53 protein-coding genes and 1 tRNA gene (1 of these 54 running past the window's edge) are annotated in these 57,671 nt (G+C 41.5%); 25 read left to right on the plus strand and 29 right to left on the minus strand.

What is annotated here, in order from left to right:
- Positions 1-236 precede the first annotated feature (236 nt).
- Complete coding sequence (locus V7L20_RS28685; protein WP_334747336.1) at positions 237-1,040, minus strand: Npun_F0296 family exosortase-dependent surface protein; 804 nt, start codon at positions 1,038-1,040, stop codon at positions 237-239.
- Between the two features lie 392 nt (positions 1,041-1,432).
- Between V7L20_RS28685 and V7L20_RS28690 the strand changes: the two genes are divergently transcribed.
- The 4 genes from V7L20_RS28690 (at position 1,433) to V7L20_RS28705 (ending at position 7,578) form a co-directional block, all read left to right on the plus strand.
- A complete protein-coding gene (locus V7L20_RS28690; RefSeq protein ID WP_334747337.1) occupies positions 1,433-2,617 on the plus strand; it encodes an anhydro-N-acetylmuramic acid kinase in 1,185 nt (394 codons plus the stop codon).
- Between the two features lie 460 nt (positions 2,618-3,077).
- On the plus strand, positions 3,078-3,524 hold the full coding sequence (locus V7L20_RS28695; protein WP_334747338.1) for a hypothetical protein: 447 nt from the start codon (positions 3,078-3,080) through the stop codon (positions 3,522-3,524).
- A gap of 221 nt (positions 3,525-3,745) precedes the next feature.
- On the plus strand, positions 3,746-4,759 hold the full coding sequence (locus V7L20_RS28700; RefSeq protein WP_334747339.1) for a glycosyltransferase family 2 protein: 1,014 nt from the start codon (positions 3,746-3,748) through the stop codon (positions 4,757-4,759).
- Between the two features lie 1,265 nt (positions 4,760-6,024).
- On the plus strand, positions 6,025-7,578 hold the full coding sequence (locus tag V7L20_RS28705; protein WP_334747340.1) for a serine/threonine-protein kinase: 1,554 nt from the start codon (positions 6,025-6,027) through the stop codon (positions 7,576-7,578).
- Between the two features lie 468 nt (positions 7,579-8,046).
- Here V7L20_RS28705 and V7L20_RS28710 read toward each other — a convergent pair whose 3' ends face one another.
- The 4 genes from V7L20_RS28710 to V7L20_RS28725 all read right to left on the minus strand — a co-directional run bounded on the left by V7L20_RS28710 (position 8,047) and on the right by V7L20_RS28725 (position 11,882).
- Positions 8,047-8,244 (minus strand): NblA/ycf18 family protein, encoded by a 198-nt coding sequence (locus V7L20_RS28710; protein ID WP_041565841.1) that lies wholly within the window; start codon positions 8,242-8,244, stop codon positions 8,047-8,049.
- Between the two features lie 649 nt (positions 8,245-8,893).
- Positions 8,894-9,631 (minus strand): Stp1/IreP family PP2C-type Ser/Thr phosphatase, encoded by a 738-nt coding sequence (locus V7L20_RS28715; RefSeq protein WP_334747341.1) that lies wholly within the window; start codon positions 9,629-9,631, stop codon positions 8,894-8,896.
- An 18-nt stretch (positions 9,632-9,649) separates the two neighbouring features.
- Positions 9,650-11,335, minus strand: a complete 1,686-nt coding sequence (locus tag V7L20_RS28720) for an ABC1 kinase family protein (protein WP_334747342.1) — start codon at positions 11,333-11,335, stop codon at positions 9,650-9,652.
- Positions 11,336-11,555: 220 nt separating this feature from the next.
- Positions 11,556-11,882 (minus strand): DUF6825 family protein, encoded by a 327-nt coding sequence (locus V7L20_RS28725; RefSeq protein WP_334747343.1) that lies wholly within the window; start codon positions 11,880-11,882, stop codon positions 11,556-11,558.
- A 401-nt stretch (positions 11,883-12,283) separates the two neighbouring features.
- Between V7L20_RS28725 and V7L20_RS28730 the strand changes: the two genes are divergently transcribed.
- Together V7L20_RS28730 and V7L20_RS28735 are read left to right on the plus strand one after the other, a co-directional pair.
- A complete protein-coding gene (locus V7L20_RS28730) occupies positions 12,284-12,574 on the plus strand; it encodes a hypothetical protein (RefSeq protein ID WP_334747344.1) in 291 nt (96 codons plus the stop codon).
- Between the two features lie 278 nt (positions 12,575-12,852).
- Complete coding sequence (locus tag V7L20_RS28735) at positions 12,853-13,533, plus strand: Uma2 family endonuclease (protein ID WP_334747345.1); 681 nt, start codon at positions 12,853-12,855, stop codon at positions 13,531-13,533.
- Between the two features lie 45 nt (positions 13,534-13,578).
- On the opposite strand, the gene V7L20_RS28740 is transcribed toward V7L20_RS28735, so the two are convergent.
- Positions 13,579-16,317 carry a CBS domain-containing protein gene (locus tag V7L20_RS28740; protein WP_334747346.1) on the minus strand — a complete coding sequence of 913 codons (2,739 nt, stop codon included), beginning with the start codon at positions 16,315-16,317 and terminating at the stop codon, positions 13,579-13,581.
- A gap of 150 nt (positions 16,318-16,467) precedes the next feature.
- Here V7L20_RS28740 and psbZ point away from each other — a divergent pair, with 150 nt between their 5' ends.
- The 7 genes from psbZ (at position 16,468) to V7L20_RS28775 (ending at position 23,971) form a co-directional block, all read left to right on the plus strand.
- Positions 16,468-16,656, plus strand: coding sequence for a photosystem II reaction center protein PsbZ (psbZ, locus tag V7L20_RS28745; protein ID WP_323198552.1), 189 nt, complete (start codon positions 16,468-16,470; stop codon positions 16,654-16,656).
- 189 nt (positions 16,657-16,845) lie between these two features.
- Positions 16,846-17,424 (plus strand): 6,7-dimethyl-8-ribityllumazine synthase, encoded by a 579-nt coding sequence (gene ribH, locus V7L20_RS28750; protein WP_334747347.1) that lies wholly within the window; start codon positions 16,846-16,848, stop codon positions 17,422-17,424.
- A gap of 150 nt (positions 17,425-17,574) precedes the next feature.
- Positions 17,575-17,646: transfer RNA gene (locus V7L20_RS28755), tRNA-Gly, on the plus strand.
- A gap of 775 nt (positions 17,647-18,421) precedes the next feature.
- Positions 18,422-18,829 carry a hypothetical protein gene (locus V7L20_RS28760; protein WP_334747348.1) on the plus strand — a complete coding sequence of 136 codons (408 nt, stop codon included), beginning with the start codon at positions 18,422-18,424 and terminating at the stop codon, positions 18,827-18,829.
- 4 nt (positions 18,830-18,833) lie between these two features.
- On the plus strand, positions 18,834-20,099 hold the full coding sequence (locus tag V7L20_RS28765; protein WP_334747349.1) for a glutamate-5-semialdehyde dehydrogenase: 1,266 nt from the start codon (positions 18,834-18,836) through the stop codon (positions 20,097-20,099).
- Positions 20,100-20,726: 627 nt separating this feature from the next.
- Positions 20,727-22,298, plus strand: coding sequence for an alkaline phosphatase D family protein (locus V7L20_RS28770; protein ID WP_334747350.1), 1,572 nt, complete (start codon positions 20,727-20,729; stop codon positions 22,296-22,298).
- 821 nt (positions 22,299-23,119) lie between these two features.
- Positions 23,120-23,971: a universal stress protein gene (locus V7L20_RS28775; RefSeq protein WP_334747351.1), complete on the plus strand. Its 852-nt coding sequence runs from the start codon at positions 23,120-23,122 to the stop codon at positions 23,969-23,971.
- 79 nt (positions 23,972-24,050) lie between these two features.
- Here the strand turns inward: V7L20_RS28775 and psbM are convergent, their stop codons facing one another.
- From psbM to V7L20_RS28800, 5 genes are all read right to left on the minus strand, one after another.
- Positions 24,051-24,167, minus strand: a complete 117-nt coding sequence (psbM, locus tag V7L20_RS28780; RefSeq protein ID WP_012407089.1) for a photosystem II reaction center protein PsbM — start codon at positions 24,165-24,167, stop codon at positions 24,051-24,053.
- Positions 24,168-24,327: 160 nt separating this feature from the next.
- Positions 24,328-24,624: a 2Fe-2S iron-sulfur cluster-binding protein gene (locus V7L20_RS28785; RefSeq protein ID WP_190939272.1), complete on the minus strand. Its 297-nt coding sequence runs from the start codon at positions 24,622-24,624 to the stop codon at positions 24,328-24,330.
- Between the two features lie 186 nt (positions 24,625-24,810).
- Complete coding sequence (locus tag V7L20_RS28790) at positions 24,811-24,948, minus strand: photosystem II reaction center protein K (RefSeq protein ID WP_006195022.1); 138 nt, start codon at positions 24,946-24,948, stop codon at positions 24,811-24,813.
- A gap of 78 nt (positions 24,949-25,026) precedes the next feature.
- A complete protein-coding gene (gene tgt / locus V7L20_RS28795; protein ID WP_334747352.1) occupies positions 25,027-26,175 on the minus strand; it encodes a tRNA guanosine(34) transglycosylase Tgt in 1,149 nt (382 codons plus the stop codon).
- 274 nt (positions 26,176-26,449) lie between these two features.
- Positions 26,450-26,902: a hypothetical protein gene (locus V7L20_RS28800; protein ID WP_334747353.1), complete on the minus strand. Its 453-nt coding sequence runs from the start codon at positions 26,900-26,902 to the stop codon at positions 26,450-26,452.
- A 376-nt stretch (positions 26,903-27,278) separates the two neighbouring features.
- On the opposite strand from V7L20_RS28800, the gene cobS reads away from it, so the two are divergent.
- On the plus strand, positions 27,279-28,058 hold the full coding sequence (gene cobS / locus V7L20_RS28805) for an adenosylcobinamide-GDP ribazoletransferase (RefSeq protein WP_334747354.1): 780 nt from the start codon (positions 27,279-27,281) through the stop codon (positions 28,056-28,058).
- 159 nt (positions 28,059-28,217) lie between these two features.
- Here the strand turns inward: cobS and V7L20_RS28810 are convergent, their stop codons facing one another.
- The 8 genes from V7L20_RS28810 to V7L20_RS28845 form a co-directional block, all read right to left on the minus strand.
- Positions 28,218-28,673, minus strand: coding sequence for a PPC domain-containing protein (locus V7L20_RS28810; protein ID WP_334747355.1), 456 nt, complete (start codon positions 28,671-28,673; stop codon positions 28,218-28,220).
- Between the two features lie 87 nt (positions 28,674-28,760).
- A complete protein-coding gene (locus V7L20_RS28815; protein ID WP_334747356.1) occupies positions 28,761-29,438 on the minus strand; it encodes a ComF family protein in 678 nt (225 codons plus the stop codon).
- Between the two features lie 44 nt (positions 29,439-29,482).
- Positions 29,483-29,980, minus strand: a complete 498-nt coding sequence (locus V7L20_RS28820) for a GNAT family N-acetyltransferase (RefSeq protein ID WP_334747390.1) — start codon at positions 29,978-29,980, stop codon at positions 29,483-29,485.
- Between the two features lie 571 nt (positions 29,981-30,551).
- A complete protein-coding gene (locus tag V7L20_RS28825) occupies positions 30,552-30,956 on the minus strand; it encodes a VOC family protein (protein ID WP_334747357.1) in 405 nt (134 codons plus the stop codon).
- Positions 30,957-30,974: 18 nt separating this feature from the next.
- Positions 30,975-31,604 carry a tRNA-(ms[2]io[6]A)-hydroxylase gene (locus tag V7L20_RS28830; protein ID WP_334747358.1) on the minus strand — a complete coding sequence of 210 codons (630 nt, stop codon included), beginning with the start codon at positions 31,602-31,604 and terminating at the stop codon, positions 30,975-30,977.
- A 34-nt stretch (positions 31,605-31,638) separates the two neighbouring features.
- Positions 31,639-33,180, minus strand: coding sequence for an anthranilate synthase component I (gene trpE / locus V7L20_RS28835; protein WP_334747359.1), 1,542 nt, complete (start codon positions 33,178-33,180; stop codon positions 31,639-31,641).
- A 94-nt stretch (positions 33,181-33,274) separates the two neighbouring features.
- Entirely contained in the window at positions 33,275-33,700 is a 426-nt protein-coding gene (locus V7L20_RS28840) for a photosystem I reaction center subunit II PsaD (RefSeq protein ID WP_334747360.1), read from the minus strand.
- 258 nt (positions 33,701-33,958) lie between these two features.
- The gene (locus tag V7L20_RS28845) at positions 33,959-35,968 is read right to left on the minus strand and encodes a DICT sensory domain-containing protein (protein ID WP_334747361.1); all 2,010 of its coding nucleotides are present in this window, start codon (positions 35,966-35,968) and stop codon (positions 33,959-33,961) included.
- Between the two features lie 1,045 nt (positions 35,969-37,013).
- Here V7L20_RS28845 and V7L20_RS28850 point away from each other — a divergent pair.
- Positions 37,014-39,305, plus strand: a complete 2,292-nt coding sequence (locus V7L20_RS28850) for an amylo-alpha-1,6-glucosidase (RefSeq protein ID WP_334747362.1) — start codon at positions 37,014-37,016, stop codon at positions 39,303-39,305.
- A gap of 142 nt (positions 39,306-39,447) precedes the next feature.
- Here the strand turns inward: V7L20_RS28850 and V7L20_RS28855 are convergent, their stop codons facing one another.
- The 4 genes from V7L20_RS28855 to V7L20_RS28870 all read right to left on the minus strand — a co-directional run bounded on the left by V7L20_RS28855 (position 39,448) and on the right by V7L20_RS28870 (position 42,004).
- Positions 39,448-40,128, minus strand: coding sequence for a hypothetical protein (locus V7L20_RS28855; RefSeq protein ID WP_334747363.1), 681 nt, complete (start codon positions 40,126-40,128; stop codon positions 39,448-39,450).
- Positions 40,128-40,541: a RusA family crossover junction endodeoxyribonuclease gene (locus tag V7L20_RS28860; RefSeq protein ID WP_334747364.1), complete on the minus strand. Its 414-nt coding sequence runs from the start codon at positions 40,539-40,541 to the stop codon at positions 40,128-40,130. Before V7L20_RS28860 ends, V7L20_RS28855 begins: the two co-directional genes overlap by 1 nt.
- 372 nt (positions 40,542-40,913) lie before the next feature.
- Positions 40,914-41,243 (minus strand): DUF2973 domain-containing protein, encoded by a 330-nt coding sequence (locus V7L20_RS28865; protein ID WP_334747365.1) that lies wholly within the window; start codon positions 41,241-41,243, stop codon positions 40,914-40,916.
- Between the two features lie 443 nt (positions 41,244-41,686).
- The gene (locus tag V7L20_RS28870) at positions 41,687-42,004 is read right to left on the minus strand and encodes a DUF2605 domain-containing protein (RefSeq protein WP_334747366.1); all 318 of its coding nucleotides are present in this window, start codon (positions 42,002-42,004) and stop codon (positions 41,687-41,689) included.
- 392 nt (positions 42,005-42,396) lie between these two features.
- On the opposite strand from V7L20_RS28870, the gene thrS reads away from it, so the two are divergent.
- The 5 genes from thrS (at position 42,397) to V7L20_RS28895 (ending at position 49,459) form a co-directional block, all read left to right on the plus strand.
- Positions 42,397-44,238: a threonine--tRNA ligase gene (thrS, locus tag V7L20_RS28875; RefSeq protein WP_334747391.1), complete on the plus strand. Its 1,842-nt coding sequence runs from the start codon at positions 42,397-42,399 to the stop codon at positions 44,236-44,238.
- 454 nt (positions 44,239-44,692) lie between these two features.
- Positions 44,693-45,124, plus strand: coding sequence for a hypothetical protein (locus V7L20_RS28880; RefSeq protein WP_334747367.1), 432 nt, complete (start codon positions 44,693-44,695; stop codon positions 45,122-45,124).
- A 707-nt stretch (positions 45,125-45,831) separates the two neighbouring features.
- Positions 45,832-47,436 (plus strand): serine/threonine-protein kinase, encoded by a 1,605-nt coding sequence (locus tag V7L20_RS28885; RefSeq protein ID WP_334747368.1) that lies wholly within the window; start codon positions 45,832-45,834, stop codon positions 47,434-47,436.
- Positions 47,437-47,947: 511 nt separating this feature from the next.
- Positions 47,948-48,505, plus strand: a complete 558-nt coding sequence (locus V7L20_RS28890) for a hypothetical protein (RefSeq protein WP_334747392.1) — start codon at positions 47,948-47,950, stop codon at positions 48,503-48,505.
- A 177-nt stretch (positions 48,506-48,682) separates the two neighbouring features.
- Positions 48,683-49,459, plus strand: a complete 777-nt coding sequence (locus V7L20_RS28895) for an SDR family NAD(P)-dependent oxidoreductase (RefSeq protein WP_334747369.1) — start codon at positions 48,683-48,685, stop codon at positions 49,457-49,459.
- Positions 49,460-49,556: 97 nt separating this feature from the next.
- On the opposite strand, the gene V7L20_RS28900 is transcribed toward V7L20_RS28895, so the two are convergent.
- A complete protein-coding gene (locus V7L20_RS28900; RefSeq protein ID WP_334747370.1) occupies positions 49,557-50,336 on the minus strand; it encodes a photosystem II S4 domain protein in 780 nt (259 codons plus the stop codon).
- A gap of 128 nt (positions 50,337-50,464) precedes the next feature.
- Between V7L20_RS28900 and V7L20_RS28905 the strand changes: the two genes are divergently transcribed.
- From V7L20_RS28905 to V7L20_RS28925, 5 genes are all read left to right on the plus strand, one after another.
- Entirely contained in the window at positions 50,465-50,740 is a 276-nt protein-coding gene (locus tag V7L20_RS28905) for a hypothetical protein (RefSeq protein WP_334747371.1), read from the plus strand.
- Between the two features lie 86 nt (positions 50,741-50,826).
- A complete protein-coding gene (locus V7L20_RS28910) occupies positions 50,827-51,438 on the plus strand; it encodes a hypothetical protein (RefSeq protein ID WP_334747372.1) in 612 nt (203 codons plus the stop codon).
- 213 nt (positions 51,439-51,651) lie between these two features.
- Positions 51,652-52,029, plus strand: a complete 378-nt coding sequence (locus V7L20_RS28915) for a hypothetical protein (protein WP_334747373.1) — start codon at positions 51,652-51,654, stop codon at positions 52,027-52,029.
- Between the two features lie 332 nt (positions 52,030-52,361).
- Positions 52,362-52,856 (plus strand): hypothetical protein, encoded by a 495-nt coding sequence (locus V7L20_RS28920; protein WP_334747374.1) that lies wholly within the window; start codon positions 52,362-52,364, stop codon positions 52,854-52,856.
- A 47-nt stretch (positions 52,857-52,903) separates the two neighbouring features.
- Positions 52,904-53,101, plus strand: coding sequence for a hypothetical protein (locus V7L20_RS28925; protein WP_334747375.1), 198 nt, complete (start codon positions 52,904-52,906; stop codon positions 53,099-53,101).
- Positions 53,102-53,310: 209 nt separating this feature from the next.
- On the opposite strand, the gene V7L20_RS28930 is transcribed toward V7L20_RS28925, so the two are convergent.
- From V7L20_RS28930 to kaiC, 5 genes are all read right to left on the minus strand, one after another.
- Positions 53,311-53,511, minus strand: coding sequence for a hypothetical protein (locus V7L20_RS28930; RefSeq protein ID WP_334747376.1), 201 nt, complete (start codon positions 53,509-53,511; stop codon positions 53,311-53,313).
- Between the two features lie 3 nt (positions 53,512-53,514).
- Entirely contained in the window at positions 53,515-54,021 is a 507-nt protein-coding gene (locus tag V7L20_RS28935) for a hypothetical protein (protein ID WP_334747377.1), read from the minus strand.
- A 284-nt stretch (positions 54,022-54,305) separates the two neighbouring features.
- Positions 54,306-54,683: a hypothetical protein gene (locus V7L20_RS28940; protein WP_334747378.1), complete on the minus strand. Its 378-nt coding sequence runs from the start codon at positions 54,681-54,683 to the stop codon at positions 54,306-54,308.
- A gap of 398 nt (positions 54,684-55,081) precedes the next feature.
- Entirely contained in the window at positions 55,082-57,373 is a 2,292-nt protein-coding gene (locus V7L20_RS28945) for a TolC family protein (RefSeq protein ID WP_334747379.1), read from the minus strand.
- Positions 57,374-57,476: 103 nt separating this feature from the next.
- Positions 57,477-57,671, minus strand: partial view of a circadian clock protein KaiC gene (kaiC, locus tag V7L20_RS28950; protein ID WP_334747380.1) — the 3' portion only. Its footprint extends 1,368 nt past the window's final position; only the last 195 of its 1,563 coding nucleotides appear in the window; its start codon lies off the right edge, out of view; the stop codon is at positions 57,477-57,479.

The following is a 57,671-nucleotide window of genomic DNA, read 5'->3' on the forward strand; positions in this document are numbered from 1 at the left end:
CCCTAAGCGTAGCTATGCCGCAGGCTTTACGACTACGCCCAACTCTTGAAGAGGCTGCGCCCTAAGCGTAGCTATGCCGCAGGCTTTACGACTACGCCCAACTCTTGAAGAGGCTGCGCCCTAAGCGTAGCTATGCCGCAGGCTTTACGACTACCAAGAGGACAAGCTCAGTACAAGTGCCCGATGACCAATGCCCAGCCCAAACCCTTGATTTTTTCTTACTGATGTAGTATTTGCTATGAGAATTGTAAAGCTGACTTTTTCTTGACTTGACGAGTCAGAACTGAAGTAGCACCCACAAAACCAATTACAAAAACTCCTAATACAGAAGAAGACTCAGGAACTGCTTTAATAACTACATTACCGGTGATACTCTTATAGCCAGTGGCGACTGTGTGGTTATCTGATTCAAAACCACTTGCGCCAATATTGGTGAATTGAATCTGATCAAAAGTTCCGCCAACATCGTAGAAGTTGATGAAAGCATAGGGTTCTCCAGTATTTTGATTTGGCGAATTAGGATTACCGTAATAGCTGGCTTTATTTGGTAGCTTTGCGATATAATTAACCACATCAGCAGTGGTCACACTTTGTACAACCTGACCTTGTGAAAGAAATGTAAGTTTGTTATTAGCATCTCCCGCAGACCACCAAAGTCCAAAGTAACTTTGTGCGGTTGTTAAATTTAAGGTAGAAACCGTTTGCTTACCACCCGATCTGCTCGTATCTACATCAAAATATTTACCTGTTCCACCAGCACCACCATATTGGTCCTTATCCACAATCAGAGTATTCGTATAACTACCAACATTTGTTGTTCCATCAGCCCATGTAAAGCCTGTTGCACTGTAACCTGTTGTTAGTGTTGAAGCATCAAAATTTTGTACACGAGCATTAACAAGATTTGAGTAATTTGCAGTTTGTAAGGTTGGGTCTTCTATTGATACTGCAAAAGACGCAGCCATTACAGGGCGGGTAAAAGTAGCTAAAGACAAAACAACACCAGAAGCGATCGCAGACTTAATTAAAAGACTTTTCATTTGACAAATCCTTCTCGTTTTTAAAATTTTTCATGTTCATGCCTTATTGTGCGATGTGCTTATAAATTCCAACATCAGAGAGATTACTACTTTTTTTTATTTGATTTTACTTAGATCACAATGTAAGTTATTGGACTATATTTAGAGATAATCACTGATATTATGTTCTGTGATGTTTATTGTTTTATATAGAAAGCGCGAAGTTATCAGTAGTGAATTGTAAACAAGCTTTATTTATAAAAATTGCCACCTTGTGATTTGCAGGCAGTTCATATTGTTAGGGTTCTAGGTTAAGAAAGCATGAGGCATTGTGCTATGCCAATTTCTTGAATTTTTTGACATGGGTAGTAATATGAATTAAACTACCTCTTGCAACAAAAGAGTCTTGATCAATGCATCCAACTAAAGAAGCTGTCCCTACTCGTGTTATCGGTTTAATTAGTGGCACATCTGTAGATGGCATAGATGCTGCATTGGTAGAGATTTCTGGTACAGAATTGGATCTCAAAATTGAGTTGCTAGCTGGGGCAACATATCCCTATCCAGCCGAACTCAAAGAAAGAATATTGGCAGTTGGTGCAGGTGTTGCCATCTCAATGGCAGAATTGGCAGAAATAGATGATGCGATCGCTCAAGTCTTTGCCCAAGCCGCCCAAAATATTCAAATTGGTCATCAGCCAGCCACTCTCATTGGCTCCCACGGTCAAACAGTTTATCATCGACCACCTGCGGATCGGGAAATGGGAAACAAAACCACTCCCTACTCCCTACTAGGTTACAGTCTCCAACTAGGGCGCGGTGCATTAATTGCCTATCTTACAAGCATTACAACTGTAAGCAACTTCCGCGTTGCTGATATTGCTATTGGTGGTCATGGTGCGCCTCTCGTGCCTAGAGTAGATGCCTATTTACTCAGTCATGCTGAAGAAGGGCGTTGTATTCAAAACATTGGTGGTATTGGTAATGTTGCCTATATTCCGCTTCGGCATGGCGACTGGCTCTCAAAGATTCGTGCTTGGGATACTGGCCCAGGAAATAGTCTGTTGGATCTAGCGGTCGAGCATTTAAGCGCTGGTGCTAAAAGTTACGATGAAGATGGAAATTGGGCAGCGAGTGGTACTCCTTGTCATCCATTGGTAGAACAATGGCTCAACCAAGACTATTTTCATCTGCCGCCGCCTAAATCCACTGGTCGAGAGTTATTTGGTGTGGATTACCTGCATCAGTGTTTAGAAGATGCCCAAGCATACCAACTCAACGCCGCCGACTTACTGGCAACTCTCACGGAACTTACAGCTGCTTCAATTGTTCATAGTTACCGCACTTTTTTGCCGGAAATGCCACAAAGAGTACTATTATGTGGTGGTGGTAGTCGCAATCTCTATTTGAAACGTCGATTAGAGTTGTTGTTGCCATCAATACCAGTCTTGACTACAGATGAAGTTGGTTTGAGTGCAGATTTTAAAGAAGCGATCGCCTTTGCAGTTTTAGCCTACTGGCGACTTTTGGGTATTCCTGGCAACCTACCTACTGCGACTGGGGCACCTCAAGAAGTGCTTTTGGGAGAAATTTACTAAAATCAGTACTCAGTGCTAAGACAGGAACAATGAATCAATTCAAAATTCAAAATTCAAAATTCAAAATTAAATACAGCCACGCCACTTGCGGGTGGGGTATCTAAGAGCCTTGTGAGACAAGAATTCTTCCGCGCCACTTGCGGGCGTTAGCGTAGCGCGACGAAGTCCGGTTTTAAACCTATCTTTTTTAATAAACAAGTTGAAGAAGAATTCAGGAGCAAAGCCGGAGATGTTTCCGTTGCTTTGGTCAGAATCAAGATGCTCGTTCATCCCTAACGCTGTGCTATCCGCTTTTTTGGACAGAATACCAACTGAATTCTGAAGACTGACTCCTGAATTCTGCTTGATAAAAAATTTCCTCATTCAGCATGGGCTAAACGCCCCGCTATCGCTAACGTAACTTAGCACTGCTATAACTGTAATTTAAACTCCAGTCGATCAAGACAGGGAATTATAGAAGGTGGCTCATACTTTTTTATTGGAACCAGGACGCTGGACAATGCAAGGAAATTGGCTAGAACGTAATGGTATGCTAATCAGTGTCAAGGGTATGACCTTGGTAGCTTGGAATCGAGATAACTGGTTCACTATGGCTACAAAACTGATCTTTCCTGGTAGCGATCGCTCAGAAATCTCTCTGCAATACAAGGGGCGGCTGCATGAGGGAGAGCGTCAGTATACTTTTTTACTCCAGCATAATATTTTGGGACAGGTTGAAGGTGAAGGTTGGATTGGTTTAGATACTATTGTGCAGCATTATTGGGTAATAGGCGATCGGCAGCGTCGTAGTGGCTTTGAAACCCTGCACCGAATTTCGGAAGATAGATATTACCTCAGTAGTGGCATCTTGGCTGGTCATTTTTTAACTAACACAATGGAAGCTAGCCTAGAGCGTCAGTCAACCTAAAGGTAGTGCTGCTTGCTGTCCGTCTAGGCTAGAAGCTTGCCGCTCAAACAATGCCGATGCACTGCTTCTGCTTCTTCAATGCCCAATGTCTTATGCCTGATCTTAAGGAGTCATCGTTTATTCTCACTGACCTACTGAGTTGTATACTAAATAAGAAATTATCAAATTATCGTTAGACTTTTAGTGTTTTTACCGAACCGTGTAGTCTGGAGTCCAGTTTCATGAATCCGAAAGTCTCTGTAATTATCCCTGCTTACAATACTGAAGCTTATCTTGCGAAGGCAATAGAGTCAGTCTTAGAGCAAACGCTCACAGATATTGAAGTTATCATAGTCGATGATGCTTCAAGTGATAAAACTGTAGAAGTCGCTAAAAGTTTTACTGACCCACGTCTCAAAGTAATAGTTAATCAACAAAATCTTGGGGCTGCTGCTGCGCGTAATCGTGCCCTTAGAGCGGCCCAAGGAGAATGGATTGCTGTGCTTGATTCAGATGATTGGTATGCTCCTGAAAGATTGTCCAAGCTTGTGTCACTGGCAAACGAAAAAAATGCAGACATGATTGCTGACGATCTTTATTTAATCAATGATGGCGAAACATCTCCTTGGAGCACATTAATTCAAGAAAGTGAAGAACGTATAGATAAAATTTTACAAATTGATATCGTTTATTTTGTAGAAACTGATGTCTATGGACAACCAGGGTTGCATCTTGGTATAAGCAAGCCTTTATTCAAACGAGAATTTATGGTTAAGCATGGCATCGAGTACGATGATGCCATCAGGATGGGTCAAGATTTTTGGATTGATATGAAATGCTTAATCAAAGGAGCTCGCTTTTTCCTTGAGCCAAAACCTTATTATTTCTACCGCTCACGCCCCGGGTCTCTTGTACATAAAAGCCAATTGTCACGTCTAAATCAATATTTGAATGCTAGTAATTCTTTCATGCAACAAGAAGTTGTGAAAAAAAATCCAGCTTTAATGCGCGCTATGTCTCATAATAATTCAATCTATAAAAAAAATCTAGCTTACCTTCAAGTTGTAGAGCCTCTTAAGGAAGGTAAATGGTTAAAAGCATTGACAGAAATGGGTAAAAATCCGTACTTTTTTTATAATTTTATTTTACGATTGAACAATATTATCGAACGCCGAATTCAATACTATGTAATGGGTAATAAATCAGTTTTTGGCATTTCTTATAACATACAGAGAGAACGAAAAACTATCAATTAGTATAATCATATTTTTCTGAATAAATTATCCATCCTTATGTAGTCAGAATTAGCCTTAAGGTCAAAATTATGGTAAGACAATAAGTATCTTTAATTATCTCTACTTACAAAACAAACGCAGAGGACAGCCTTAGTGGAGGTAGGAGGAAAGTACTAAATTAAGCAAAACTAAACTTTAGTTGTAGACCATTGCTCAGTACAAAAAGGGACTTCCAACAAATAAATTGTCCAATATTGTGGGTTAGGCAGCTTACCTGCCTTAGACTATTGGCGGCCGAGACGCCCACCCCACAATAAATTGTTGAGTATTTTTTATTTAGAAGTCCCTAACGCTCTCCTAAGAAACAAGGCAGGAGGCAGAAGGCAGAAGGGAAGAGGATTTGACTTGTTTCTTCCATCGATAATGGAAACGAGCGCGTCCGTAAACAGCTTCCATCACTCTAAGCAGAGGAAAATAAGAAATCCTCAGAAGATAAGGTGTCTAGAATAGCGCCTTGCATTCGATTCATCATCGGTCAGCCAATGGTTCAATTGGGAATGCAGATTTGAACGCAAGCGTCAATATTTTGCAAAAAGTAGCCAACTTTTCTTCGCTTAGACTTAGGCTTACTGGGTAGACGTTGTTTGACGAACCTAGCGAGAGTTAGACTTTGGATTCTTCAGAATTCTCCTGTGTCTGTAAAATATCAGTGTCTTTAAAACTTGAGAGTGTCAATACTCAGTTCTTAGAACTCTGTACTGAGTGTGGTGCTACCTAATTAAATGTTTTGGCAGATCCTAGAGTTATCTATTTAGTCAAAATTGGGCAAACTAAAATTACACCACAATGAAAGTGCAAAATGGTACAAAGTGTCATTATAAATCTACCCTTTCTGCTTGTTTGATCTGACATGTTGCACTAGTTGTAATAACCGCGTCAGTTGCAAACGGCTAGATCATGCTTTCAATCTTCTAAAAGAGGACTGAAAAAAAGCTAGTACCACAAGGGGGAAGTCAAAAGTCAAAAGTAATATGGAATAAACTCTTTAGAGATTTTAAATGGCTGCTCTATTTTCACCGTGGCGTACTAGTACAGCAGCCTGTAAATAGACCAACGATTGGAAATCGCCAAAAAGGCTAGTATATAAGCTTTTTACCTTTTGGCTTCCATTTTTCCCTTGCGGTACGAGCCTAGAAAATCATTTTTGGGCGCAATAGTTCAAATATCAGTTTGAATGCACTCTTGTTCCTAAACACTTACAACCTGCTTTTGGATTCAAATTCTCTATGTCAGACCCCAACATTGGTCGCTTACTCAACAAACGCTACCAACTCCAAGAGTTAATCGGTACTGGAGCAATGGGTCGGGTTTATCGTGCTAAAGATACTTTGTTGGGAGGTGTACCTGTTGCGGTTAAGTTTCTGGCGCTATCAATCCAAAATGAAAAGATGCGATTGCAAGACCGATTTGAGCGAGAAGCAAAAACCTGTGCTTTACTAGGGCAAAAAAGCATTCACATTGTCCGAGTTATGGACTATGGCGTAGATGACAATAATACCCCGTTCTACGTCATGGAATACTTACAAGGACAAAGCTTAAACAATATTATTCGCAAGCAAGGACTGCCTTTACCAAGATTTGTGAGTATGACGCGTCAACTTAGCCTGGGGTTACAGTGCGCTCATGATGGCATCCCAGTTGAGGGCCATATTTGCCCAATTATCCACCGCGATATTAAGCCAAGCAATATGCTGGTGATTCAAGATCCCAGTTTCGGAGAATTGGTTAAGGTTCTAGATTTTGGTATTGCTAAATTATTACAGTCAGATGGCGATCATACAAAATTCTATTTGGGGACATTGGCTTATTCTTCTCCAGAACAGATGGAAGGTAAAGAATTAGACAATCGTTCTGATATTTATAGTTTGGGCGTCATGATGTTTGAGATGCTTACAGGTAAAATGCCACTGGTGCCACCAACTCACTCTTTTGGAGCATGGTATAAAATACATCACTATCAAAAACCACGTTCTTTTGCTGAGGTTGCGCCCAAATTAGAATTACCAAAAGAAATCGAAAATTTGGTGATGAGTTGTCTAGCTAAAGTACCACGCGATCGCCCCCAAAGTATCACTGAAATCCTCAAAGTTTTAGCATCTCTAGAAAAGCCTGAGCATTCACGCAAAATTAAGCAAGACAGTCAGGCGCTAGTTCCTGCTACTAAAGTAAGCAATGAGCTTGAACAAAAAACAAAAGGCGATTTGCGGGTATCCTGGTCAAACGATGAAATCGCTCGTGGCATTTCCTGGCCTAACAATAAACCAGTTGCCGATATTGTGTTTCCCCAGCCCATTCATACCAATGGGGAGGTTTTACCAGCTTTGTGGGTGATGCTACCGCAAAAGGAAATTCAAAAGCGTTTACTCTGTACCCGCTATAACCAATTTCTCTTCATCTCTGTTCCCCATCCCATGCTGCTATGGATTACTGTTATCTACAACCGCAAACATGGCCCTAAATGGTTACCTTACTACCTTGATCTCAAAACTAGTCTTGGTCAAGAAATTGCCCGCTTATTACAGCACACAGGTTACTACCGCCTGTTGTTCTTTGCACGAGAAACACCAAATCGCTGTACCCATATCTTACTTTCTAGCGTCGCTTCTGCCCAGCGCCAACGACTGCAAGAGTGGCTCGCAATGAGCAACACATTGATCTCCTCTGCCGACCCGCAAATTAGTAAAAACTTACTCAAAAGTGAGTATGAAAAGATTAAGCCTCAAATTCTCGCAAAACTGGAAAGTATTGATACAGATTCTCCATACGATCTTTCCAACTAAGAATAATTTCTTTATGTTACATATAATATATGTAACAAACGGGTGATTTCTTGAATAATGTAAACTTTTATAAACAAAATATCTATAAAGATGTAAGTTCTAGTTATATGTATAGAGAGTGAAAAAACTAGCTGTCAAAATCACGGCTATTTAAATTTTCTTTGAGTCTTCCTGTGTATATATTCACGGAGATTGCAAGTTTACGCAGTTTAATCCCACACTAGACGAACCAAGAAAAAGTCTTGCCAAAGCAAACAGTGGATTTTTAGTACAAATTTAAAGTAAATCTAGACTTTAGCAGGCAGAGGTGTCGTCGAAAAATTTACTATTTGTTAGTCTTTTGAGTTTGATTGTTGTCCAACCTTTGTAAAATTGGTTATCGAAGTTGACGCCCCGACATCCCCAGCTCTTTTCCTCCTTGGAACCAAGCAAGAGAAGGAGGTCGCCCACTGCGACAGTAGAACGACTCTATGCCATAGTGGAACCTGAATCTAAGCCCCACTGGTGCTTAAGAAGCTCTTGATAAGTTGCCTCGCGTACTACCATTTGCTCATAGAGCTTTACCAAAAAGTCTTTAGCTTGATCGTGGCTCATATTTTGCACTTGAGTAGCAAATGAGCAAATGCTAAATTGCTGTTCCAAGGATAGTTTCATTGGTTGGTTCATAATTAACTCCGAAAAAACAACGAGTAAAGGTGATATCGCTTACAGAAGTCCAAATTGGATAGTAATTGGACTGATATCTGTCCAACATTTGCTCCTCCGTATTAAGAAAGATAACAAGTGTTTGACAAACTGCCCACATCCGAAGTATGGACTTTTTCTGTTCTAATATCTTGCACCTAATCCTAGTGATATACTACCCAAGTCAGCCGAGCCATATTCCGGAAAATATTGTCTGTTTTGTCTTGGATAGATATAATTACCTCTTGACTCCTTTTTGCTTTGCATAACTCTCCTTTAAAGAGATGAGCAAATTTTGTCATGAATCCTACATAGTTTCCCTGTTTGAGAAAAACTAAAATGTTGTCTCCTCCAATATGGAGGAAGCCTGGGAGGGTTGAGACTTTCAGGAGGTTGGAGAATGGATGGTAATAAGCGTGAATTATAGTCGCATTATCTTATTACGTGCAAGATGTAAATCTACCAATTAATGCAAATTTAGCCTCTTTTAGGCAACTTTGGAGGCTAAAAATATTTGTATCAAATTGTAAAAAGTAAAAATGCTCGTGCTGAACAAATTGCTGAGTATATCTACCAGATTTGTCATTTGTCCTTTGTCATTTGTTTAAAGTTACTAAGCATCGACTAATGACTAATGACTATTTTCTTCAAGTGATACGATAACAACTGTGATGTTATCATGCCCTCCGTGGTCTTTGGCAGCCTCAACTAAAGAGATGGCGGCTTTATCAAGCCAAGGACTGTCTTGGAGGCAGCGAGCAATCTTCTGTTCGACAAGTTCTTCTGTTAGACCATCACTACATAACAACAAGCGATCGCCAGCTTTGACATTTAGTGGTTGCACATCAATTTGATCCAAGTCTTCACGCCCCAAACAGCGCGATAATACATGACGAAACGGATGTAATCGTGCTTCATCTAAGGTGATGTCACCGATTTTGATTGCCCGTGCTACCCAAGTGTGGTCTTGTGTTACTTGTTTTAATTGCGATTCTCGGAAGCGATACAGCCGGGAATCGCCAACATGAGCGCACCAGGGTGTCTCTGGGGCGCGAAAAATAACTGCTACAACCGTTGTACCCATGTCGGCGCGTTCGGGATGATTTTGCTGATCGTGCAAAATCGCTTCATTAGCACCCCACAAAGCTTGCTCTAGTAATTCTTGGGAAGATTTTGAAGAATCCCAATTTGCGGCCAAATAGGCTTGAATTTCTCCAGTGGCAATGCGGCTTGCTTCCTCACCTCCGGCATGACCACCCATGCCATCGGCTACAATGAAAAACCGCCCTTCTGGGTCGATATAGTAAGCATCCTGATTATTAGAACGAATAAGTCCCGGATCGCTAAAACCCGTGAAATTAAGTTTCATAAATTAATTTTGCAACAATTAATACATACGATCGTTACGGTCAAGGCGTAAAAGTAGTCTGATTAGGATCACTGAAAGCACTGCTGCAATTAAACCAGGCGCTAGTGCCCACCATACATAATTGGTAACCACTAAGATCGTAGCTGAAAGTGTGAAACCACTGATTAACAGAGCATAGCTTATTGAGAGCTGAATACTGCTCTGTCGGCGCAATAGGCGTTCAGTTTCGATAGACCGAACGCGCAGGCGCATGTCTCCCCGTTCTAGCTTCTCTAGGGTATCCTCTAATCTACGTGGTAGACCAAGTGCGGTACTACTTACCTGAGCTGCTTGACGACTTAATTCGTTAATAAAGCTATTCCCCTCAGAACCATTCATATCGGTCATAAGCTGCATTGCATAGGGTTTGGCAACTTCCATAAAGTTAAACTCTGGATCTAAACCTTTGCCTACCCCTTCTAAAGTAGAAAAGGCTCGCATCACAAAAGTGAAGGTTGCTGGAAATCTAAATGGCTGATTATAAGCTATTTCGTAAAGGTCGTCACTAATTGCTGCCACCGATTGGTTTTCAAAAGGCTTATCCATGAAATGATCCAGCATATACTGGACGGAACGCCGGACTGGACCCATGTCATCGGTTGGGGCGATCGCGCCTAAATCGATCAGAGATTGAACAACGCGATCACCATCTTTTTGAGCAATGCCGAACAGTGTTTCCATTAGTCCTTCACGGACGTTGGACTTAATCCGCCCCATCATGCCGAAATCGTAGAATATCAAAGCACCACTTGCACTAATGGCAATATTACCTGGGTGAGGATCGGCGTGGAAAAAGCCACTATTGAGCAATTGTAGTAAGTATGCTTGAGCGCCTTGACGGGCGATCGCTTTTCGATCTAAACCTGCTGCTTCTAAAGCTTCGTATTGGCTAATTTTAATTCCAGGGAGATATTCTAAAGTCAACACTCTGGACGAGGCGTAACGCCAGTATACTTTTGGGACGTTTACCCAATCGTAGCCGCGAAAGTTGCGGCGAAAAGTATCAGCATTACGACCTTCGTTGAGATAATCAATTTCTTCCCAAAGAATACGACAACATTCTTCATAAATACCTAGCCAATCTCGTCCCCGTCCCCATTTGGGATGGTTTTGAAAATAGCGGGTAATTCCCTTAAGAATTTGTAAATCTATTTCAAATAACTTCTTTAGTCCAGGACGTTGCACTTTGACGACAACCGATTCGCCACTATGTAGCACAGCTTTGTGTACTTGCCCCAAGCTAGCAGCAGCTAAAGGAATCGGTTCAAAATTATGGAATAGTTCAGGAATTTTTTTGCCTAGTTCTTTCTCAATGGTTGCTTCTACTTGCTCATAGCTAAATGCCGGTACTTTGTCTTGTAACTTGGCTAGTTCTTCTACATATTCGCCAGGGAATATATCAGCACGGGTAGAAAACAATTGCCCTACTTTGATGAAAGTTGGCCCTAAATCCAGCAGGGTATTGCGAATCCACACCGCTTGGGTTTTGCGTCTTGTGGCTTGCTTTGCCTCAGTCACACCACCCGGATAACTCCAAGATTTGTTGTATAGCCAAAGTTTAAACAATATGGTCAAGACAAAAGACCAAATGTCCACAAAACGCCGTCTGCTTGAGTATTTTTCCCGATTCCAACGGTATGCTTTATCTGAATAACCTTGTTCCATATACTTTGTTTACCGTTGGTTTGCAACCGAATCTCTTGAAAAAAAAAGACACTCTGATTCCTAAACTGTTTTTTCTTAAGTGTCCTTTGTCATTTGTACAAAACTTTTGACGAATACTTTGACTACGCCCTTCGGCTACGCCCCTCAGCTTTGCTCGGGCTGAACTTAGGACAAGCTCAGTACAAGTGACTAATGACAAATGACTAATGACTAAAGAAATTTATGCAGAAGTTCTACGATAATGTTGCAATTCTGTTCGTAACAGGGCAATTTCTGCTCGTAATTCATCAATATCTGCTTGTAAGTCACCTGATTCAGAACTGGCTTGCCCACCACCTGTACTAGCTTGACGACCAGTAGCGGCTTCTGCTGCCCGATTTGCCCGCTCTATAACTTCGTCTGTAAACTGGCGTAGCTGCTCTCTAGCTTCCGCATCAAATTTGCCCAGATCGCTCAAAGCATCGGTCAAGGCGACCTCTAAACGCTCATTAACTACTTCAGCTACTGCTCTGCCTACGAAAAAGGCTTGCACGAGGGGGTTACTCATAAATTTTTGTTACGTTGATCCGCAAGAGAATTATAACTTGCCTGTATGCTTTACGGCTTCTGCTGAAGAGTTAGAGATTTATGTGACGCGATGTGCAACTTCAGCCCTGGCGATCGCTTTTTCTATGTCCCTATGTCCATTTTTCCTTACAAATAGTTAAATAACTATTGTAAAAAATATTGATTAGTTAATGTCTCCCTGATAGCTTAAGTGTATTTTTGTATTACAAAAACAAGACCGAACGACTGGAAGTCGCGGCTACACAAACTCTCGTTTGCCTGCGCGAACTAAATCTTCTAGCTTGGATCAGCAGGCTTTGTACCCTACGGGAAGCAAGCTATGGATAGCCGGGATTTTAATCGTCTGCTGCAAGATGTGAACATACCATATCCGTGTCTTATATGGGTTATTCCGTACTAAAGAAAGGACTAGGACTGTCTGTGAGTATTGCTATGGGTTTGGTTGTGGGTTTGGTTGTAGGTGGGGTTGTGGGTTTGGTTGTGGGTTGGGCTAGGGATTGGGTTATAAATTTGGCTGAAGACTCATTTACAACCGTACTAATACTACTAACATTAGGATTTGGAGCTAGTGTAGGATCTGGGATAATAGCGGGCTTTTTAAATCCATTTATTTTGTTAGCACTACAGGAACCAGTTTACCCGCACTTTCCATACTGCTTTATTCACCTCTAAAAACACGTAAGTTAATTACTAAATATTGCCAGTCTCAAGAATCTTTAATCAAGCCGTAATGAAACAGATTCCCACTTCATTTAATAATCGGGGATCTTGTCTTGTTTATGAGGAAGATAAAATTGCACTCTCTTTTTTTCTACCTAACTTAAGAATGCGATCGCCTTTTTTGGAAAGCGTTAATATAGTGCGGTAAGCGATAGCTATGCCGTCAGGCTTATCACTAACTATAAGACTGCTAAAATAAATCCATAACTACTTGATGCCGTATCCATTCTATGACCATAGCTCAAGAATTAGAATCTCAACAAGGCACCTGCGAAGATATTATATTTCCCCCTGGTGATTTATTTAGTGATGAACCTCCCTTGGAAACAGAACTGCATCTACGACAAATAATCCTACTTTTAACATCTCTGGAATGGTTGTGGCGAGATAGAAATGATTTCTATGCGGCGGGAAATCTGACTATCTACTATAGTCCACACCAACGCAAATCAGAATATTTCCGAGGGCCAGACTTTTTTGTAGTGCTAGGAACTGAACGTAAAACCCGTAAAAGTTGGGTAGTGTGGGAAGAAGATGGCAAATATCCAAATGTAATTTTAGAAATTTTGTCTGACTCAACAGCTAATACTGATAAAAGTTTAAAAAAAGAAATTTATCAAGATACTTTCCGCACGTTGGATTATTTTTGGTTCGACCCTTACACACAAGAATTTGCGGGATTTCATTTAGTAGATGGAGAATATCAACCTCTAGAATCAAGTGAGCAAGGATATTTGTGGAGTCAGCAACTAGGATTATATTTGGGAGTTTCTCAGGGATTATTGCGGTTTTTTACACGAGATGGTCAACTAGTACCAACACCTGAAGAAACCGCAGAACAGGCAGAACAGAAGGCAGAACGTTTGGCAACAAAACTGCGCGAGCTAAATATCGATCCAGATACAATTTAGATTACTTTAATCGCTTACAAGATTCTGTGCGAGCGCTTCACTATTTCATTTAGGATAGTGTTGTGCTAAAAACTCCTCAGCTTCAGCCTTATCTTTAATCACTTCATCCAAGGTAGCAGCAACTACATCATCTAATATTTGCCGATACTGCGGCCCTGGTGTGTAACCAAGTTTTTTTAAATCATTGCCATTCAATAGTGGCTGCACATTAGCCAAAACAGTTAAATATTCCCAAATCTGATGTCTAAGCGATCGCAGACTTGGCAAAGCAATTAAAATCAGCATTGGTAAGTCGTACTGTCGCAGCAACTGCACTACTTGACTGGGACTTTGACACTTAGGCAAAGATTCCATCACCTCAGTTTGAGCAGAAGCCAAGTTTTGCAAGCGTTTAATGCTATCCTCTTGCAGTTGCAGATTCTTTGCTACTTTCGCCCGATATTGTGGTGTTAGATGGGCGATTAATGCTTCTAAGCGCATTTCCCAATGAATGAGGGTTGGTTGCGGGTCAAATCGCCGCAAACAGCGTTCTAGCAAACGTAATTGTCGCAGGAGTTCTGCGTCTAGCTTCAGGGTAGGATGGACACATTGCAATGCCCCTAAATTATCGAGTAACTCTAAAGCCGATTTCCAGTAGGGCGCTTCTAGGATGTGTTTTAATTCTGTTTTCAGTCTAGTTTGCAGGGCTGGAGTTTTGCTATTCTCTTGAGCAGTGCGATCGTAAACACCACTGTTGATGGCATAGCGGATAAACTCTTCTGTTTGCGGTTCTATCTGAAATCCAAAGCGCACAGCAAAGCGCACGCCACGATAAATCCGGGTGGGGTCTTCGATAAAGCTGTTGGGGTGTAAAACCCGAATTTGCTTGGCTTGTAAATCGATTAATCCGCCAAAGAAATCGAGTAATTCACCAGCACGGGGAGTAGTAAGGCGCAATGCAAGAGCATTGATCGTAAAATCTCGACGATACAAGTCTTGACGAATAGAACTCGCCTCAACTTCTGGATTTGCTGCTGGATAAGGATAAAATTCTGTTCTAGCAGTGGCAATATCTACCCATAAAGAATCTAATTCTGGGTCTTTGTGCCACAGCAAAGCCGCAGTTTGAAAAGCACCGTGGATTTCTAAACGAGCCGCAGGGTAAAGTTGTTGGAGTGCTTTTGCTAGTTCTACACCAGCACCTACATCTGCTGATTTGTGAAAGCCATCAACCACAAGATCAATATCTTTAATCATCAAAGTGCCTGATGCTGCATCATTTAACAGTAAATCCCGCACCGCACCCCCGACAATATAAAGATGCCAACCTCGTTTTTCTGCCTCTTGCGAGGCTGTAGTCAGTAATTCCCACAATTGCAGTGTAAGGCAATTTTGCAACTCAGTGCTGAGAGGAATTTTGAATTTTGTTAGCGCCGTGTTAGCGAGTCTGAAAGCGTCATTTTGAATTTTGAATTTTTGTCCCTCTTCGTCTTCATGCTTTGCTTGATGTAATTCTCGTAAGACATCAGTACGAGTGACCAGACCAACTAACTGTTCATTCTCCAATACTGGTAAGCGCCCGATATCATAAGTTACCATCAGCGACTCAATTTGTGGCAGTGTCGTATCTGGTGTGATCGTTTTAAGATTTGTGGTCATATAGCCTTTGACTGGCGCGTGACTAAATCCGTGGTGCAGCGCAACATCAAGATCCCGGCGCGAAATAATACCTACTAGTTGCCCTTGAGGATCGACTACAGATAAACCAGAGTGTCCATAGCGTAATAAAATGCGCTGGGCTTCGGCAATTGTGGTTTCAGGCAGAATTGTGCGAACAGGAGAGGACATCAAGTCCCTAGCGGTGAGAGGATGGGGAATTTGCGCTTTTACCCCGTCAAGGAGTTGTTTTAATATTGCCTGTGAATCAACTCCTCTTAGGTTTAGGGATGCGGCTTGTGAATGACCGCCGCCACCTAGAATTTGAAATAATACATTAAGATTTGTTTTGGGAATTTGCGATCGCCCAATTACAGTTAAGCGTGAATCCTCTTCACCCAAAGGATACTCATTAGCCAAGAGTAGGGCATCAATTTCGGTTAATTCCACGAGTTCCGATGCCAAACTCGATAATCCAGGCACAAAATTTTTAGTTTTTAGAGTTACCCAAGCAACCGTATATCCGCGTAGACAGAGATATTCTAAATTTTCCAGCGATTCAGTTAATAACTGCTGCAATTGTACAGACAAACCAGGGTCACGGTAGGTGGAAATTACTGATAAACTAGCACCTTGTTGCATCAACCAAGCCAAAGCTAGCGCATCCCGTGGTGTGGACTGGTCATAAGTCAAAGAGCCAGTGTCAACATGGATACCCAAAGCCATCACAGTTGCTTCAGCAGGAGTCAGGGAAATTTCCTGTTGTTGCAATTGCTCCACAATTAAAGTTGTGGCTGCTCCTACTGAGGAAATATATGATTCCGTAGCCGGAATATCTGATTCTTGTCCTAAGTGATGGTCATAAATTATAATTTTTCCTAGATGGGGTAAATCTAACCACTGGGCAGCTTTACCCAAGCGATCGCGTTGTTGCGTATCCACCACAGTCAGAGAACGAATTTTTTCTGGATTCACCGAACGGCGTTCAATTAGCGGATATTCATCCCGATGCAATGTTAAAAAATCCCGTACAGTAGGGTGAGAACCGCCAGTTAGCACAATCTTACTTCCCGGTAGTAAGCGCGTTATTCCTACTGCTGCTCCTAGTGCGTCAAAATCTGCTGTTGTGTGGCAAAGAATTAAATCCATAATTAAGAGTCATTAGTCATTAGTACTTAGACAAAGGACAAATGACAAAAATGTTGCAATTTCTGCTAGCTTAAAAATAATAAGAAAGTGTCAGTGTCGCCCTTTAGGATATTCTATCCTTAGTATTTCGCTGTATTGGGAGAAGCAAAAATGACCATAATATTCCAATTTGCCTTGATAGGCTTAGTCCTATTGTCTTTCGTCCTGGTTGTTGGCGTCCCCGTTGCTTACGCCACTCCCCAAAATTGGGTTGAATCTAAAAAACTGCTCTGGGTTGGTTCCGCCGCCTGGATTGGTTTGGTATTTTTAGTTGGTTTGTTAAACTTTTTTGTCGTGTAAGCGACGGCTTCACTCTGGCGCAGGCACATAATATAAGAACTAGAGGGGCAGGAAAGCCAAGGTCAAATATCAAAGGAAAAAAGGAGAAATTTTTTCCGATTTTCTTTTTTCTGACCGTGCTTTCCTGCTCTTCTACATTTTAATAAGAAATGTATATTGGCTAGAAATATAGTTGATTAAGAGGCAGTCATGGCAGTTTTCGAGGGAACTTTTACCCAAACGGAGCCTTTGCGGTTTGCAGTGGTGATTGGTCGATTCAATGACCTAGTTACCGGAAAGCTGCTAGAGGGATGTCAAGATTGCTTGAAACGCCACGGTGTAGATCCTGACCCCCAAGGTAATCAGGTGGACTATGTTTGGGTTCCAGGAAGTTTTGAAGTACCTTTAGTCGCTCGCCAACTAGCACTTTCCCATCGTTATGATGCTGTAATTTGTCTAGGTGCAGTCATTCGCGGGCAAACACCCCATTTTGATTATGTATCTGCCGAAGTTTCTAAAGGCATTGCTGCTGCTAGCTTTCAAACTGGAGTGCCAGTAATTTTTGGCATTTTGACAGTAGACACTATGCAGCAAGCCTTAGAACGGGCAGGCATCAAAGGTAATCATGGCTGGGATTATGCCCTGAATGCCTTAGAAATGGCAAGCCTCATGCGGCAACTGCATTCTAATTTAGCAGAGCCATATTCTCGTAACAGCCAGTCTTTGCCAGCCTCGTTTCAAAATGCCAGCATCGGCAATTTAACGGCGGAGTCAGAAGAACTGGGCTAAATGAGTCATTAGTCATTTGTCCTTTGTTATTCACCAATGACTAATGTATAGACGCGATTAATCGCGTCTCTACTGACTAATGACAAATAACTAAATTTTGGGGTTGACAATTAGGAATAAATCTGAGATATTAATGTATGGTTAAAGATTGCGGGTATAGCTCAGTGGTAGAGCGTCACCTTGCCAAGGTGAATGTCGCGCGTTCGAATCGCGTTACCCGCTTCCAATTAAAACCTCTTGGAGTTAAAAACTGCAAGAGGTTTAATGTTTTTAGGGTGCATTGAAGTGTTTGGCGATTCGCACTACACTCTTGTAAATCGCTGCCAATGTGGATAAATCGAGCAAACAAATCGTTTATTACAGCGCGGTGTAAATCAAGCTACCATTTTCAAACTTGCAAAAGCCTTGATATAGAAAACTTTTGAATGCGTGACTTTTAACTTCTGCCTTACGGTACTACTGTCTCAATTTGAATATCGCCCACAATAAAGAAGAGTTTCCCACTTGCTAAGAAATATAAAACCCAGCTTTAGACTGGTGTAGATATACATTAGCTTGGCTACAATCTTTGTGTGTCATCACAATAAATGCCCAACCGCACCACATTACTTTTAAAGCGATAAATGAAAAGAAGGAAATTTTTACATAAGATTGCCAGCTATGGAAAAGATTACAAATAGAGAACCTCGTACTGATATGGCAATTAGGATATTTAGAGTCTGCTGCATCTACTGTTTGCAATGATGGTGATGTCTAAATCAGTGAATAGTGAACAGTTATCACGGTAACTCTCTCGGGTATTTGACACTTCGGCTACGCTCAGTGACCACCCCGACTGAAACACACCACTTGTCAGTTATGGGGGACTCTGACTCCCAATTTTTCACTGATAACTGATAACTGATAACTGTTTAATCAGAGAAGCCTGATCAGGCATTTACCAAGGGATCATATTCTCGCAGTTCGTGTAAAACACGCTCAAGTTACTAGAACGCTTGTGCAATCTCAAAAACCCGAAAAAATAGATTTCAATACCGAATATCCCTGTCCCTGTCGTCGCCGGGGTCAGTTAATTCCGATTACGTTGACAGAAGCATTTGGTTGCGATCGCTGTCAGCAAATCTTTGTAGTAGAAGATAATGGTCATGTCCTAGAACAGCTTTCTACCACCTATCCCTACAAGCGGGCTTGGCGTTGGATGGGAAATAGTTGGCATGTTGTCCATCCGCGCTTTGGAGAAAGCTATCTGCCTATAGCACTTGGCATTATTTTCGTGCTAGTGATTATATGGCTACCATTAGCACTGCGATTGGCAAATAGTTCCAGCATTGTTGTTTGGGCAATGGTGGCTGTGCTATTGGCTATTCTGCCAGCGCTAATGGTCTGGCTTACCTACAGACGTTAACTCAATGACTGTTGAAGTTTTGGATGATTACCCCGAACCAATTACTAGTGCCCAACGCGCCTACCATGCTTCCCTAAAGTTAGGGATTACAAAGGGAGCAGACCGGAGTCGTGCAGTACTGGCAATGGCACAAGCCCTTGAGCGCTCATTTGACGACATTCTAGAAGCCAATACCTTGGATTTAGAAGCCAGTCGGGAAATGGCAGTGTCTGAGTTAATCCTAGACTGGCTGAAACTGACTCCCACAAGGTTAGAGATGGCCGTGGACATTTTACAACGGTTGGGGGAATTATCAGATCCACTGCGGCGCGTCAGAACGGCTGATTATCAACTGGAAGATTCCCAGAGTTATACCCAGTTAATGCCCTTGGGAGTGATTGGATTTATTTATGAGGCGTTTCCAGATTTAGGAGCGATTGCAGCAGGTTTTTGTATCAAAACTGGTAATAGTATAATTCTCAAAGGTAGTACTGAAGCTAGCCATTCTAACGCGGTCATCGCTGAGGTACTGCAAAGTGCGATCGCTCAAGTTGGTCTAGCCCCTGGCTGTCTAGAATTGATCACAGCAGAACATGGTGCTTCGATTCGGGATTTAGTCACCCAAGACCAGTACGTGAATCTAGTGATTCCCTACGGACGTTCTAGTTTAGTGCAGCAGGTAGTCCGACAGTCAACTTGCCCAGTTTTAAAGTCAGCGATGGGTAACTGTTATCTCTACTGGTCGCTCAATAGTAGCTTAGAAATGGTGCGCTGGATGATTCTTAATAGCCATCAAAGTGAACCCGATCAGGTCAACGCCATTGAAAAGGTACTAATTCATCGTCAAGCCTTGCCATCATCTTTAGCAGTTTTATGGAATAGCTTGATAGAAAAAGGCTTTGAAATTAAAGGAGATGCAGAACTAGTACAAGCTTTTCCCCAATTGCAGCTGGTGAAGCAAGGCGAATGGGGAAACCCTTATTTAACCAGGACAGTAGCTTTTAAACTGGTGGATAGTTTAGAGGCTGCGATCGCCTGGATTAATGAATACAGTAGTGGTCATGCTGACTCCATCGTTACTGAATCCTATCAGGAAAGTCGGCAGTTTGCCTTGGGAGTTACCAGTGCCTCTACCTATATCAACACTTCCCCGCGTTTTTCCCGCAACCCCTCGCGGGGAGATTCAGTGTTTCTCGGTATGTCTAACCAAAAAGGTCATCGTCGGGGATTTATCAGCCTGGAAACCTTGACCACCGTTAAGCACATTGTTCAGGGAAATGGCAGATTTTAAATAATTCGTAATACTCGCCTCCGGCGAGAAGCAAGCTACGTAATGACGCTCCTGCGTCACTGTAAGCCTACCCCTGCTCTTAAGCAAGCTACGCGTAGCGTCTCTAAGAGTTGCTATACCGTTGGCAAAGCCTCTCGTTCGCGTTAGCGTCTCTGGAAGAGAAGAGAAGGCTTTACGCTGCGCTAACGTAATTCGTAATTAGAAGAAGGTTTGCCAAAAGTGCCAGTAGCGGCGGTTCTGTTTCTGTTAGGGTCTAAATGCCCCACAAAATTCTCCCAATGTCTAAACTTAACACAATCTTAATTTCTGCTTGATCCTGGGTTGATAAGTTTTTTATGTTTGGTTGAGCAGCTATTAGGAGACAAGTCAAATCCACATAATTAGTAATTACTAATTCATAATTCATAATTATTAGATGATTTACAATCTGCTGTTTCTATTAAATAAGAAGCAGCCATATTTTGTTTAGCGTCTAAATCCCTATACAAATCCCAATTACGAATTACGAATTACGTAGCTTGCTTCTCGCCGGAGACGAGTATTACAAATTATTTAAATCACTGTTTGTGCTTTTCACAACTGACCCTCCTGAATGCCAACCGTATTTACATCTAGGTAGGGGTGAATATGGAACTTATGGATGGTGCGCGTCTGCTAGCAAATCGGTGCAGACGGCGGAATTTTTTGCTGGGTGCAGGATTCTTAACGGGGTTAACAATAGCTAGCCAATGGCATCCGGTATTGGCTAACTCAAGGTTTTCTAGCTATCCGTTCAGTCTTGGTGTTGCATCTGGCGATCCTTTGCCGGATGGTATTGTTATCTGGACCCGACTGGCTCCTAATCCACTGTCTGGAGGTGGAATGCCACTGGTAAATGTTCCAGTGCGGTGGCAAGTTGCCCTTGATGAAAACATGAAACAGGTTGTGCGGCGAGGAACAGTACTAGCGACACCAGAGTTAGCCCACTCAGTCCACGTTGATGTGCGTGGGCTAAACCCTGACCGTTGGTACTGGTATCAATTTGAAGCGGGTAGGGAAGTTAGCCCCATTGGACGAACTCGCACAGCACCAGCATTTTATGGCTCTATCTCACAATTGAATTTTGCTTTTGTCTCCTGTCAAGACTGGCAAAATGGCTACTATACGGCTTATCGGCATTTGGCTGAGGAAAACCTCGACCTTGTAGTTCATCTGGGTGACTACATCTATGAATACGGCCCACAACCTGGTGGACCTCGCCAGCATAATAGTCCAGAAATTACCACTCTTGCCGACTACCGAGGTCGTTATGCCCTATACAGAACAGACCCGAATCTCCAAGCTGCCCATGCTGCTTTTCCCTGGATTGTCACTTGGGATGATCATGAAGTTGACAACAATTACGCCAACTTAATCCCCGAAGACAATCAAACCCAAGACGCTTTTAAGAAACGGCGAGCTAACGCATACCAAGCTTATTATGAACACATGCCTCTGCGTCGGTTTTCATTGCCCAATGGCCCAGACGCGCTACTTTATCGGCGGTTGACTTTTGGTAATTTAGCTGAGTTCAATGTCCTAGATACAAGGCAGTACCGCACTAACCAACCTTGTGATGACGGACTCAAGCCTCGCTGTTCCCAAGCTTTTGATCCAAATGCTACTATGACCGGCTCAGAGCAAGAGCAATGGTTACGAAAAGGGTTAGATCAGTCGCGATCGCGCTGGAATATAATTGCTCAACAGGTGATGTTTGCCGAGTACAATTTTAATAGCAGTTCAGGTTCTGGTGTGTTCAATATGGATCAGTGGGACGGCTACGTGGCTGCACGTAATCGGCTCTTGAATTTTCTAAACCAGCGCCAACCTTCTAATCCAGTGGTGATTAGCGGAGACATCCATTCTAGTTGGGTACACGACCTAAAGCTTGATTTTAGTAATCCAAACTCACCGACAGTAGGCACTGAGTTTGTCGGAACCTCAATTACCTCTGACTTTCCCACCGCTTTTATCGCTCCAGCTAAAGCTGCCCTACCTAATAATCCCCATACTAAGTTCTTTGACGGTGCTTACCGGGGATACGTGCGCTGCAAGCTTACTCCACAATGCTGGCAAAGTGACTACCGTGTTGTATCAAGCATCATTGACTTGAATGCCTCTGTCAAAACCCTAGCTTCCTTTGTAGTCCAAAACGGACAACCAGGAGCGCATTTAAGTTAAGGTAAGTTCGATAAAGCTTTCCCTGAGTTAAACTAAACAGGACTTAGGCATTGAAAACTTGAAACCTCGATCCCCCCTAACCCACGCCAGTCGCTCATGGGGGAAACCCCCAAGACCGCGCTGGCTTCCCTTAAAAAGGGGGGATCTTAAAAGCCCCTTTTTAAGGGGGTTGGGGGATCTCTTGTGCGTAAGTCCTAACTAAAGTTCAAGTCTTTCTTTCTCCGAGTCGGGGAGGGAAAGTTTTGCCTAGTAAAACTACGGAGAGGTCTTTATAGTATGAGATATGACTTTAACTATTAGAACATCCGAATTCAGATGCTGCGATCGCACATTCCTCTGATGTTCGGATATAGCAATTCTATCTGAGTTATTAAAACTGTAAAAGACTTTAAAAAACGCACAGAATAGGGAAAATGACTATTTAAGCCAGAAGCGATCGCTGGTAAAGCTTACAGAAATAAATCTTTCCGAAGAGTTATTTTGGCATTTCTTTGCAATACTTAACTAACTTCTAATAAAAAAAGTGAATATAGATTAAAAGTGATAATTAACATCATAATTTATTAAGTTATTCAGACTGAATTGAGATTATGCTTAATAATTGAAGTCTAGTCGATCATCTTTAAGTAAATAGGTGCAAATGAACTTAAACATTTGTTGAGCTTTTTGTACTTTGTCATTTGTTTGAGTGTTAAATACTAAAAAATAAAGTTTATTTGTGCCAAGTTACTGACTAAGTTGTTGAGCAAGACAGTAAAAATGCGATCTAAGCCAAGTAATAACAGCGACAACTAAAGTAAACTTAACAACAATCACGTAAAATGATAAAAAAAATTTTGCTGGCTGTATCGGGATTGGGACACGCAGAAGAAATGCTCAAAGCCCTGAAAGAAATTCCTTCAATTCAATCTGCAAAAGTGACAATTTTGCATGTTGTTCCTGCACAAAGTACTGCTACTACCATGACAGCTAAATGGGAAAATGGCGGTAAAATTTTAGCTAATGCCATTCAAACTTTGAACTTAGATCCTAGCCAGGTTTCTTCAATTTTGCGCGAAGGCGACCCTAAAGATGTAGTTTGTCAAGTAGCTGATGAAATCGACGCTGACTTGATTATTATGGGTTCACGCGGACTTAAGCGGCTGCAATCCATTTTATCGAACTCAGTCAGTCAGTATGTTTTCCAGCTATCTTCTCGCCCAATGTTGCTAGTAAAAGATGATATTTATGTCAAAAGAATTAAGCGCATTATGGTGGCAATAGACAACTCTGATTCTGCCAAAAACTGCTTGAAATTGGCACTGTTTTTACTGCGAGATATTCAGGGTGGCGAGTTAATTTTGGCAAATATTGCCACAGATTTAGGCGGAAAAAAATCGGAAATAAATGAAGTTAGTTCAGACAAAAATCCAGTTTTAGCAGCCGCAGTTGCAGAAGCCCAAAAACAGGGTATCCAATCTCGTTCTTATGTTAGTAGTGGAAAACCTGGTGAACAAATTTGTCGGTTAGCAGAGGAGTTGAATATAGATTTATTATTGCTCGGCTCTCCAGATCGTCGTCCATCTATCGCTAAGAGTTTTGTTGATATAGACCGACTTATCGGATCTTCCTTGTCTGACTATGTTCGAGTCAATGCCACTTGTCCGGTATTGTTGGCGCGGACGATCGCTTAAAGTCAAAATAGAGTTAGTGGTTGATAATAAAAACCCCTGCACCAGTAGTGTAGGGGTTCTTTATTTGATACACAAACTCTTAACTATCTTTTCCACCTTGGCGGCTAGCAGTTTGGATGTACAGAATTAGTAAAAACACAGTGGGGACTAGTACAAACAAAATGCTTGCTACGAACCCCAGGTCATTAACTTGCATGGCAAGAAAGCCTCTCTTAAATTTCCAATCAACAAGATTAGGATAGCATCATCGACGACACAGTTATACCAATTCAAAATTCAAAATCAGGAAACTTCATTTTGGTAAGTATTTTGACTACTGACTGGATACAAATTGAAGCAGTGGCAGATTTAACAAATTAAGGCTTCGTAACTACACTAACTGAGCCATTCACTAAAGTTTGACAGGCAAGGCGGTAATTTTCCGGCTTTTTTTTGAATTTGCGGTTTTCTACGTCTGTGCGGGGGGAAAGATTTTCTAATCCTTCAACTATCTCGACAACGCAAGTACCACACTGACCATTACCACCACAATTGGTCATCTTGCCAATAAATTTATATATATCAATGTCATTTTGCATGGCTTTGAGCCGGAGATTTGCACCATCTGCCGCTACTACTTCTTTATTCTCTTTAACAAATTTGATATTACCCATAACTGATTCCTCCTTGACTCTAAGCTTGGCTTTCAAGGCTTCATATTGACATGGCTTGATTCATATCTTATTTATTATATTCAATTATTACAAAATATTAATAAATATTAAGTTTATAAAATATAGCGGCACAAAAAAAATAGAACAGGTATAGTTCCTGTCCTATAAATTGAAAAATAGATTAACTTACCTAAATCCCACGGCTGCTTGCCAAACAAAAGCAAGCAACAAGAAGAATACAGGGATAACTGGGAGAACGTCCACCAAAGGATCAAAGATTTGGTATGCTTCAGGCAGTTTTGCTAATAAAAGTGCTGCTTCCATGTTTGTTTAAATCCAACTATCCAACACAGCTTTCATAATTGAGAAATATCTTAACATGGTTTGGGTCTTGCTAATTAGTCAATAATCATTTGTAATTTCCTCTTCATCTGGTGCTGATTCAGATGAGTTGAGCCAGTGACCAAATTCTGTGACAAAGCGATCGCTTAATATTGCTTCTCTAATATGCTGCGTAAAGCGAATTAGTTCGGTAATGTTGTGAATGCTCAACAAGGTATAAGCTAAAATTTCTTGCGATCGCACTAAATGAGATACATAAGCCCGGCTAAAGTTTTGGCAGGTGTAACAAGGACAAGTTTCATCTAATGGCGTAAAATCTTCACGAAACTTAGCATTTTTTAAATTCCAGCGTCCGCCCCGGACGATTGCTGTACCATGTCTCGCCCAACGGGTAGGAATTACGCAATCAAATAAATCTATACCAGATGCGATCGCGATCGCCATTTCCCGATAAGTACCGACACCCATCAAATAACGCGGCTTTTCAGGCGGTAGAAGCGGTGCTGTCACTTTTACAATCTCAGCCATCAATTCTGGCGGTTCTCCCACACTCACGCCACCAATGGCATATCCCGGCAAATCCAACTTAGCCAAAGCTTCGGCCGCACGGCAACGCAAATCTAAATACACGCCCCCTTGCACAATCCCAAACAACGCTTGCTCACTGCGTTGATGAGCCGTTATGCAGCGTTCTAACCAGCGATAAGTGCGCTCAGTTGCAGTTTCAACCTCTTGGCGAGTCGCTGGGTAAGGCGGACACTCATCAAAGGCCATAATCACATCAGCCCCCAAAGTATTTTGAATCTCAATAGATAGCTCAGGGGTCAAGTTAATAATTTGTCCATCATGGGGTGAGCGGAATGTGACGCCTTCTTCTGTAATTTTCCGCATCTGGCTTAAGCTGAACACTTGAAAACCACCCGAATCTGTGAGCATTGGGCCATTCCAACCCATAAATTTGTGCAACCCACCACCCGCAGCTACAATCGCTTCCCCTGGTTGTAGGTGAAGATGATAAGTATTAGATAAGATCATTTGCGCCCCAGTATCTCGTAGCTGAGATGGGGTAAGAGTTTTGACATTCGCCAGTGTTCCCACTGGCATAAATCTGGGGGTTTCTACAACACCGTGAGGAGTGAAAAACACTCCTGCTCTAGCTTTGGTTTGGCTACAGCAAGCAAGACATTCAAAGGAAAAATTCGCACTCATACCATTTTGGATTTTTGAAGATGCGCCTATAGCAATACAGTTCGGTTAATATGTTTGACTCTTGGAGATCCCCCCAACCCCTCTTTTTCAAGGGGGGCTTTGTCTCTTGTTTACCCCCAATTTATCGGGGATCGCCGCAGGCGGGGGGATCTTAACCGAACGGTATTGGCGCTTATAGGACTTACGCAAAACTATACGATGTAGGGGCAATTTTGAATTGCCCCTAGATCAATAAAGCGCAACCTCAGATAAATTTGGTATAATAGTGGCTATTTTAAAAAGAATCAGAACAGTCATCGTCAATTTCTGCATCCCACCTAGCTGAGAGGACTTGCTCCATCATCGCTTCTATGGCGCTGACATTGAAGTTTCGCTCTCGTCGCTCTTGTATGGGGGTTGAGCAGGGAATCAACCGCAGACACACTCCTTCTTGGATCAAATCAAAATAGGTTTCTTGTTGCGACGACTGTTTTAGTTCCAAGTAATCAAAACTACAAACGTTTAGATATAGGGCGTGGTTAGCCACTAAGGTAGACCTTTGCGGATTGGCGAAAACTTCCATCACATCCCCTTCACCCTCGCTCAGTACCTTATCTTCTTGGGTGTAGATGTAGTGGACTCGACCTAAGTCTGTCAGCAATCGCCGGATATCGAGCTTATTCACAATGATGCCCGTGTTAATAATGCACGGAGCTGGTATCCTGATGTCGGGTAGATGGTGACTCATAGGAAAATAGCGATTGAGCTAAGGAGAGCGACAACATAGCTAAACTGTCATAATTGAATAGCTTGTTTACTTCCTATATTTAAAAAAATATCAATTTTGTGGGGCAATCGTCTAATAATTTGAAGTAAGTTTTTAGTTAACGAATACAAAACACTAATTTTGATCCCTAATGGAATTTTAATTTCCTGAATCATTCGTTTTTTGTATAAAAAGTACTTTTAATTATTTATTTACCACTTAGAACAGCATAACAAAATATTGAAGAAGAATCTTTAATAGAAGTAAATCTTATCTAAAGTTTTAAAGTATGCTCATGTTGGTTTTACTTAACCCAAATCTATTATCCAGCAATTAACCATATATTAATGTTACTAAGATGACGAAACAGCAACAGTGGTGGAAAAAGCTGCTGTTAAAGCTAGCAGCAGCTGTCATATTTTATACAATTATTCCTATCCCGAATTTGGAGGGATTAGACTTTGGGAGAGTGGCACGTCTTGCTTTGGTTGTAGGGTTAATAATTGGGGGAATTTTAGGATTACTGGATACGGGGATGGATTATCTAGGTATGCCAGTGTTAACTCGTAGTGCTTTAGTAGTCAGCGTTTGGATTGCGATAACTGGAGGACTGCACTTAGATGGGGCAATGGATACTGCCGATGGTTTGGCAGTGGGTGACCCAAATCGGCGACTGGAAGTGATGACAGATAGTGCTACAGGTGCATTTGGGGCAATGGCAGCGATCGCCTTAATGATACTAAAAATAGCAGCTTTGACGGATATGCCAGAAAACCGTTGCTTATTGCTGATGGCTGCTTGTGGCTGGGGACGTTGGGGACAACAGGTAGCGATCGCGCGATATCCTTACCTGAAACCAACTGGTAAAGGTGCATTTCACAAACAAGCCATTCGTTCTTACAAAGATTTGTTACCGGGATTGTTGTTGCTGTTTGGTTTGAGTGGTTTACTTTGGTTGATAGATAGACAGCAGCTATTTCTCGCACTGGCAATGATAATTGCTGGAAGTGCGATCGCTACTTTAACTGGCGCGTGGTTCAACCACAAATTAGGTGGACACACAGGAGATACCTACGGTGCAGTCGTTGAGTGGACTGAAGCTTTATTTCTCTGTGTATTGACTGCTGTAGGAAGTTAGGAGTGAGGAGTGAAAAGTGAGGAGTTAAAAATCAAACCCCAAACCCCAAAACCCAAACTCTTAACTCCTAACTCCTAACTTCATTTAATCAGTTGCAGCAAAGTGAGGAGTTAAAAATCAAACCCCAAACCTCAAACCCCAAACTCCTAACTCCTAACTTCATTTAATCGGTTGCAGCTTTGTCACCTTGAGTTTAAAAGCCCCAACTCCAGTTTCCCCAAAAGAGCGGACACGAATCACATAATTCCCTGTCTCTACGATGCGAGTAAATAGTAGGGAATTGCTACTACCATCAGGGCCATCATCATTTTCTGCCAAAGTCGATCCATCAGGTGCTAAAAGAGTGATAATGCTGTCAAAGTTTTCGGATGACAGGTCAATTGCTAAATTATCGCCCTTCTGTAACTTCACTGTATAATCACGGGCAAACCCACCTTGACCTGTGGGAATGTCTTTGTTTGAGAGGGTATCAGAAAATTCAGTACTGTTAGATAAAGGAATTGGACTATACAACTTATTTTGAGCAAAAGCTGCACTTGTACTTATACTTATTGCCAACAATGTGGCAGGAATAATCATGAGTTGTTTTAAACCTGCTGCAAAAACTTTATTCATACATTTCAAGCAATTTTTTCTACAAAGATAGGGTAATTCGGTCAATTTATGCACTTATCTGCTAAAGCCTGCCTATTACTTATTGATTTATCTGTCTTTGACGGCAGTAGCTACTGCTACTAATCCTAAGACGACAATTCCATACTGACGAAGTGTTTGCACAGCAGACCTAGCAGTAGCACCAGTAGTATAAATATCGTCTATTAACAGCACTGGGACATTTGGGGGACGATGGCAAAATTCTTGGCCAACAGCAAAAGCGTTAGCCAAGTTTTTTTCTCGTTTAGATACCGATAAACCGAATTGTGCTTCAGTTTCTCGCACTCTTGCTAAACCATTTAGTTTCAATTTTAATCCTGTTATTTCGCAGAAGCTTTGGGCTATCAGTGCGGCTTGATTATATTTACGTTGCTTTTGCTTGCTAGGGTGGAGTGGGATGGGAACCACCACAGGCTGTCTATCTTGTCTGGGTGAATTTAACAACCATGCCTCTCCTAACCAGTGACCTAAAGGACGAGCTATTTGGGGTTGATTGTCGTATTTCATCGCCGCAATCGCTCGTTTCACCGGGCCACCATACTCTCCCCAGCCAAATACTGGTATTGGCTCTTGCCACAGAGAAATCGGGTCTTGACGTTGACATTTTTGCAGTTGTCTGGTGCAGTTATGACAGAATTCTTGCGAGGTTGCACGTTGGCAAAGAGGACAATGGGATTGGAGAAAAAGATTTAGTAAGCCTGTAAGATTTTTAATCAAAGTGTGCATTTTAAGAGTTAGGAGTTAGGGGTTAAGAGTTAGGAATTCATAACTTATAACCCTTGACTGTTGTGGAGTAACTTAACATACACGCGATCGCACCTTGTTGTTTCTACTCCCGTTGCTGGAGTGTAGCCGTTGCTTTCATAAAGCTTGACTGCTTCTACTAAAACGCTGGCGGTTTCAATCCAAATTTGCTCAAAACCACGCTTTGCGATCGCTGCTTCTAGCTGTTGTAACAAATATTTCCCTAATCCTAAACCCCTGATGCTGGGCAAAAGATACATTTTGCGGATTTCTACAGCTTTTTCGCCTCGGTGTATGGGGTAGTATGCCCCAGTACCCACTAACTGGCTTTGGTGTTCAATTACCCAAAACTCTCCCCCAGTAGCTAAATAATATTCCTCTACTCCCAGCACATCTCGGTCAGCGCCCTTTGGTTCCCAACCCAGACCGTATTCTGATAATACATAACTGATGACTTCGGCGGCTCTTGTGCGATCACTTTGCACCCAATCACGGATTAAAAAATCTTGATAATAGTTTTTCATTACCATTTGCTGGTCAAGTTTACACAGAAAAATTTTCCGCATCTATATCCCAATTTACTCAGCAAATAGCAATTCTTGCAGAGTCCGTTTCAGGTGGTACTCTCAAGGTGTCAATGAAAAGACTTGGAAAGAAGAATTGTTTTCCTCTCCCTAAGTCTTCTTACTAACGACAATTCAACGATATAGTAGCGATGCCTGCGGTGGGTTACACCTACGCTGACATTGATGTTACGACTTGATATCAGCCTTTATTACTCTTCCAAAAGCCCCAGATAGCTAAAGTGATACCAGGAGTTAAATATTTGTAGAATGGGGCAAAACTGAAGACCCGCCTTTTGTTAGGGGCGGGTGAAACGCCTGGATAATTTATATCTTGGAAATCACTAAGCTCTTTCATCACTCTGGTCAAAGAAAAATTTTAGCCAACTTCTAAACAAGGCATAGAAACTGGGTTTGTCGCTTTATTTTCTAACATTATGGCTAAAATGATATCTTTTGTCTGAAAGTCTTGTGTAATAAGGATTATTGTTTTATTCTCTGGTGAGAGTGATGAAAGAGCGCTAAGGTTTAGTTAACTGACAATTCCCAGATTGTTGTAGATTTCGATGAGATTGCCATCAGGATCGCGAAAATGAGCTGTGCGGATTCCCCAACTGGGGCGATCTTGTGGTTGAGTTACAACGATCGCATTCTGAGCTTTTACTTGCTCATAGACTTCATCCACGTTATCGACAGCGAAAATCAAGGCAATTTTATCTCGATTGACAACATAAGAAGGCTGTTCGATTCTTGGAACTACTTCAGCCATTAATTCTTTTTTGAACAAACCGAGCTTGAGATATCCGGTATTAAACTCAGCATATCCGCTATTTTCATCGCCCCAATCGACATCAAATTTCAGCAGATCCCGGTAGAACAGAAAAGAATCTTTGTAGTTGGAGACAAGCAGTCTCAGGTGTGTTAACTGAAGCTTCATATCTGTTGGGTTAGTCTACTAACTGTGAATTCTAGGTTCTGGGTGCAAAGTCGCCAGCAACTCACTTTCAACAATTGCTAATTCATCAAGCCGTTGCATGACAATTTCTCTGTTAAAATAAGTAGCAGCTAAAACCCAATATATACCGTAGTGACGCGCTTCGGATGCCATAAGTCCACGATAAAATTTTGCTAACTCTGGCTCTGGACAGTGAGCGGCTAATAGTCCGAGGCGTTCGTGAGAGCGAGCTTCAATTAAACCAGTGACTAGTAAGGAATCCAGAAATCGCTCAGGTTCTTTAGCGCGGATACTAGCTTTTAAACCAGCGCCGTAGGGAGGCGGTGGTAGGGGAGCTAGGGGAATATTACGGCGTTCTAACCATTGGTTAACTAGCTCAAAGTGTTCTAGTTCTTCGCGGGCGATCGCAGTTAGTTCCCGAACCATTTTAGTATTAGAAGGGTAGCGAAACATCATGTTTAAAGCTACGCCTGCTGCTTTACGTTCACAGTGCGAGTGGTCAAGTAATATGATGTCTAAATTAGCAATTGCTTGTTCAACCCAAGCAGAGCTAGTGGGTTGTTTCAAGGCGTTGATAGTTGGTAACTGAGTAAGCACATCAATCAATATTTGGATTTTAGATTTTTCCATAGTTAAAACTCATGGTCTGTCCCCAGACCCCAGTTCAACGCAGACAACGAATCGCCTCTAATAGACCTCTAGCTTTATTGAGCGTCTCTTCGTATTCTTTTTCTGGTTCAGAATCAGCTACCAAACCTGCACCAGCTTGCATGCTTACTGTATTATCATGCACTACCATTGTGCGAATTGCGATCGCAGTATTTAATTGTCCTTCAAAATCGTAATATCCATACACACCTGAATAAACACCCCGACGGCTAGACTCTAATTCGTGGATAATTTCCATCGCCCGAATCTTGGGTGCGCCGCTTACCGTACCTGCTGGGAAGCAAGCTTTCAATAAATCCCATGCTGTTTTACTAAGTGCTAATTTACCCACAACATTGCTGACTATGTGCATCACATGGGAGTAGCGCTCAACTACCATTAATTCATCAACTTTGACGCTACCATTTTCACAAACACGCCCTAAATCATTGCGCCCTAAATCTACAAGCATCACATGTTCGGCAACTTCTTTAGGATCTTCGAGTAAATCCTTTGCAAACGCTGCATCTTCCTGGGTGGTTTTACCCCGTGGACGTGTTCCGGCAATTGGGCGTACTGTTGCTATTACTCCAGCATCTGCATCAGTTTCGGCTTTCACCATTACTTCGGGACTAGAACCGATGATTTGCCAATTTTGGAAGTTAAAGTAAGCCATGTAAGGCGAAGGATTTATCTGACGTAAGGAGCGATAAAGGGCAAACGGGTCACCTGTGTATGCTGTTGATAGTCGCTGGGAAATTACTACTTGAAATATATCGCCTGCTTTGATGTAATCTTTGGCTTTTTGGACGCTAGCACAAAAATCAGGGCGGGTGAAATTACTATTGTACTCCTCTGCTGCTTTGCTCCCTTGCTCCTCTGTTCCCCTGCTCCCTGGCGGTTTCCATTCCAATCGAGTTTTTTCTGGCGATAGAGGCAGAGATAGCTTTTCGAGCATTTGGGTGACGCGATCGCACGCTTGTTGATATGCTGCGTGTAAAGACGTTACATCTAACCTCTCTACGTTACGTAAATCAGCATAGGCGATCGCCCAAATTTTCCGCTTCACCTGATCAAAAATCAATAGGTGGTCTACCTGCATCCACAATCCATCAGGGATATTTCGCTGATCTGGTGGATAAATTGGCACACGCGGCTCAATCCAGCGAATTAATTCATAGCCCCAAAACCCAAATAAACCGCCAATTCCTGGCGGTAGCTGTGGTAACTTGACTGGGTGAAAAGGTTCTAAACACTCGGCTAAAGCTGTAAAAGGGTCGCCTGCAAAAACTACCTGTGAACCATCACGGTTTTTCTGGGTTGTGCGATCGCCCCTTGCTTCCAAAACCCACAAAGGATCGCAACCTACTAAACTATAGCGTCCCAGTTTTTCCCCACCTTCGATCGATTCCAACAAAAAGCTATAGGGTTGACCTGCACAGACTTTATACCAAGCAGATACGGGCGTATCTAAGTCTGCTACCCATTCTTGATATACCGGGACGAAGTTGCCTTGTTGTGCTAGGTTGGAAAACTGGGAGAAATCCGGAAACATCATTATTTTTCAAAGGTAATTGGTAATTGGTAATGGGTAATGGGTTTTTACTTACCAATTACCCATTACTAATTACCCATTAGCTACTAACAGCTAGTTACGGAGCGTCGTAGGTATAAACACCGCTAAACTTAAGTTTAGCGGGACTGGGGTTTTGTCCGATACGACGGTCTACATAACGCACTTTGTCACGACCTTCATTCACTTTTTCAGGGAATACACCATCAGCTGGGTGAAGTAAGGTGGTTTCTCCGTTGGGTAAAATCCGGTAAACTTTGTAATCTGTAATTTTGAGTTTCCGGAGTTGCTGACCGCCCAAAAAGATTCCATATTCTTTACGAGCTATATACAGCAGGTTTTCACCTTTGCGCATAATAGCAGCACCACCTGTAGGCAATTCAAAAACTTGCTCTTTCGGGCTAGTCCAAGTGATAGCGTACTTTTCTTCAACTTCTGCTTTGTTTAGCAAGCCACCGGTGCTGCCACCAAATAGCGGGGTTTGTCCAGAGAGTGTTTCTGCCATAAGTGATCCTCTCAACGTTTTTAGGGAATCCTAACACCGCAACCAGGATCATATTGCGATCGCGTCATAGACTGTAACAGTTTTTAGTCATTTATCCTTTGTCACTTGTACTGAGTTTGTCCTCTTAGTAGCCGTAAAGCCTGCGGCATAGCTACGCTTAAGGCGCAGCCTCTGGTAGAGTTGGGCGTAGTCGAAGTATTAGTCATTGGTTATTAGTCCTTTGTTAAAAACTAATCCCCAATCCTCAATTCCCAATCCCTATTTACTCTTGACTTTTGTCCGCTTTTCCTCTTGGCTACTTTGAACAATTGGTATGGTGAAATGAAACTGACTACCCTGGTCTTTGCCTGTTGACTCTGCCCAAATTTCCCCACCCCAGCCATTAACAATTTGACGGCAAATTGCTAAACCAAGTCCAGTGCCGCCAGTGGTGCGGCGCAGCGCTCCCTCCTCCTGATAGAAGCGGTCAAAAACCACTTCTAAACGATTTGGTTCGATGCCGCGTCCAGTGTCTGCTACAGTTACCTCGACCATTTGATGGTTGTTGTAAATTGCTTTAATGGTGATTTCTCCTTGGGGTGGCGTAAATTTACAAGCGTTATCTATGAGTTTTGCCAGTACCTCCACTAGCCAATCACCATCAGCTCTAACCAAAGGTAGATTTTCGGCAATTTCAGTCTTGATTTTCGGCGGCTTTTCCATTGAGGAACGTGTGCGATTGCGGCTAAGTGATAAATCTATACACTCTTGTAAAGTCAGGGATTCTGGATGCCATTCCACCCGACCGCTTTCCAAGTTGGAAAGTGTGAGGAAATCTTGTACCAGTTTTCGCATCCGTTCTGAGTCGGAAAGAGCAGTATTAAGCATGACCTGCTGCAACTCCAAAGGCATGTCAGGCTCACTAGCAAGGCTTTCTAAGCACACTTGAATGGTGGATAGGGGTGTACGCAGTTCATGCCCGGTGATGGCTATGAGGTTGCTGCGGGTGCGGTCTAGAGCTTCTAACTGCTGGTTAAGCTCTTCTAGGTTGGCGTAAGCTTCCGCTTGGATCAGAGCTGCTCCCACTTGGGTGGCGATCGCTTCTACCAAATCCAATTCCCCAGGTTGGCACTCGTGGGGTGGCATTCGACAATAGTGCAACTCCACAATGCCCAATAATCGCCCTTGATAGAATACTGGTTCTATCAACCAAGAACGAATGGCAAACTTTTTGGCGATCATGGAAAGTGCTGGCGAACTGGTAACGCGAGGGTCACTCAGTGTATCGCTTACACAAACCCCTTCGCCAAGTTCGACTATGCCCCGAAATAGAGAATTTTTTTCTAACTCCCAGATTTGCCCACGAACAGATAAAATACCAGGAGTTAAAAACTCGTGTTCAATTATGGCTTGGCTATCTGTGGCTTGAGCGCGGTAAATTAGACAGCGACAGGCTTCTAGGTGTTGTCCTAATTCTTGTGCCGCCACTTGGAGAACTTCGTGTGGATCGAGCGATCGCCGAATGGCTGTGCTAATCGAGTTGACTAATCGTTCTTTTCGTGCTTGGGCAGCAATGGAACGGTAGGCTTTGTGCAATTTGTACTGACTAGCTTGCAAGTAAGTTACTAAGCGCTGCACAAAGGGATCTGTATCGATGTCACAAGCATATTCATTGATCTGTTCTGCTCCAGAGTGGCTTCGCGGCTCTCCTATACCAAACCTCTGACGTGCCTCCTCAATTTTACTTGCCAGTTCTGGTCTGTAAACCAAAATCCTGTTTAACAGCAGTTCAGCTGCTTTGATACTAACTCCTCTTTCCGATGTCCAAACTCCCTCAAATCTTCGCGCTGCGTCTATATCCAGATTAGGGCTTAGTTCCGGTAATTGGTTGTTTTTGGTAATAGAACCAAGGCTTTCCCGGCAAACTAGACAAGTAGCATAATTGTCAGCAATCACTACCAAATGCCACTCATGGCTTAAGCCATCCGTTGGCTCAAAAGCTATCTTTTCGTAGTATTCTGAACTGTTGACAAAATCCGTTTCAGGAGCAGCCAAAACGTATATTTGGTTACTCCGTAAAGCAAGTCGTTGGTAGCGATGAGCTTCTTGGCGGTAGAATCGCTCTCGCTGAAAACTAGCAATTACAAGGGGTTGTGCTAAAGTCGCAGCCAAAACTTGATCTTCCATCGCATGGGAGAGCGCCGTTAATGAAGCCTTAAAATATAGCTGGGGCCGCAAGTATGCTAGGGACTTTAGCAGATCACTCAGCACAGAAGTCGAAATGCTCATGAATTATTGTTAAACGTTCAACCTCGACAAGATCCACGTCACAGCTGCATTGTACAAATTCCAAGGGACTCTCAAGCTAAATAAAGAGTTTCAATATGTAAAGAACACGCTTAAGCACTTTCTGCCAAAGCAGGCGCAACACTTTGTTACCAATTAGAAGGAGTGCATACAACTTTATTTGTTGATTGACAACCTACTACGCCCAATATACATTCTCGACCGAGTTTGAAATATGCTTGCACAATCAAAATATTTCCGTACTAAGTACTAAATTATTAATTTTTGTATGCTTTAAACTATTTTTATTGATAACCACTGATGATTGATTGATAGTCCAGGTGTAAGCAAAGTAGGCGATGTCTAAGCTGTTAAGCATTTAAGCAAGCACATTGAGGCCGCAGGGGGCAGTTCTTGCTGACAGCAAGGGAGAGGGTTTGCAGCTTTTTTTGACAATGAAAATAGTGTAACTTGTAGGCGCGACAGCTTACAACAGGCTACTTTGCTTACTGTTGATTTATGGTCACTAAATAAACTTTCTTATTCAAAAATCATTACTGCTACATTCACATAATTTAATCAATAATTATTGATTAAATTTAATCAATTAATGAATTCTCATAAATTAGTCTAATCAAATACCATAGATATTTAAAACAAAATCGTATAATAGTAGAAAACAAATAATCTCGGCCCTACAAGTGGGAAAAGTGTCAATTTAGAGTTATAAAATGTAAGTCACGTTAGACGTAACTTAAGTCTTGAAACACTTGTAATTTCGTGGGTAGTCCCAAAACTAAGATTTTGGGCGAGTCTAGAAACCCTTATGCGATAAGAGGCTTTTCTAATTCACATCAGGCGTAAGTCTATAAATATCTGCTTCTACTGGTTTGAGCGCTGCTATGTTGTCAGCAGTAGTTAAGTGTTATTTTGGCTCCAATGGCTCAAGCAAGTTTTAGAAAGCGTCTTTTATTTGAAAGTTGTGAGGGTCAGCAACCTCTACTCAGAAGACCACAAAAATATAGACCTGTACACGGAACTTTAGCTAATGACACCGGATACGCTAATCACCCAGGAAAAAATTTTCCTGGATGGAAAAACTTTTATTCCTGCCGAACAATTACCTATCCCGGAGTGGCCTTGTGTTGTGAGTGAAAGACCACAACCGACACTGACGGTTAAAGATGATGATTTATTTTTTGTGACGGATACTATTGGGAATATTTCTGGCTGTTCCCTCAATGATGGCAATTCCAGCATGGGACTGTTTTGTTGTGATACGAGATTTATCAATCGCTTGGAGTTGCAAATTGAAGGGCGATCGCCTGTACTCCTGAGTAGTACTGCTGAAAAAGGGTTTTCACTCTCAGTTTTGTGTACCAACCCCAGAATCGACGAACGCCTAAGAGCAGAAACTGTGGGAATTCGCCGGGAAATGGTTCTAAATGGGGCACTATTTGAAGAAATAGAGGTATCTAACTACAGCACAACAACTGTCAATTTTGAACTAAGCATCAGCTTTAATGCAGATTTTGTTGATTTATTTGAAGTCCGGGGCTATGACAGAGAAAAACGAGGTCGGCTCTTACGTCTAGTAGAACCAACGGCTGAAGAAGGAACAGTTTCTCTAGCCGATAGTGTTTCGCCTATACCCAAAGAGCCACCAACTTTTAGGGAAGAATCTTTAACACTTGCCTATCAAGGTCTGGATGGCTCAATAATGGAATCCCGTATTTTATTCCAGCATCACCAACCAGACTATTTCAAGGGTTACACTGCGGTTTGGCAGCTAGAGTTAGCTTCTCATGAAACTCAAAAGCTGGGCTACCGAGTGAGCATGTTCAAAAACAACCAGTCTAGTTCAACTGTAAGCGCCGCCTTTACTTTAGGACAGGCGAAAGCTGCTGAGTTGATGGAGGAGCAACACTGGGTAGAACAAATTACCCGCATTAGCTCAGATAAAAACACCTTCAATCGCGTGATTGAGCGGGCCGAGCAAGATATGTATTTGTTGCGTCAGTCTTTTGGTAAGCATAAGACAGTTTCGGCTGGAGTGCCGTGGTTTTCGACACTATTTGGGCGGGATTCGCTGATTACAGCTTCTCAAGCCCTAATGTTAAACTCGCAAATCGCCAAAGAAACCCTAATATTGCTTGCGGCATACCAAGGTAAAATCGACGACGAATGGCGCGAAGAAGAACCGGGTAAAATTTTGCACGAGTTACGTATGGGAGAAATGGCTCGTTGTCAAGAAATTCCCCATACACCCTACTACGGCACAGTTGATGCCACTCCCCTGTGGTTGATGCTGTATGCCGAACATTATGCTTGGACTCACGATCACGAACTCCTAGAGCAACTTTGGCCGAATGCTCTAGCAGCAATGGACTGGATTGATCGCAATACGAAAGAAACCAGCTACCTCAGTTACTTCCGTAAATCCAAACGCGGTCTTGTTAACCAAGGTTGGAAAGATTCTGGTGACTGTATCGTAGACCACAAGGGAGAATTAGCCAACGGCCCAATTGCCCTTTGTGAAGTGCAAGCTTATGTCTATGCTGCAAAAATGCGCCTAGCAGAAATAGCTAGGATGAAGAAGCGGCTTGATTTGGCAGATCGCTGGCAAGAAGAGGCCAGAAGTCTCAAAGTTCGTTTTAATCGAGATTTTTGGGTGGAAAACCAGGATTTTTGCGCTTTGGCTTTGGATGGAGATGGCAAGCCAGTAGACAGTATTACCTCAAATCCTGGTCATTGCCTGCATTTGGGTCTTTTCAGCCACGAAAGAGCTTATAGTGTAGCAGAACGATTGCGGGCACCAGATATGTTTAATGGTTGGGGCATTCGTACCTTGAGTAGTTTGTCACCCGCTTATAATCCAATGGGTTATCACATTGGTTCGGTTTGGCCCCATGATAACGCTCTGATTGCAATGGGATTGCGATCGCTTGGTCTGATCGATCAAGCCTTGGAACTTTTCCAAGGTTTATTTGACATGACCAGTCAGCAGCCTTATCAACGTCCTCCAGAACTCTTCTGCGGCTACCAACGAAACGGTGATAATGCCCCAGTGCAGTATCCAGTTGCTTGTACTCCCCAAGCTTGGGCTACTGGTAGTATTTTCCAACTACTGCAAATGATGGTTAACTTAGTGCCTGATGCTCAAAATAATTGCTTGCGAATAATCGACCCCGCTTTGCCAGAATCGATTAATCGCTTGTCATTTCATAATTTGCGAGTCGGCCCCACCATCCTCGATTTAGAATTTGAGCGTTCTGGGACTACGACTGCTTGTCGCGTTGCAAAAAAACGAGGTAATTTACGGGTAGTTATTGAAGCCTAGAGAAATTAGGGAGTGGTGAATGGCTCACTCCCTATTTTATGATTAGTGCGTAGGCGTAGCCCGTCGTAGACATCGCTTAGTAGCATAACCTGAAATTCAGCACCACGGCTTGTCCTACTATCTACTACCAAGCAAAGCAGTGTTAGTCTGCTTCATTGCCAGTGTGTAGAGTTCTCAATAGCTGCTCTGTAAGCTCGATCAATTCAAACACATAATTTTGCGTAATTTGTGTAGTTTTGAAGCCATGAGCAATAGAATTACGCAATGGGAGTGCATCCATTAGTAACTGATACTCAAATTTTGAAATTATACCTTCAGTTGCTAATTGCTTTATTAAGTAGAGTGGATCAAATCTTTGTAAACTTAGCTCTTCCTTTTGGGCAATAAGTCTCAAAGTTGCTTCTACTAAAGACCAGGAATATAGGATAGCTGATTCTGGATGTTGCGTTATAAGTTGCCTTGCTAGTTGCAACTGTGATTCTATTTCATGTTCTTGAAGAGAAGCCTCTGCTTTGGGAGAATACATTGTATCCTCTGGGTTGGTCATTACTAATTCAAATCTCCAACCAGGATGTTTTTCTACCGCTTGAGCTAAATTACCTAAGTATTGATTAGAAGAAGAGTTTAGTGAAGAGCGTGACTTAACTTCAATAACTACATTTTCTTCTCCCCGACGTACTATCATGTCAGGGCGATAGTTATTAAGGAAGTCAGGCAATTCTTCTGGATTTGGATGAAAAAAAACTTCGTAACCCTTTTGGCGATACTCCTGTGCTAGTTTCAGCAATCGCTCTCTTTCTAAGTTTGCGGTTGAAGTTTCCATCAGGTAACTACCTCCTGGTTAGGAGCATTAATTACGACAATATGTAAGAACTCATTGCCACGGGCAAAACCTTCCGCCAATGTCGAGGTCATGTTTTCTATTCTAAAGTTACCTGACAAATTCCTCTTTCTAACTAGAAGATCGCTTACTTGATTGTCATCGACGTAGGCTAATCCTTTAATTGCATCTTGAATAGGCTTCACTATATTGTCTACATCTATTTGAACAGAATCATAGAAATAGGTTATCTGGAGCATAACCAACCCAGTGGCTGTTTTTTGTTCCGAAGACCAGTATTTTTTAACCTCTTGTCGCACTGTCTTTTTCCAATCTTGAAGTCGATTGCCCTTACCGCGAGTACGAGTCTGTTGTGATACTGGTGGGCCATCTACTATGAACTCAAATCTAGTCAATGCACTTCTAAATAATAGATCGCATGTTATTTTATACTAGTAACCTAGAACACAAGCAAATAACTCCCGCTACTCGTGACAAAGGAATACTGCTGTTACTACTGTTGCTGTGTCGGCCAGTAGCTTCGCTGAGTGCTTCACAAATTATCTAATCACTCACACCATGCCCTTTCTGGCTCAACCGATGCCAAGTGAACAACATAATGTTAAATTACCAGCCTACCTACGCGATCACCTCAAGTTCAAAGATGGTAATAAATTTATTCTTAGGTAAGGGCTAAGGATGTAAAAACCACAATAATTTACACCCATACTCTTAACTCCTGCACAGACGCTATTAATCGCGTCTCTACTCCTAACTCCTAACTTTTTTTATGCTTCTTCAGAATTATCTCTTTTGTGTCCTGGGGATGCTTCGTAAAGTGCATCAAGATGTTGACGCGCATCTTCAACGTTAATCGAACGCATTACCAAAAGTGGCTCTTTAATTAAGTTACCCGCGTTATCTAATAACTCTGGATGGGGTACAAACTGTTTTTTTGATGAATAATAACCATAGTTGCTTTGATTATTTATTGGTGAGGAATTCGTCGGGTAAGTTCGCTCCCGATCAAAACTAAACATGATCAGGTTACGAATTAAGTTGCCAACAGCTATAAATGCAAGGATTGTAAAAGCAAGAATGTAAAGCAGGTGTAACATTGAATTTTCCTCCAAGACAGCAATTTTTAAAAGTTTATTTTGATTTTGTAACTCTTTGTTTCGCCGACACTATGACTCACAGTTAAGACGAGTATTTGACGCACTCTTTGTGTAATTACATTTATATGAAGCTATTTTTCATCCGTTATTCAACTTGTTACAGTATCATATGATACATTATTTTGTTAATCCCAAGAGTGTTAAGAAAGTGTTAAGAGTTTTTTACTATTTTTTTGACGGCTGATTTACCGTCTTGTGTAGATGCAAAGGGGCTAGTACCGCAAGGCAAAAGTCAAAAGTCAAATGTCAAAAATCAAAAAGCTTGCTTATAGGGCAGACTTTTTGGCGATTTGGAATGGGTGGTTTATTTACGCCAGACTGTACTAGTCTTGAGACATCGCTAAGTAGACTGCCAAAATTTAGCAGATGCTTCTATGTGTTGCTTAGGCTTCACGCGTTTGGCGAAAGCGCATTGCGACATTCCAACATTCTGTTACTAATTGATGCCAAGGCATTAACGTTGCCATATCAATTCCGACTTGTTTATCAGTTGCAGTAAACAACATCTTCGCCGTATTCAGTTCATCTTGCGCTTGCTTAACCCGCAAAAGCAAGTCAGATTGCTCTTGGTGACTCATAAATGATAGTTGCTCGGTTTCGAGTAAATGACGCGATCGCGCAAACCAATGCTGAAAATCTTCCAGCAGGGGTTCTAAAACCGTTTTCAGCAAATTAGTCCCTGGTAAATTTGAGTCTGACATAAATGGGAGGATATTTCAAACTTTCTTACTAATATTAACGTTATTTACGTTTCTTAACATTTTTTTTCTTTTTCTCATAATTCGAGGATAATAAAATTTGTAACAAATAACACAAATTTTATTATATAGTCTTGATCCCAGGTTTGTACAGTTCCTTTGGAGAGGCATCTATAGGTATAGCTGACGCTAAGTTGCAATTCATAAGATAATTTAGCGATCGCGTGGAATCCTGAATTTGATACTCACCGAACCGATCAAAAATTTATCTTTATCCCCTATCACAAATTAAGTCAGTAGTTAGAAGATAAAGCTGAAAAAAGCAAAAATTAAAGTCGTTATAGTTGAATAAGCCGAAAGATTCAGATAAATCACTTTTTGTAATCACCTCGCCAATGGTTCAGCAGCCAATGTCGCCAAATTCATCAAATCAGTCAGAACAAGTTGAAAAAATTTATTTACCGCGTACCAGCGAATCGGAGAACCTAAAAAAGATTCGCCACACTGCTTCCCATGTTATGGCAATGGCAGTACAAAAGCTGTTTCCCAAGGCGCAAGTTACAATCGGCCCTTGGATTGAAAACGGTTTTTACTACGACTTCGACAATCCAGAACCATTTAGCGAAAATGATCTCAAAGCCATCAAGAAAGAGATGGTGAAGATTATCAATCGCAAGCTGCCAGTAATTCAAGAAGAAGTTAGCCGCGAAGAAGCCGAACGTCGGATTCAGGAAATTAAGGAACCTTACAAGCTAGAAATCCTGGCAGATATCAAAAAGGAACCAATCACGATTTACCACCTGGGGAATGAATGGTGGGATTTATGTGCGGGGCCTCATCTGGAAAATACCAGTGAATTAAACCCCAAGGCAATTGAACTAGAAAGCGTTGCTGGTGCTTATTGGCGTGGGGATGAAACTAAAGCCCAATTACAACGCATCTACGCCACCGCTTGGGAAAGTCCAGAACAACTCGCTGAATATAAACGGCGCAAAGAAGAAGCGCTACGGCGAGATCACCGAAAACTTGGGAAAGAACTGGGATTATTTATATTTTCCGATCTAGTAGGGCCAGGTTTACCTTTGTGGACACCTAAAGGTACTCTGTTGCGGAGTACTTTAGAAGACTTCCTCAAACAAGAACAAGTAAAACGGGGTTATTTATCTGTAGTAACACCTCACATTGCCAGAGTAGATTTGTTTAAAACCTCTGGACATTGGCAGAAATATAAAGAAGATATGTTCCCCTTAATGGCAGATGATCAAGAATCAGCTGCACAAGAACAGGGCTTCGTTATGAAGCCGATGAACTGCCCTTTCCATATCCAAATATATAAGAGTGAGTTACGCTCTTATCGGGAATTACCGATGCGACTGGCGGAATTTGGTACTGTTTATCGCTACGAACAATCAGGGGAATTAGGCGGTTTAACGCGGGTGCGCGGTTTTACTGTGGATGATTCTCACCTGTTCGTCACCCCAGAACAGCTAGATAGCGAATTCCTCAGTGTAGTGGATTTGATTTTATCGGTGTTCAATAAGCTGCAACTGAAGAATTTTAAAGCTAGACTCAGTTTCCGCGATCCTGCTAGTGATAAGTACATCGGTTCAGATGAAGTTTGGGACAAAGCCGAAGGTGCGATTCGCCGTGCAGTTGAAACTTTGGGGATGGAACACTTTGAAGGGATTGGAGAAGCGGCTTTTTATGGGCCAAAACTTGACTTTATCTTTAGTGATGCCCTAGATCGGGAGTGGCAATTAGGAACTGTGCAGGTTGATTACAATTTGCCAGAACGCTTTGAGTTGGAGTACGTTGCCGAAGATGGTGTTCGCAAACGCCCAGTGATGATTCACCGTGCGCCTTTTGGTTCGCTTGAAAGGCTGATTGGGATCTTAATTGAAGAATATGCGGGCGATTTTCCTTTGTGGTTAGCGCCAGTGCAAGCTAGATTACTACCGGTGGGTGATACACAGCTAGATTTTGCTAAAGATGTGGTGACGAAAATGAAAGCGTTGGGCATCCGTGCAGAAGTTGATACTAGTGGCGATCGCTTGGGTAAACAGATTCGCAATGCAGAGAAAGAAAAAATACCCGTGATGGCTGTGGTGGGAGCTAAGGAAGTGGAAACCAACACCTTGAGTATCCGTACCCGCGCCTCTGGGGAATTGGGAGTCATACCTGTAGATGAGGTAGTGGATAAGATGAAGGATGCGATCGCTAAGTTCGAGAACTTCTAAAATCTAACCGCAGACGCACACTAATTATAATTGGTGTGCGTTTTGTTTAGTAGATCAGAATTAATTTGAAGCACCCTTTAATTTACTTACCACAAATAAAGGATAGTAATTATTATGATAGTTAATTTTATATTTACGTTAGTTCCGTTAGGTAAAGGTTCCACATATTTGGTGCTGGGAAATTTATATACCATTCTGGCTACAGGAAAATATACAGGCGGATAGTATGAGGTGAATTCATCCAGTTCAAAGACTCATTTTAAATTTAATTTTTCACAAGATTTGGAAAATAAAAAAGTATCAAAGACAACAAAACAGTTCTCAATCACCGCACCCAATAAAACTTTTTGAGTTATTCAACACTGATAGCATTGATTTAAACACTTGTGGAATCTGCTCTTCTTAAACAGATTGGACTTACATCAATTACTATCAACAATTTTTGACTTACATCATGAACCGCTTTACCTCTATTTTGTTCGCTGGCTTGATAGCATCTGCTTCTGCTTTGGCTATTTCTCCAAAAGCTGATGCTAATACATCAGCGTCTTATTTTGCTGGGTTAGATAGCTACGGCTATCAACGCAACGATGATGGTTACTACGAACGTTACAGTCGTTACCACAGAAATGGTGATTATGACCGCCAAAATAACCTTCGTAACATTCGTGACAATAACTATCGCTATGAGCGCAATCATAATCGCCGCTATGAGCGTGACAATAACTATCGCTATGAGCGCAATCATAATCGCCGCTATGAGCGTGACAACAACTATCGCTATGAACGCGATCATAATCGCCGCTATGAACGCGACAATAACCTTCGTAACATTCGTGATAATAACCGTCGCTATGAGCGCGATCGCGACTGGGGTCGTGGTTAATTTCTTTGCTTATTTATACGAGTGGGAAGCTGAAAACTCTTGAGAAACAAGTGCAAAATTTCTGTATTTCCTATTTCAGAGCCTTTAGCCTTAAGTCATAGTCCTTTAAAACTAGCCGTTTCAAGGTGACCAACGAAGATACGGTGTTTTAGTGTTGCCATCCCAAATCTGAGTTAGGATTTGGGATTTTTTGAAGGTTGAAATAACCAATTTTCGTTTTAAAGTGTCACCACCTTGAAAGGGCTGGAATCTAGGACTTATATATTGACAATCAATGCAAAATATGGTTAAGGTTAAAAACCATATCTTTGGTAAGGGCGCAGCATAGTCTATTTACGATCGCAGCTTAAGAACAGCCTGCCTCAACCAAGAAATTCCTTAACTGAACGGTATTGAAAGCTGACTTTCACAATTTTGAATGACGTTAGCGAATTAGTAGAGTATCACGCTACATGTAACAAGCTCTAAGAGAGCGTTATAGCAAATTGATATAGGAATTTGGTATATAGTAATTTAAATACTATTTAATTATCTAAGTATAATAAATTTTTTATTCAGTAAGCAATTTACGTAAAATTGACTAAACTTGAGAAAATCTTCAAAGCATTTCCAGCAAAAATTACCTGGCAAGAGTTGATTAATATCTAAATAATTGAAAGAGAGTATAACAGCTCACCGTGATTATTCGTGCAGCGAGTTGACAGTGCATGAGCTACTGCTTAAATCCTACCTGTCCCAATCCAGAAAATTTGCTATATTCCCAAAAGTGCCGCTCTTGTGGCTCGCAACTACTGTTGCGCGATCGCTATCAGGTGATCAAACCATTAGGTCAGGGTGGTTTTGGAGCAACCTTCTTAGCCAACGATCAAGGCTTACCAGGAGAACCAAGTTGCGTAATCAAACAATTACGCCCATCAGGAAGCGCCCCACACGTTTTACAGATGGCCAGAGAACTCTTTGAACGAGAAGCCAAAACTTTAGGTAAGATTGGCAATCATCCCCAAGTACCAAGATTGTTAGACTATTTTGAAAATCACGAGCAATTCTACTTAGTTCAAGAATACATCAGTGGTGATACCTTGCAGGAAGAGATCAAACTTAACGGCATTTTAAGCGAAACTGGAGTCAAGCAATTTTTGAGTGAGATTTTGCCAGTACTGCAATACATCCACGATCAAAAGGTAATCCACCGTGATATCAAGCCAGCCAACTTAATTCGCCGCACTCAAGATGCCAGAATGGTACTCATCGACTTTGGTGCCGTCAAAAACCAAATCAGCCAAGGTGCGGTAAATCAATCAGGACAGACAGCATTAACTGCGTATGCCATTGGTACTCCTGGTTTTGCACCTCCAGAGCAAATGGCTATGCGTCCAGTCTACGCCAGTGATATCTATGCACTGGGGGTGACATGCATTTATTTACTGACTAGCAAAACTCCTAAAGATTTAGATTACAATCCCAACACTGGCGAGATGATATGGGAGCAACTTGTGCAAGTGAGTGACCACTTGAACCATGTATTGCGAAAAATGTTAGAAGTGTCTGTACGTAATCGCTATCAGTCAGCGACAGAAGTTCTCAGAGCATTAGAAATAGAACCATACTTAGAAAGTTTAGCAAAGGGTTTATTAATTAAATCAGATAGTGGGTCTAAAGAACGAACACACAACCATTTGGAAAATTCTGCTGTTTTATCTAACAACTCTTCTGCTGCTAGCAGTACAGGAGTGGCACAGGTAGCGGCAGCAATTCGCGCTAGACGAGCCAAGGCAGCAGCGGAAGCAGCTGGATTACACCAGGGTTCTAGGATGGCCAAATCAACGACTTTTGTTAACAGCAACATTAATAGTTCACAAGTTAAAACTTCTAAAGTTGAGCGTAAATTAGATACCCAAGGTTTATTAACTGCTTATCAGAAGGGAAGACGAGATTTTGCTCTACATAATTTAAGTTTGCTGAATCTGCAAGGTGCTGACTTATCCCAAACAAATTTCCATTCCACTCAATTGCAAAAAACCAATCTTCAAGGAGCTAATCTTCACAATAGTGATTTTGGAAGAGCTAGCCTGACTCGAGCAAATCTCAAGGATGCTAATTTGAGCAAAGCATACCTTAACCATGCTGATTTAGAAGGGGCAGACTTGCGAGGCGCAGACCTCAGTAATGCTTGTCTTAGTAATGCTAACCTCCGAGGAGCTAATTTATGTGGTGCTAATCTCACCAGTGCTAAAATTTCTGATGAGCAGCTTGTACAAGCAAAAACAAATTGGATGACCATCCGCCCTAATGGAAAACGAGGCTTGTTGTGAGTTGAAAGTTTAAATTTGAGAGTTACTCGCTTGCCCTGCCTGCCAGACTAGTACCACAAGGCAGAAATAAACTTATAATTTTCCTGATCGCTTTATTGATTGTTATATCCGGTAAAATTTAACTTTGTAAAAAATATTTTAATTGAAAATCAAAAATATCAATAATAAAAAAAAGCTCTCAACTAAAAGCTGAGGGCTGTGATTTAATTAAGGTGCATCTACTATTTATATATCCGCCTTAGTAATTGGTGCATCAGGAAGAATTGAAAAAAAATGAATTGCTGTAGAATTAATTTCGTTAGCTACAAAGGTAGTACTGAGATCATCGAGGATAACATACAGTATTTAACTAGGTAATCATTAACCAACTTTATAGTAATTTTATAATTACCCGAAATTTCCCTTGGATACGCAAAGTTTCTGTTAATATCTCTGAAACTATATCCGCAATGGTACGAATATAGTTTATTAGTTGGGTATATGACTATAAAAGTTAGACATACCCAATTTGATGAAGCGATCGCAGTTTCTATTAGCCCTTGCTAGTTTTAGTATTGTCGGGGGAAGCTTTTTTCTGAGAAGAACTCTTAACAGTATTAGGGAACCTAAAATAATAACTGATACATCACGTTACAAAGAAATTCGTAATCAATTATGGTCTGATAATGACCAGGTAAAACATTTTCCTAATGAGATTCCCACTGATGCCAAAGATGTTCGCATTGCTTACTCTCCTGAATTTTCGCAAGGAAGTAGTTTTTTTCAAATTAGGCTGAAACAGCAACCAGAAAAAATAGAAAAACTACTTTCACAATACAGAAGTACTGCAAAGCACAAATATCTGGGTGGTAACACAAATGACCACATAAATCAACCTAATGGTGTGCCAACAACTTTTTTCTACACCAGTGACTCTCATACTGAATCTTTTCCACCTACTTATGAAATACTGGTATTAAATACAGAGGATAAAGGTAGACCTGGCTTCAAGTGGAATCATGGAAATAGCTACGGCGTTGCTATTAATACTTCTGCCTCAGAAATTATCTATTGGTCTGAAAAATGGTAATTAACAATTTCATTTTGATTTAAAATCGTCATGAGAAAATCATTATTTTGGTCACAGTTCCACTTCAGTACTAAATACTACTTTTCACCTTTTGGATATATCACTTTGGGCAGTTAAAACTTCTAGTCAGTATCGCTAAGATTTTAATGGTGCTTCAAAACTATCTGAATATGTAGAATGCCAACTGCTTTAATTACTGGTGCTTCTAGTGGTATTGGTAAAGCTTTTGCTCAAGAACTAGCTGCACGCAAGACCAATCTTGTACTCGTTGCTCGTTCCCAAGAGAAACTAAGCCAATTAGCTAAACAACTAGAAGAACAACACAAAATTCAAGTAGAGGTTATAGTCAAAGACCTCACAGAACCTAATGCAGCTGCTGCTGTATTTGATGCCACTAAAGAAAAGGGATTAACCATTGACTTATTAATCAACAATGCTGGTTTTGGTTACTATGGCGACTTTGCTGAAGGGGATGGAGAAAGACAAGTTAAAATTATACAATTAAACATTTTGGCATTGGTAGATTTAACCCATAAATTTCTTCCCTTGATGCGGCAACGTCGTTCTGGAAGTATTATTAATGTATCCTCGATTACTGCATTTCAACCGATACCATACCTTTCTGTTTATGCTGCCAGTAAAGCTTTTATTCTCAGCTTTAGTGAAGCTCTATGGGCAGAAAATAATCAATATGGTGTCCGTATTTTAGTCACTTGTCCAGGGCCAATAGAAACAAACTTTTTTGCAGAAGCTAATTTTCCTCCAGCGCTGGCAAGTACTACAGATAAAGTGTATTCTTCCGAAAAAGTTGTTTGGGAATGTTTAGACGCTTTGGAAAAAGGCTATCCAACTGTTATTAGTTCTGATACTAGTACTCAAATTAGAAGCAAATTATCTCGACTTGTACCGCGCAAACTTCTGTTGAATATGTTAGCAAAACACTTTAAAGCCTAAGTATATTTAGGAGTTAGGAGTTAAAGAAAGTAGTGAATTTAAAACTCCTAACTTTTCACTCTTAACTTTTAACTTTTAACTCCTCACTCCTCACTTATTACATATATCTTATTAATTGAACTCGGTAACGGTCTTTTTTTGTCACAGCGATTTCCCCAACTTCTAAACGTCCTTTAGAGCGAATGGCGATTAAGTCGCCTGATTTGACTTGAGAACTAGCTTGCGTAACTTCCTTCCAATTGACGCGAACATCACCAGCATCAATGAAATCAACCATTTTGCTGCGGGACATGCCAAAACCAGCAGATGCGATCGCATCTAATCGCAAAGAAGCCTCTACAGTGGTTAATTCTTTTTTCTTTGGTTCCCTAACCCTTAATTCACTTACTTCAATTCGCTGAGTTTTCACAGGAACCGATCGCACCTGTTTGAGACTCATTTCCAAAAATTCTACCAACTCTGGTGCGACAATCGCCTGTGCTCCCCGTTCTCCCAAGACAATCACATCTCCCGTCTTTTCACGAACAATTCCTGTTCCCAACATTGCGCCTAAAAAGTCGCGGTGAGAGGCGGTATCAAATAGGAAATTACCAGCAATTTCTACAGCAACAAGGCTGACTTGAGATTGATCTAAGGGAAGTTCTGAACGAGCGATCGCTATTCTTTGGCGTTCAGCTTGCGGATATCCACCCCACGCCACCAATTGCACTTCTGTTAATCGGTTAAACACTCGTTGAATTTCTGCCAATTCTGGGGGAGACAGAAAATCAGTTAAAACCACTTCCCAAGTTTTGATGGCTTGTTCTGCTTGGTCAATTACACGAGCTATACTATCTCGATTTTCAACACCTTTTAAAAGTTCTTCTCGTGGCAACATTCTTAAAAATTATGAGTTATGAATTGAGAATTAATTTGCTAAAACTATCTTGATTCTAGCTTTAATTCTCATTTCAGCCATTAGTAACAAGTTAAGGCTGTAAGGCATCAGAAGCACTAGCACTATAGATGACTTATATCAAATCTGGTGCTATCACTTTTCGCAAGTTTATCACCAAAGGGAAACATAAAACCCCGATTGTGGATATCCCACCAGCACTAGCGGCAATACTTGATCAATACCAACCCAAAGCCGAGGCAATGTTTCCTGGGATGCGCGGTGTGACTGAGTATCTGACGATTCATGGCAGACATATTTTACCTGATGCCTGCAAGCGCATTGGCGTAGAAGGAGTCAGCACCCATTCGTTTAGGCAAACTGCCCTCACGCAGGTTCTGAGGTAAACTACCGATTTTCTACGGTAAATGTTAGCCTATGTAAAAGCTATTACTGAATTTTTTATACAATCTCTAGTTATAGAAAATATTTTATGAGTAAAAAAGCTGACGATAATATCTGGGGTTCTAAAACTATAAATACGTTTATGTATCTTAAAAAAGCAAGCCAGCTTCTCCTCAAGGAAGCAAAAGAAAATCCAGAAGGCTCTGCTTACAAATATATGACAAGTATGCTTACTTCAGCCTTCTTTTTGGAAGCATATCTAAATCATCTAGGGCAAAAAATAATTGATCAAGATCAATGGGATAAGTGGGAGCGTAAGAGTTCATTCCAGAAACTTAAAAGTTTAATAGATAAAATAAATTATTTAAGAGATGAAACCAGCAGACCTTTTAAAACTTTTGAAGAAATTTTTGAATTCCGAAATTTATTAGTTCATGGAAAGACAGCAAAATACACAGTTAATGGAGTTCAAAAAGTAGATGTAGAAGAACCTATATCTAAGCAAATTAATGAAGCTGAGTGGAAATCTCAAAAACCTAATTGGAAAGCCATGATTGAGCAAGAAACTGCCGAAAAGTTTTTTGAGGATGCGACAAAAATGATTGAAATCCTGCATGCTCAAGCTGGTCTTACTGAAGCTGACTTTCATAATCTTGAATGGTCTGAAATCAGAGGCGCTTTACAAACCAGGGATGGTTGAGTGTATCCTCCATCCAAATAGCACTACATGATTTATAAAATATGGAAAAAAATTATATTATTTACTTCAACTTTACTGTTAATTTTCACTTTACCAGTATATGCAAAATCTTGTTATGATACTGAAAAACCACCTATACCAGCTTCGCTAAAGTTTAGATAAATAATAATAAAAGAACATAATATAAAACTAAAAATCCCTGATAATTATAGATTGTTACAATGGAATAAAAGTAAATATAACGTTGTAGAGCCTAGTGCTTTTGAATTTATTCAGTGCTTTTTACGTAATCCAGAACCAACGGAACTTGATCCTCGTGGCGTAGAGATTGAAGTTATAACAAGTTTAGAAGTTTTTTATGAACTTATTAAACAAAGTGATGGGAAAATATTTCAAGATAAGATAGAAAACTACAAAGCGTTGATTTGGAAATCTCAACGTATGTATAACATAGGGTATATTGCAATTCAATCTCCAGATACTAGCAAATATATAATTTTTTCAACTATCTTAGATGAAGATGATAAAACACCTTTAGAAGCGTTGATAACGCTTGTGACACATACATTAGAATTCTTACCGCAAAAGTAAGTTTAATTAGATTTTATTACTTAATAAGTGCATAAAAATAAAGCTATACAAAAGCCCCAACTTTGCAAGAAGGTTGAGCCGCACTCCCTGTTTAAAACGTTTATAAATAAGGCACTTTGAGAAGTGAGAACAACTCCCTGCTTAGTTCTTGCTTACTGATGTTGAACTATGACACGGCATTTTCTCTAGTCTAAAAATCTTTCATGCTTTTTTGGAGATAGTTCCAGCATCCAGAGTTTTAATCTCTATTGACCCCTGAGGAATTGTACGTACAATTATACGTAGGTACTAATAATTTTCTTAAATCGGCGTTGACTAAAAACGCATAATCTATGTCTATCGGGACTTTTGGCAATATCTACTCAGATGAGTTAATTACAGCCACTGAGTTGAATCGTCAGCCTGGGCGAGTTCTGGACAAAGCTTTAAAACGTCCAGTGACAATTACTCGCAACGATCAGTCTTTTGCCTTGTTGCGCCGGGAGGAAGTAACTTTTCTCGTAAAGGCAGCAACACAGAGTAAAGCTGTTTTTGAGGCGTTAACTGTCGCCTTCTCTTTGTTACTGGTAAAAGAAATCGGTTTTGAACATTTTTATGGATGGCTGAGTGTGTTTGAAGAAGATGATCTACAAGACTTTATAAACGAGCTGAGTGAAGCTTTTCGGTTGATAGATTCCTCAACTACAGCATGGGAGATAATTGACGCGATCATCCATGAATGGCATGAAAGCGCCGTAGCGATCGCTAGTCCTAAACTGGCAGATGCTTTTAGTGCCGAGACTGATGAAGTACCATTAAAGCCGCCATCTACTCAGAGTGCTGTCTGAATCAGAGTATGTCAGATAACTAACAAGAAAATCCAATAGTGGAGAATGTGGAGCCGCCATTCGTTAAACTGACAGCTCCAGAATTATCTGAGATAGAAAGTACTTGGTTAGTGGTAGCTAAAAATCATCGGGTGAATCGGGACTGGGAAGCTTTAATGCAGCGCCATCCAGAAAACACACGTTGTTGTTACGAGGATTTATCTACTGCACCAACCGCCAGACAGCCTGGGCGTGTTTTCCTTTAAAGGGCAAACCCTACAAGGGGGCATGGGAATATGAGGTGACAAAAGGGGACAGAGTGTTTTACGTTCCTAATAAAGAAGAGTTGAAAGTCGTTGTCTACTACGCAGGAAAACATCCAAATCCTTCACCCATACCGTAATTTCTGCCAATAAGAAAGAGTGGGCTACAAATTAAAAGTTCTTTTCGTGGCAACATTCTTAAAAATTATGAATTAGTCATTAGTCATTAGCCATTTATCTTTTACCAGTGCCCCATTATCTAACACCTCAGATCCATACCAATCATCAGGAACTCGTACCCCCCAAAGCCTCTCTACTTCGGGTTTATTTCTTGTCACAACGGCTTGCGCCACCTCCAAAGAACAGGGAAGTAACTCAAGTCGCTGTGTCGTAATGTATAAACTATGATTCATTCATTACACGGTACTTGTGTCAGCATAACCTTGGATATTTTCTGGATCAAACTGACGTAATATTCGAGTTGCTTGCCGAGTGAGAGTTTCGGAACCTTGAACGGCAACTAAGTATTTACCCGCATCTAAGCGGTTGCGATAAGGTAAAGCATCACCACTTCCTACGAGTAAACCGACTCCGCCACCGACAAGCACACCACCCATAGCACCACTAGCAGCACCCAGCAGTCCGCCAACGATGTGATTGCCAATTTCACCCGCCCAGGCAAAAGTATCTAAACCAGTGATGAGGCTAAATGTAAAACCTGCAAAAAAGCCAAATGGTATGAGCCAGGTTGCCATTAGTTGTGCTTGCTTTTTGGCTTGGTCTTTGGGGTCAATTAAGCCAAACTCGTCAGCTGTTTTATATCCTTTCCCCAGAATAGTACTGTTTATGCCTTGTTCTTCTAGAGCTAAGTAAGCAGCTTCGGCTTGAATGCGGTCTGGTAATACGGCAACAAGGTAATTCATTGATTGAACAATTTGTCTAATATAAGTTTTGCCTTAATTAACAGCGTATCAGTCCTGGTCGAATCATCTTGCATTGGGTATGAATTTGGAGTACAGACGCGATTAACCCTTGTCTGTACAGGAGTTAGGAGTCTTACTCTCCAACGCTAGCTCTTAAGGGGCTGTTCTTGTTAGGTCTATATTAAACTCAACTGCAAAGTGCATGGGCGTAGCCCGCACTTCTGCTGCCCTCAGTGACCACCGCAGGCATCGCACAAGTTAGCACAAGTTAAATGTACATCCGATCACTTTAGCGAATCTAGTGGCTCACAAAAATTGTTCACGCCTTGCTTGAGGACATAAATCAAAACTGGTGTTGCCAAAATTTTAGGAAACGTGGGCATTGCTTTTAAATGTTGCATCATCTTTTGAGGTGAAGTATCAAGCAAATCTTCCCGATATTCTTGTTCGCAAATGACCACACGCCATTTTCTAGCCAAGGCATCTAACCACTCGGAATTTGCTCTTTCTGGTTGTTGTCCCGCCCGGATAGCTAGCGTCATCGCTGCATCTTCTAAATCTCCATCACAGTCTTCAATCAAATCTAGCGCTTCCATATCGCTGGGATCATCTGCCAATTGAGAGCGAAACTGTGCAATTTCTTGAGATGTTACTTTAGTCATGAGTCTTTGACAAGGCGAGCGATCGAACATTCAGTTATGCTACATCATTTCACAATATTGCTGTTACAAATACGTTTTTTGGGGCACTTTCAGAATCCAAAATCTGTCTTGGAAGGTTGAGTTACTGCCTTGCACGGGTCTTTCGGCTTGTTCGCTCTTAGCGTTTAGCAAGTGGTGACTGTTTTAAAAAAGCTTTTTTAATAGATGAAAAAATAGCCTAAAAGCCTCATTATTCAATGTAATTATTGAAAAATCAGGCTTTTAGAATTTTTAATTGAAAGATTAAGTCAGCACTATTAGTACAGGTCGGCGGAAATAAACCTACTATTTCATTACAGCCAGAAAGCCCAAAATTAAAGCATGGGTGACTTTTGACTTTTGACTTCCCCAAAGGGGCACTAGCGTAATGCTCTGAGGGTAACAGACCGTTGTAACTGAGCTAAAGCACGGTTGTAATCCAAAATTGCTGTAACTCGATTACCTTCAGCTTGTGTGAGGTCGTTTTCAGAGTTAATCACATCAGTTTGAGTACCTACACCAGCTTGGAATCGCAAACGCGCTAAACGTAGAGCTTCTCTAGCTTGTTCTAAAGCGGTATTAGCGGTTTGAACATTCTCTAATCTAGATTGCTGGGTAGAATAGGCTTGTTCTACCTGAAAGCGAATTTGGTTGCGCTGTTCGGCAAATTGAGTTTCTGCGATCGCAATATTAGTTTTGAACTGAGCTGCCCTTGCTCTTGCTGCTCCTCCATCATACAGATTTAGGGTTGCCCTAACTCCAACTGAATAACCATCAGTAATGCTGGCATTATCATTGAACTGATCTAACAGATTGTAGTTACCTACCAAACTAATTTGAGGTCCTAGCTCCCCAAGGGCTTGTCTACGCTGTTGCTCATAAGTATTACGTTGTGCTAACTGCTGTTGCAATTCTGGACGATTTTGATAAGCCAGCACAATACTTTGTTCTAGCGTTGGGTTCCAAAGACCAGCTAATTGTACAGGGTCGGCTGCACTGATATTTACCGCCTGCGGCAAACTTATCCGAGTTGCTAATTGACGACGGGCAATTTCCTGCTGCGATCTAGCATTAGTCAAATTTTGTTGGGCATTTGCTAAATTCACCTGCGATCGCAACACATCAAACCGCGTACCAACCCCAGCTCGCTCTAAAGCTTCTGCATCACGCAAACTAGCCTCAGAGTTCACTACAGCCGACTGGCTAATGCGTACTTGTTCATCCGCTTGTTGCAGATTGTAGTAATCAGTGGCAACATTTAGACGGATTGTCTCAGACTGAGTTTCTACAGCAAACTCATAGTAACGTACCTGTTCTTCAGCCGCTCTGATGCTAGCTTGTACTCTCCCAGAAGTATAAATATTATATGAAAGTTCTGCTTGACCAGAAAAAGATGTACTGGGTTGATCTGTTTTAGGGGCGAACGGCCCACTTAATTCGTCTTGAAGCTGACTACTAGCAGACTGAGTGCGAGTAATATCCGTACTAACATTAAGAGTGGGCAATAAAGCAGCTTGCGCCTCGCGTAGAATCGCTCGATTGCGTTCTAACTCCAATAAAGACACCTGTAAATCTCGATTATTGCGCCGTGCTAGCTCTAGAGCCTGTGCCAAAGTAATCGGCTGATTTCCCTGAAGTCTCACTTCCTCCGGTTTGGTGGGAAATTGCAGGGGATTTGAGCTAGGAATCAGGTTCTGTGGAATTTGCACTGACCCTGATGGTGCGGGAATTATGGTTCTCGGCACTGTGGAAGGTTGCACTGAACCCCCTGGCGTAGGAATTATAGTTTCCGGTCCTGTGGGAGTTGGCGTCGACGAATCCCCCGGCGTAGGAATTACGGTTTCCGGTGCTGTGGAAGGTTGCACTGAACCCCCTGGCGTAGGAATTACGGTTTCCGGTGCAGTGGGAGTTGGTGTCGAATCTGTCGGAATCGGGGTATTACTCTGAGCAATGCGATCGCCAACAGCATTTTGTTGTGAGCAGGTACTTGAAATCATTAGCAAAGCAGCTGAGGAATCAGTTTTGCTTTTCCCCAACTCCTGTGGACATTGTTGCGCTGACAACAGTTTTGCTGATCCTACACCTGTAGCTGAAGTTTGTAAAAATGTCTGCAACTGAGTAACAGTATTTATCTTTTGAACCACTGGCTGCTGTGCAGAAGATAGGGACAAAATTTCTTTTTGGACAGAAGAGGGTTTTGAAGTGTAGTTGGGAACTACTATGCTCTTTGATGCCTGCCCATCAGCGCTTGAATTACTGTTTTTTTGGTTATTTTGAGCAGAACGGCTGACAGTAAGCTGTTGGGAAACATTAGAGGTAGGTGTCAAACTGAAAAATCTACCTTTATCTTTCTTAAGTAGTTGTTTTATTGGCATAACAGTATTTTCAGCCGTAAACACTGGAATACTGTTATTACTTAAAGGTTTCATACTAAGTTTAGTGAAACCGAAAGCAGGTACTAGGGTTGGAACACTAACATTTGCACCGTTATGCAATTGCGTATTCACAATGTCCCCAACTAAGTCTTGACCATAAGTAGAAGTCAAAACACTAGGAGAAGAGGCCAGCTGTACCCCAGTTAGTTTTACAGTACCAGCCAAAGCTGGCTGAGTTGTTAAGACCGCTGCTGTCACACCAGGCAATAAGCTATGGAATAATTGCTGTCCTTTCACCGCATCCCTCACACGAAAATCAATCTAGCGGCAGAAAACCTTTCTTCACCACAGAATATAGCACGATACTAAATTTAGGAAAGAATATACTACGATACTAAATTTAGGGTTCGGAACTCTGTTTGTCTTCAAAACGTCTAACAATGCGAGAAAGTTCCGCCTTTTCATCGATACTAACGCGAGTAGGAGCACCGCTAATAATTCGTTCGTAGTTTCGGAAAGAATCTTTAATATCGGGCCCGTCAGCAGTGATATTATACTCACGAATGCCCTTGTCATGCCAAGAGCCTCTCATTTT

The organism is Nostoc sp., from assembly GCF_036916735.1.
In the GTDB taxonomy this organism is placed as follows: Bacteria; Cyanobacteriota; Cyanobacteriia; order Cyanobacteriales; family Nostocaceae; genus Nostoc.

Excerpts from the sequence above, each read along its gene's own strand:
- V7L20_RS28685 (WP_334747336.1), bottom strand. The coding sequence starts at position 1,040 with ATGAAAAGTCTTTTAATTAAGTCTGCGATCGCTTCTGGTGTTGTTTTG.
- V7L20_RS28690 (WP_334747337.1), top strand. The coding sequence starts at position 1,433 with ATGCATCCAACTAAAGAAGCTGTCCCTACTCGTGTTATCGGTTTAATT.
- V7L20_RS28700 (WP_334747339.1), top strand. The coding sequence starts at position 3,746 with ATGAATCCGAAAGTCTCTGTAATTATCCCTGCTTACAATACTGAAGCT.
- V7L20_RS28705 (WP_334747340.1), top strand. The coding sequence starts at position 6,025 with ATGTCAGACCCCAACATTGGTCGCTTACTCAACAAACGCTACCAACTC.
- V7L20_RS28710 (WP_041565841.1), bottom strand. The coding sequence starts at position 8,244 with ATGAACCAACCAATGAAACTATCCTTGGAACAGCAATTTAGCATTTGC.
- V7L20_RS28715 (WP_334747341.1), bottom strand. The coding sequence starts at position 9,631 with ATGAAACTTAATTTCACGGGTTTTAGCGATCCGGGACTTATTCGTTCT.
- V7L20_RS28720 (WP_334747342.1), bottom strand. The coding sequence starts at position 11,335 with ATGGAACAAGGTTATTCAGATAAAGCATACCGTTGGAATCGGGAAAAA.
- V7L20_RS28725 (WP_334747343.1), bottom strand. The coding sequence starts at position 11,882 with ATGAGTAACCCCCTCGTGCAAGCCTTTTTCGTAGGCAGAGCAGTAGCT.
- V7L20_RS28730 (WP_334747344.1), top strand. The coding sequence starts at position 12,284 with ATGGGTTATTCCGTACTAAAGAAAGGACTAGGACTGTCTGTGAGTATT.
- V7L20_RS28735 (WP_334747345.1), top strand. The coding sequence starts at position 12,853 with ATGACCATAGCTCAAGAATTAGAATCTCAACAAGGCACCTGCGAAGAT.
- V7L20_RS28740 (WP_334747346.1), bottom strand. The coding sequence starts at position 16,317 with ATGGATTTAATTCTTTGCCACACAACAGCAGATTTTGACGCACTAGGA.
- psbZ (WP_323198552.1), top strand. The coding sequence starts at position 16,468 with ATGACCATAATATTCCAATTTGCCTTGATAGGCTTAGTCCTATTGTCT.
- ribH (WP_334747347.1), top strand. The coding sequence starts at position 16,846 with ATGGCAGTTTTCGAGGGAACTTTTACCCAAACGGAGCCTTTGCGGTTT.
- V7L20_RS28765 (WP_334747349.1), top strand. The coding sequence starts at position 18,834 with ATGACTGTTGAAGTTTTGGATGATTACCCCGAACCAATTACTAGTGCC.
- V7L20_RS28770 (WP_334747350.1), top strand. The coding sequence starts at position 20,727 with ATGGAACTTATGGATGGTGCGCGTCTGCTAGCAAATCGGTGCAGACGG.
- V7L20_RS28775 (WP_334747351.1), top strand. The coding sequence starts at position 23,120 with ATGATAAAAAAAATTTTGCTGGCTGTATCGGGATTGGGACACGCAGAA.
- psbM (WP_012407089.1), bottom strand. The coding sequence starts at position 24,167 with ATGCAAGTTAATGACCTGGGGTTCGTAGCAAGCATTTTGTTTGTACTA.
- V7L20_RS28785 (WP_190939272.1), bottom strand. The coding sequence starts at position 24,624 with ATGGGTAATATCAAATTTGTTAAAGAGAATAAAGAAGTAGTAGCGGCA.
- V7L20_RS28790 (WP_006195022.1), bottom strand. The coding sequence starts at position 24,948 with ATGGAAGCAGCACTTTTATTAGCAAAACTGCCTGAAGCATACCAAATC.
- tgt (WP_334747352.1), bottom strand. The coding sequence starts at position 26,175 with ATGAGTGCGAATTTTTCCTTTGAATGTCTTGCTTGCTGTAGCCAAACC.
- V7L20_RS28800 (WP_334747353.1), bottom strand. The coding sequence starts at position 26,902 with ATGAGTCACCATCTACCCGACATCAGGATACCAGCTCCGTGCATTATT.
- cobS (WP_334747354.1), top strand. The coding sequence starts at position 27,279 with ATGACGAAACAGCAACAGTGGTGGAAAAAGCTGCTGTTAAAGCTAGCA.
- V7L20_RS28810 (WP_334747355.1), bottom strand. The coding sequence starts at position 28,673 with ATGAATAAAGTTTTTGCAGCAGGTTTAAAACAACTCATGATTATTCCT.
- V7L20_RS28815 (WP_334747356.1), bottom strand. The coding sequence starts at position 29,438 with ATGCACACTTTGATTAAAAATCTTACAGGCTTACTAAATCTTTTTCTC.
- V7L20_RS28820 (WP_334747390.1), bottom strand. The coding sequence starts at position 29,980 with ATGAAAAACTATTATCAAGATTTTTTAATCCGTGATTGGGTGCAAAGT.
- V7L20_RS28825 (WP_334747357.1), bottom strand. The coding sequence starts at position 30,956 with ATGAAGCTTCAGTTAACACACCTGAGACTGCTTGTCTCCAACTACAAA.
- V7L20_RS28830 (WP_334747358.1), bottom strand. The coding sequence starts at position 31,604 with ATGGAAAAATCTAAAATCCAAATATTGATTGATGTGCTTACTCAGTTA.
- trpE (WP_334747359.1), bottom strand. The coding sequence starts at position 33,180 with ATGATGTTTCCGGATTTCTCCCAGTTTTCCAACCTAGCACAACAAGGC.
- V7L20_RS28840 (WP_334747360.1), bottom strand. The coding sequence starts at position 33,700 with ATGGCAGAAACACTCTCTGGACAAACCCCGCTATTTGGTGGCAGCACC.
- V7L20_RS28845 (WP_334747361.1), bottom strand. The coding sequence starts at position 35,968 with ATGAGCATTTCGACTTCTGTGCTGAGTGATCTGCTAAAGTCCCTAGCA.
- V7L20_RS28850 (WP_334747362.1), top strand. The coding sequence starts at position 37,014 with ATGACACCGGATACGCTAATCACCCAGGAAAAAATTTTCCTGGATGGA.
- V7L20_RS28855 (WP_334747363.1), bottom strand. The coding sequence starts at position 40,128 with ATGGAAACTTCAACCGCAAACTTAGAAAGAGAGCGATTGCTGAAACTA.
- V7L20_RS28865 (WP_334747365.1), bottom strand. The coding sequence starts at position 41,243 with ATGTTACACCTGCTTTACATTCTTGCTTTTACAATCCTTGCATTTATA.
- V7L20_RS28870 (WP_334747366.1), bottom strand. The coding sequence starts at position 42,004 with ATGTCAGACTCAAATTTACCAGGGACTAATTTGCTGAAAACGGTTTTA.
- thrS (WP_334747391.1), top strand. The coding sequence starts at position 42,397 with ATGGTTCAGCAGCCAATGTCGCCAAATTCATCAAATCAGTCAGAACAA.
- V7L20_RS28880 (WP_334747367.1), top strand. The coding sequence starts at position 44,693 with ATGAACCGCTTTACCTCTATTTTGTTCGCTGGCTTGATAGCATCTGCT.
- V7L20_RS28885 (WP_334747368.1), top strand. The coding sequence starts at position 45,832 with ATGAGCTACTGCTTAAATCCTACCTGTCCCAATCCAGAAAATTTGCTA.
- V7L20_RS28890 (WP_334747392.1), top strand. The coding sequence starts at position 47,948 with ATGAAGCGATCGCAGTTTCTATTAGCCCTTGCTAGTTTTAGTATTGTC.
- V7L20_RS28895 (WP_334747369.1), top strand. The coding sequence starts at position 48,683 with ATGCCAACTGCTTTAATTACTGGTGCTTCTAGTGGTATTGGTAAAGCT.
- V7L20_RS28900 (WP_334747370.1), bottom strand. The coding sequence starts at position 50,336 with ATGTTGCCACGAGAAGAACTTTTAAAAGGTGTTGAAAATCGAGATAGT.
- V7L20_RS28905 (WP_334747371.1), top strand. The coding sequence starts at position 50,465 with ATGACTTATATCAAATCTGGTGCTATCACTTTTCGCAAGTTTATCACC.
- V7L20_RS28910 (WP_334747372.1), top strand. The coding sequence starts at position 50,827 with ATGAGTAAAAAAGCTGACGATAATATCTGGGGTTCTAAAACTATAAAT.
- V7L20_RS28920 (WP_334747374.1), top strand. The coding sequence starts at position 52,362 with ATGTCTATCGGGACTTTTGGCAATATCTACTCAGATGAGTTAATTACA.
- V7L20_RS28930 (WP_334747376.1), bottom strand. The coding sequence starts at position 53,511 with ATGAATCATAGTTTATACATTACGACACAGCGACTTGAGTTACTTCCC.
- V7L20_RS28935 (WP_334747377.1), bottom strand. The coding sequence starts at position 54,021 with ATGAATTACCTTGTTGCCGTATTACCAGACCGCATTCAAGCCGAAGCT.
- V7L20_RS28940 (WP_334747378.1), bottom strand. The coding sequence starts at position 54,683 with ATGACTAAAGTAACATCTCAAGAAATTGCACAGTTTCGCTCTCAATTG.